The sequence below is a fragment of the Daejeonella sp. JGW-45 genome, from assembly GCF_029360805.1.
Classification (GTDB): Bacteria; Bacteroidota; Bacteroidia; order Sphingobacteriales; family Sphingobacteriaceae; genus Daejeonella.
On record NZ_JARKNC010000001.1, the window covers coordinates 57,672 to 115,342 of the forward strand.

At 44.4% G+C, this 57,671-nt stretch carries 54 protein-coding genes (2 of these 54 cut by a window edge); 28 read left to right on the top strand and 26 right to left on the bottom strand.

Annotation, left to right across the window (positions count from 1 at the left end; all coding sequences use genetic code 11):
• Positions 1-1,261: the 5' portion of an FAD-dependent protein gene (locus P2W76_RS00270; protein WP_276345428.1), read on the bottom strand. The gene continues 287 nt to the left of window position 1, outside the view; only the first 1,261 of its 1,548 coding nucleotides appear in the window; its start codon is at positions 1,259-1,261; the stop codon falls past the left edge of the window.
• Positions 1,262-1,350: 89 nt separating this feature from the next.
• Here P2W76_RS00270 and P2W76_RS00275 point away from each other — a divergent pair, with 89 nt between their 5' ends.
• The 4 genes from P2W76_RS00275 to P2W76_RS00290 all read left to right on the top strand — a co-directional run bounded on the left by P2W76_RS00275 (position 1,351) and on the right by P2W76_RS00290 (position 3,839).
• Positions 1,351-1,929, top strand: a complete 579-nt coding sequence (locus tag P2W76_RS00275) for a LemA family protein (RefSeq protein ID WP_276345429.1) — start codon at positions 1,351-1,353, stop codon at positions 1,927-1,929.
• A gap of 64 nt (positions 1,930-1,993) precedes the next feature.
• The gene (locus P2W76_RS00280) at positions 1,994-2,428 is read left to right on the top strand and encodes a TPM domain-containing protein (RefSeq protein WP_276345430.1); all 435 of its coding nucleotides are present in this window, start codon (positions 1,994-1,996) and stop codon (positions 2,426-2,428) included.
• A 35-nt stretch (positions 2,429-2,463) separates the two neighbouring features.
• The gene (locus P2W76_RS00285; protein WP_276346068.1) at positions 2,464-3,255 is read left to right on the top strand and encodes a TPM domain-containing protein; all 792 of its coding nucleotides are present in this window, start codon (positions 2,464-2,466) and stop codon (positions 3,253-3,255) included.
• Between the two features lie 32 nt (positions 3,256-3,287).
• Positions 3,288-3,839, top strand: coding sequence for an NUDIX hydrolase (locus P2W76_RS00290; protein WP_276345431.1), 552 nt, complete (start codon positions 3,288-3,290; stop codon positions 3,837-3,839).
• 116 nt (positions 3,840-3,955) lie between these two features.
• Here the strand turns inward: P2W76_RS00290 and dnaA are convergent, their stop codons facing one another.
• The 5 genes from dnaA to P2W76_RS00315 form a co-directional block, all read right to left on the bottom strand.
• Positions 3,956-5,383, bottom strand: coding sequence for a chromosomal replication initiator protein DnaA (gene dnaA, locus P2W76_RS00295; RefSeq protein WP_276345432.1), 1,428 nt, complete (start codon positions 5,381-5,383; stop codon positions 3,956-3,958).
• A gap of 97 nt (positions 5,384-5,480) precedes the next feature.
• Positions 5,481-6,428, bottom strand: coding sequence for a metallophosphatase (locus tag P2W76_RS00300; RefSeq protein WP_276345433.1), 948 nt, complete (start codon positions 6,426-6,428; stop codon positions 5,481-5,483).
• Positions 6,406-7,164, bottom strand: a complete 759-nt coding sequence (locus P2W76_RS00305) for a 5'-nucleotidase C-terminal domain-containing protein (RefSeq protein ID WP_276345434.1) — start codon at positions 7,162-7,164, stop codon at positions 6,406-6,408. The genes P2W76_RS00300 and P2W76_RS00305 overlap by 23 nt, the downstream gene beginning before the upstream one ends.
• 3 nt (positions 7,165-7,167) lie before the next feature.
• Positions 7,168-8,718 (bottom strand): methylmalonyl-CoA mutase family protein, encoded by a 1,551-nt coding sequence (locus P2W76_RS00310; RefSeq protein WP_276345435.1) that lies wholly within the window; start codon positions 8,716-8,718, stop codon positions 7,168-7,170.
• Between the two features lie 4 nt (positions 8,719-8,722).
• Positions 8,723-9,256, bottom strand: coding sequence for a hypothetical protein (locus tag P2W76_RS00315; protein ID WP_276345436.1), 534 nt, complete (start codon positions 9,254-9,256; stop codon positions 8,723-8,725).
• A 95-nt stretch (positions 9,257-9,351) separates the two neighbouring features.
• On the opposite strand from P2W76_RS00315, the gene P2W76_RS00320 reads away from it, so the two are divergent.
• Together P2W76_RS00320 and P2W76_RS00325 are read left to right on the top strand one after the other, a co-directional pair.
• Complete coding sequence (locus tag P2W76_RS00320) at positions 9,352-9,705, top strand: iron-sulfur cluster assembly accessory protein (RefSeq protein ID WP_276345437.1); 354 nt, start codon at positions 9,352-9,354, stop codon at positions 9,703-9,705.
• Positions 9,706-9,774: 69 nt separating this feature from the next.
• On the top strand, positions 9,775-11,019 hold the full coding sequence (locus tag P2W76_RS00325) for an ABC transporter permease (RefSeq protein ID WP_276345438.1): 1,245 nt from the start codon (positions 9,775-9,777) through the stop codon (positions 11,017-11,019).
• A gap of 11 nt (positions 11,020-11,030) precedes the next feature.
• On the opposite strand, the gene rfbB is transcribed toward P2W76_RS00325, so the two are convergent.
• Genes rfbB through P2W76_RS00345 form a run of 4 tightly spaced genes read right to left on the bottom strand, consistent with a single transcriptional unit; the run spans position 11,031 to position 15,449 of the window.
• Positions 11,031-12,098 (bottom strand): dTDP-glucose 4,6-dehydratase, encoded by a 1,068-nt coding sequence (rfbB, locus tag P2W76_RS00330; RefSeq protein WP_276345439.1) that lies wholly within the window; start codon positions 12,096-12,098, stop codon positions 11,031-11,033.
• Positions 12,099-12,118: 20 nt separating this feature from the next.
• Positions 12,119-13,153 (bottom strand): UDP-glucose 4-epimerase GalE, encoded by a 1,035-nt coding sequence (gene galE, locus P2W76_RS00335; RefSeq protein WP_276345440.1) that lies wholly within the window; start codon positions 13,151-13,153, stop codon positions 12,119-12,121.
• Positions 13,153-14,139 (bottom strand): UDP-glucuronic acid decarboxylase family protein, encoded by a 987-nt coding sequence (locus tag P2W76_RS00340; protein WP_276345441.1) that lies wholly within the window; start codon positions 14,137-14,139, stop codon positions 13,153-13,155. Before P2W76_RS00340 ends, galE begins: the two co-directional genes overlap by 1 nt.
• Positions 14,136-15,449, bottom strand: coding sequence for a UDP-glucose/GDP-mannose dehydrogenase family protein (locus P2W76_RS00345; RefSeq protein WP_276345442.1), 1,314 nt, complete (start codon positions 15,447-15,449; stop codon positions 14,136-14,138). The genes P2W76_RS00340 and P2W76_RS00345 overlap by 4 nt, the downstream gene beginning before the upstream one ends.
• A gap of 65 nt (positions 15,450-15,514) precedes the next feature.
• Here P2W76_RS00345 and P2W76_RS00350 point away from each other — a divergent pair, with 65 nt between their 5' ends.
• Entirely contained in the window at positions 15,515-16,747 is a 1,233-nt protein-coding gene (locus P2W76_RS00350; protein WP_276345443.1) for a glycosyltransferase N-terminal domain-containing protein, read from the top strand.
• On the opposite strand, the gene hemH is transcribed toward P2W76_RS00350, so the two are convergent.
• The 8 genes from hemH to P2W76_RS00390 all read right to left on the bottom strand — a co-directional run bounded on the left by hemH (position 16,744) and on the right by P2W76_RS00390 (position 26,062).
• Positions 16,744-17,757, bottom strand: coding sequence for a ferrochelatase (gene hemH, locus P2W76_RS00355; RefSeq protein WP_276345444.1), 1,014 nt, complete (start codon positions 17,755-17,757; stop codon positions 16,744-16,746). The two genes, P2W76_RS00350 and hemH, sit on opposite strands and share 4 nt — an antisense overlap.
• 164 nt (positions 17,758-17,921) lie before the next feature.
• Positions 17,922-18,770 (bottom strand): 4-hydroxy-3-methylbut-2-enyl diphosphate reductase, encoded by an 849-nt coding sequence (locus tag P2W76_RS00360; protein ID WP_276345445.1) that lies wholly within the window; start codon positions 18,768-18,770, stop codon positions 17,922-17,924.
• A gap of 67 nt (positions 18,771-18,837) precedes the next feature.
• Positions 18,838-19,929: a glycosyltransferase family 2 protein gene (locus tag P2W76_RS00365; RefSeq protein WP_276345446.1), complete on the bottom strand. Its 1,092-nt coding sequence runs from the start codon at positions 19,927-19,929 to the stop codon at positions 18,838-18,840.
• A 20-nt stretch (positions 19,930-19,949) separates the two neighbouring features.
• On the bottom strand, positions 19,950-21,356 hold the full coding sequence (gene dacB, locus P2W76_RS00370; RefSeq protein ID WP_276345447.1) for a D-alanyl-D-alanine carboxypeptidase/D-alanyl-D-alanine-endopeptidase: 1,407 nt from the start codon (positions 21,354-21,356) through the stop codon (positions 19,950-19,952).
• Between the two features lie 54 nt (positions 21,357-21,410).
• Positions 21,411-22,544, bottom strand: a complete 1,134-nt coding sequence (locus tag P2W76_RS00375) for a glycerate kinase (protein ID WP_276345448.1) — start codon at positions 22,542-22,544, stop codon at positions 21,411-21,413.
• A 64-nt stretch (positions 22,545-22,608) separates the two neighbouring features.
• Positions 22,609-23,568, bottom strand: a complete 960-nt coding sequence (locus P2W76_RS00380; protein WP_276345449.1) for a D-2-hydroxyacid dehydrogenase — start codon at positions 23,566-23,568, stop codon at positions 22,609-22,611.
• 68 nt (positions 23,569-23,636) lie between these two features.
• Complete coding sequence (locus P2W76_RS00385) at positions 23,637-24,311, bottom strand: carbohydrate-binding family 9-like protein (RefSeq protein WP_276345450.1); 675 nt, start codon at positions 24,309-24,311, stop codon at positions 23,637-23,639.
• 95 nt (positions 24,312-24,406) lie between these two features.
• The gene (locus tag P2W76_RS00390) at positions 24,407-26,062 is read right to left on the bottom strand and encodes an aminotransferase class V-fold PLP-dependent enzyme (protein WP_276345451.1); all 1,656 of its coding nucleotides are present in this window, start codon (positions 26,060-26,062) and stop codon (positions 24,407-24,409) included.
• 343 nt (positions 26,063-26,405) lie between these two features.
• Between P2W76_RS00390 and P2W76_RS00395 the strand changes: the two genes are divergently transcribed.
• Positions 26,406-27,695 carry an ROK family protein gene (locus P2W76_RS00395; RefSeq protein ID WP_276345452.1) on the top strand — a complete coding sequence of 430 codons (1,290 nt, stop codon included), beginning with the start codon at positions 26,406-26,408 and terminating at the stop codon, positions 27,693-27,695.
• A 102-nt stretch (positions 27,696-27,797) separates the two neighbouring features.
• Here the strand turns inward: P2W76_RS00395 and P2W76_RS00400 are convergent, their stop codons facing one another.
• Complete coding sequence (locus P2W76_RS00400) at positions 27,798-28,787, bottom strand: aspartate-semialdehyde dehydrogenase (RefSeq protein WP_276345453.1); 990 nt, start codon at positions 28,785-28,787, stop codon at positions 27,798-27,800.
• A 231-nt stretch (positions 28,788-29,018) separates the two neighbouring features.
• Between P2W76_RS00400 and P2W76_RS00405 the strand changes: the two genes are divergently transcribed.
• From P2W76_RS00405 to P2W76_RS00420, 4 genes are all read left to right on the top strand, one after another.
• Positions 29,019-34,031: a lamin tail domain-containing protein gene (locus P2W76_RS00405; protein ID WP_276345454.1), complete on the top strand. Its 5,013-nt coding sequence runs from the start codon at positions 29,019-29,021 to the stop codon at positions 34,029-34,031.
• A gap of 61 nt (positions 34,032-34,092) precedes the next feature.
• A complete protein-coding gene (locus tag P2W76_RS00410; RefSeq protein ID WP_276345455.1) occupies positions 34,093-35,037 on the top strand; it encodes an NAD-dependent epimerase/dehydratase family protein in 945 nt (314 codons plus the stop codon).
• A 121-nt stretch (positions 35,038-35,158) separates the two neighbouring features.
• Entirely contained in the window at positions 35,159-35,884 is a 726-nt protein-coding gene (locus P2W76_RS00415) for a YebC/PmpR family DNA-binding transcriptional regulator (protein WP_276345456.1), read from the top strand.
• 11 nt (positions 35,885-35,895) lie between these two features.
• Entirely contained in the window at positions 35,896-36,708 is an 813-nt protein-coding gene (locus tag P2W76_RS00420; protein ID WP_276345457.1) for a hypothetical protein, read from the top strand.
• Between the two features lie 21 nt (positions 36,709-36,729).
• Here the strand turns inward: P2W76_RS00420 and P2W76_RS00425 are convergent, their stop codons facing one another.
• On the bottom strand, positions 36,730-37,500 hold the full coding sequence (locus P2W76_RS00425; protein ID WP_276345459.1) for a prolyl oligopeptidase family serine peptidase: 771 nt from the start codon (positions 37,498-37,500) through the stop codon (positions 36,730-36,732).
• A 46-nt stretch (positions 37,501-37,546) separates the two neighbouring features.
• On the bottom strand, positions 37,547-38,506 hold the full coding sequence (locus P2W76_RS00430) for a rhodanese-related sulfurtransferase (protein WP_276345460.1): 960 nt from the start codon (positions 38,504-38,506) through the stop codon (positions 37,547-37,549).
• Between the two features lie 99 nt (positions 38,507-38,605).
• Between P2W76_RS00430 and P2W76_RS00435 the strand changes: the two genes are divergently transcribed.
• A complete protein-coding gene (locus P2W76_RS00435) occupies positions 38,606-39,154 on the top strand; it encodes a hypothetical protein (RefSeq protein ID WP_276345461.1) in 549 nt (182 codons plus the stop codon).
• Between the two features lie 61 nt (positions 39,155-39,215).
• On the top strand, positions 39,216-39,557 hold the full coding sequence (locus tag P2W76_RS00440) for a zinc ribbon domain-containing protein YjdM (RefSeq protein ID WP_276345462.1): 342 nt from the start codon (positions 39,216-39,218) through the stop codon (positions 39,555-39,557).
• A 6-nt stretch (positions 39,558-39,563) separates the two neighbouring features.
• On the opposite strand, the gene P2W76_RS00445 is transcribed toward P2W76_RS00440, so the two are convergent.
• A complete protein-coding gene (locus P2W76_RS00445; RefSeq protein WP_276345463.1) occupies positions 39,564-39,698 on the bottom strand; it encodes a hypothetical protein in 135 nt (44 codons plus the stop codon).
• A gap of 69 nt (positions 39,699-39,767) precedes the next feature.
• Between P2W76_RS00445 and kbl the strand changes: the two genes are divergently transcribed.
• The 7 genes from kbl (at position 39,768) to P2W76_RS00480 (ending at position 45,863) form a co-directional block, all read left to right on the top strand.
• On the top strand, positions 39,768-40,964 hold the full coding sequence (gene kbl, locus P2W76_RS00450) for a glycine C-acetyltransferase (RefSeq protein WP_276345464.1): 1,197 nt from the start codon (positions 39,768-39,770) through the stop codon (positions 40,962-40,964).
• A gap of 43 nt (positions 40,965-41,007) precedes the next feature.
• Entirely contained in the window at positions 41,008-42,042 is a 1,035-nt protein-coding gene (gene pheS, locus P2W76_RS00455; RefSeq protein ID WP_276345465.1) for a phenylalanine--tRNA ligase subunit alpha, read from the top strand.
• Complete coding sequence (locus P2W76_RS00460; protein ID WP_276345466.1) at positions 42,042-42,464, top strand: hypothetical protein; 423 nt, start codon at positions 42,042-42,044, stop codon at positions 42,462-42,464. Before pheS ends, P2W76_RS00460 begins: the two co-directional genes overlap by 1 nt.
• 1 nt (position 42,465) lies before the next feature.
• Positions 42,466-43,041, top strand: a complete 576-nt coding sequence (locus P2W76_RS00465) for a TetR/AcrR family transcriptional regulator (RefSeq protein WP_276345467.1) — start codon at positions 42,466-42,468, stop codon at positions 43,039-43,041.
• 302 nt (positions 43,042-43,343) lie between these two features.
• Positions 43,344-44,771, top strand: coding sequence for a 23S rRNA (uracil(1939)-C(5))-methyltransferase RlmD (rlmD, locus tag P2W76_RS00470; RefSeq protein WP_276345469.1), 1,428 nt, complete (start codon positions 43,344-43,346; stop codon positions 44,769-44,771).
• Between the two features lie 7 nt (positions 44,772-44,778).
• Entirely contained in the window at positions 44,779-45,171 is a 393-nt protein-coding gene (locus tag P2W76_RS00475; protein WP_276345470.1) for a hypothetical protein, read from the top strand.
• Between the two features lie 182 nt (positions 45,172-45,353).
• Positions 45,354-45,863 carry a phosphoribosyltransferase family protein gene (locus P2W76_RS00480; RefSeq protein WP_276345471.1) on the top strand — a complete coding sequence of 170 codons (510 nt, stop codon included), beginning with the start codon at positions 45,354-45,356 and terminating at the stop codon, positions 45,861-45,863.
• Positions 45,864-45,888: 25 nt separating this feature from the next.
• Here P2W76_RS00480 and P2W76_RS00485 read toward each other — a convergent pair whose 3' ends face one another.
• The 3 genes from P2W76_RS00485 to P2W76_RS00495 form a co-directional block, all read right to left on the bottom strand.
• Entirely contained in the window at positions 45,889-46,401 is a 513-nt protein-coding gene (locus tag P2W76_RS00485) for a shikimate kinase (protein ID WP_276345472.1), read from the bottom strand.
• Positions 46,402-46,468: 67 nt separating this feature from the next.
• Positions 46,469-47,632, bottom strand: coding sequence for a BT_3928 family protein (locus P2W76_RS00490; protein ID WP_276345473.1), 1,164 nt, complete (start codon positions 47,630-47,632; stop codon positions 46,469-46,471).
• A gap of 1 nt (position 47,633) precedes the next feature.
• Positions 47,634-48,170, bottom strand: coding sequence for a DUF1599 domain-containing protein (locus P2W76_RS00495; RefSeq protein ID WP_276345474.1), 537 nt, complete (start codon positions 48,168-48,170; stop codon positions 47,634-47,636).
• Between the two features lie 54 nt (positions 48,171-48,224).
• Between P2W76_RS00495 and folP the strand changes: the two genes are divergently transcribed.
• On the top strand, positions 48,225-49,079 hold the full coding sequence (gene folP, locus P2W76_RS00500) for a dihydropteroate synthase (protein WP_276345475.1): 855 nt from the start codon (positions 48,225-48,227) through the stop codon (positions 49,077-49,079).
• 105 nt (positions 49,080-49,184) lie between these two features.
• Positions 49,185-49,976 carry a diadenylate cyclase CdaA gene (gene cdaA, locus P2W76_RS00505; protein ID WP_276345476.1) on the top strand — a complete coding sequence of 264 codons (792 nt, stop codon included), beginning with the start codon at positions 49,185-49,187 and terminating at the stop codon, positions 49,974-49,976.
• A 154-nt stretch (positions 49,977-50,130) separates the two neighbouring features.
• Here the strand turns inward: cdaA and P2W76_RS00510 are convergent, their stop codons facing one another.
• Entirely contained in the window at positions 50,131-50,541 is a 411-nt protein-coding gene (locus tag P2W76_RS00510; protein ID WP_276345477.1) for a BrxA/BrxB family bacilliredoxin, read from the bottom strand.
• A 401-nt stretch (positions 50,542-50,942) separates the two neighbouring features.
• Here P2W76_RS00510 and ahcY point away from each other — a divergent pair, with 401 nt between their 5' ends.
• From ahcY to P2W76_RS00535, 5 genes are all read left to right on the top strand, one after another.
• A complete protein-coding gene (ahcY, locus tag P2W76_RS00515; RefSeq protein ID WP_276345478.1) occupies positions 50,943-52,259 on the top strand; it encodes an adenosylhomocysteinase in 1,317 nt (438 codons plus the stop codon).
• 670 nt (positions 52,260-52,929) lie between these two features.
• Complete coding sequence (locus tag P2W76_RS00520) at positions 52,930-53,649, top strand: pyridoxine 5'-phosphate synthase (protein ID WP_276345479.1); 720 nt, start codon at positions 52,930-52,932, stop codon at positions 53,647-53,649.
• A 97-nt stretch (positions 53,650-53,746) separates the two neighbouring features.
• A complete protein-coding gene (locus P2W76_RS00525; protein ID WP_276345480.1) occupies positions 53,747-54,304 on the top strand; it encodes a hypothetical protein in 558 nt (185 codons plus the stop codon).
• A 142-nt stretch (positions 54,305-54,446) separates the two neighbouring features.
• Positions 54,447-57,329: an aminomethyl-transferring glycine dehydrogenase gene (gcvP, locus tag P2W76_RS00530; RefSeq protein ID WP_276345481.1), complete on the top strand. Its 2,883-nt coding sequence runs from the start codon at positions 54,447-54,449 to the stop codon at positions 57,327-57,329.
• A 206-nt stretch (positions 57,330-57,535) separates the two neighbouring features.
• Positions 57,536-57,671: the beginning of an ABC transporter substrate-binding protein gene (locus P2W76_RS00535; protein WP_276345482.1), read on the top strand. It continues 2,087 nt past the right edge of the window; the window shows 136 of its 2,223 coding nt (coding positions 1-136); its start codon is at positions 57,536-57,538; its stop codon lies beyond the right edge, outside the window.

A 57,671-nucleotide genomic window follows, 5' to 3' on the forward strand; every position in this document is an offset into this window, starting at 1 on the left:
CTGCGCTTCTGGTGCCTGGGATATATGAGTTTTGCGGAAGATCAACGGAGAGTTTGTTCTTCACGAAATCCACCATCCGCTGTGCCGGTGCGACCAGATTACCCCCTCCCGCCTGGTAGGCGAGTTTCTCTACACTGGCCTGAAATTCGAGCATGCGTAGTGAATTGGCAGGATTTCCCGCAACATCATCCAGGTTTATCTGAACCACTGTGCCTGAATTTGCAAAGGGGTTGTTCCGTTTGGATGGCGACCAGCCATTAACCACAATCTCGCCTGGCTCGGTTGAACAAGGTGCGATTATACCACCCGGGCACATACAGAATGAGAATACTCCCCGGCCTTCAACCTGGTCGACCAGGCTATAATAAGAGGGCGGAAGGTATTCGCTCCTGACGTCACAATGATATTGTGCCTGGTCAATGATAGACTGAGGATGCTCAATTCTGACCCCAAGGGCAAAGGGCTTAGCTTCGAGACTAATATTGTGCTTGCGGAGTAAATAATAGATGTCCCGGGCCGAGTGGCCTGTGGCCAGAATTACAGCTTCTGCGGTAAAGGCTTTGTCGCCGCAAACCACGCCTGATAGTTTATCCCCGGAAACAATAAAGTCAGTTACCCGGCTATCAAAGTGTACCTCACCTCCTGCATTTAATATTTTTTCGCGAAGGGCAGTAATAATGCCCGGAAGTTTATTTGTACCAATATGAGGTCGGGCATCGATCAGGATATCGGCTGGTGCACCGTGTTCCACGAACGCCTTTAAAACATACTGGACATCGCCACGCTTATTAGACCGAGTGTAGAGCTTTCCGTCAGAATAGGTTCCTGCCCCGCCTTCTCCATGACAATAATTGGAATCCGGATTAACAATGCCTTCCTTATTTATAAGAGCGAGGTCGCGCCTTCTTTGTTTCACATCCTTACCCCGCTCAATAATAATAGGCTTCAGGCCGAGCTCTATACATCTTATTGCGGCAAATAGCCCGGCAGGTCCGGCGCCTATGATCAAAACCGGCCTTTTGTCGCTGACATTTTGGTACCTGACAGCAAATATTTCAGGGACCGGCTTCTCGTCAACGTAAATATTGACTTTCAAACGATAAACAGCTTTCCGGCCGCGCGCGTCAATTGATCTTTTAAGTATCTGAACTTGGATAATACGCTCTGCAGGCAATCCAATAGCCTTTATTACCGCATCCCGAATGGAATTCTGATCTGCGGCCTGCTCTGGCTGAAGGACCAGTTCAATCTCTTTTATCATAATTTATTGCCGGGTATTATCCCGGAGGTGTAACAAAGGTATGAAAATTGATTCCTATGGTGTAGATTTAAAAATTAAACTCACAAAACATGAAAAGATTAATATTTACCGTCATTGGATTCTTTGCTGTGCTGTCCCTTAGTTCATGTGGCTACAACAGCATGGTTACCCTGGATGAGCAGGTTACACAACAGTGGGCTCAGGTTGAAAACGTTTATCAACGTCGCGCAGAGCTTATTCCAAATTTGGTTGCTACCGTGAAGGGGGCAGCAGATTTTGAGCAGAAGACACTTACGGACGTGACTGAAGCCCGTGCCAAGGCAAGTTCAATTACTGTTGATCCAACGAACCTGACACCAGAGTCGATCGCTCAATTCCAGGCTGTACAAGGTCAGCTCAGCCAGTCGCTTGGACGATTGTTAGCAACCGTCGAAGCCTATCCGCAATTGAAGGCTAACCAGAACTTTCTTGAACTCCAGTCACAGCTTGAAGGTGCAGAGAACCGTATCACCGTAGAACGTCAGAAATTCAATGAAGTAACGCAAACCTATAATTCAAAGATCCGTACTTTCCCTAATAACCTGACAGCGGGTATGTTTGGGTTCAAAACAAAGGGATACTTCAAAGCAGATGCCGGTGCAAGTGCAGCGCCTAAAGTTGAATTTTAAGCGATCGCTTAGATCATCATACATTGATCGTCCCGGTGTGACCGGGGCGATCCATATTTAAGTCATGGGAATTTTTAGTGAACAAGAACAGCAGCTTATTAGTGAAGCTGTGGAGTCGGCAGAACGGTTTACGTCGGGCGAGATCCGTGTATGTATCGAAAAGAAATGCAGTGAACCGGTCCTGGACCGCGCCGCCAACTATTTCAAACAGTTGGATATGCATAAGACTGCCAAACGCAATGGCGTACTGATATACCTGGCTACGGAAGACCACCAGTTCGCTATAATAGGCGATTCGGGAATCAATCGGCTCGTTCCACATGATTTTTGGAACAGTACAAAGGACGCCATGCTTGGTCACTTCAGGAATCAGGACCTGGTAGGTGGAATTGTAACGGGAGTTAAACTTGCGGGCGAACAGTTGCAAGCTTTCTTTCCATATCTCGATAGTGATGTTAACGAACTGCCTAATGACATCTCGTTCATGGACGGCAAATAATGGGATCCAATAAAAAAATACAACGCCCCCTGCAAATGAAATTCAAAAATATCCTGTTTACTGTTATTCTGCTATTGCTAACTACCGGGCTGTTTGCACAGACTTTTCCTGCAAAGCCCAACAGGCTGGTAAACGATTATACACAGACTCTTTCTACTGACCAGGTTAATCAGCTTGAGCAGAAATTAGTTGCGTTTGACGATTCTACGTCGACTCAGATTGCAGTAGTCATCATTAAGTCTCTTGAGGGTTATGATGTCCAGGATTATGCCGTAAGACTGGCAGAGAGCTGGGGAGTGGGAGGTGCACAGAACAATAACGGGGTAGTTTTATTGGTTTCTCTGGGCGACCGTAAGGTAACTATACAAACAGGTTATGGAGTTGAGGGTGCCTTGCCAGACGCTATTGCAAGACGGATAATTGAAAATGAGATAACTCCGAATTTTAAGGTTGGCGACTATTTCGCTGGCATTAGCCAGGGTACCGACGCGATCATTGCATATACCAAAGGAGAATATAAAAACGATTCGCCCCGGAAACGTGGCAAATCAGGAGGTGGTATAGTACCTTTTATCATCATCTTTATAGTGATTATTATCCTGGCTATCAAGCGCGGGGGTGGCGGTGGCGGCAGCCAGGTTATCGGCGGCCGCGGAAGCGCAAGCCCTTTCTGGTGGCTATTATTGGGTTCTCAACTGGGCCGCGGCGGAGGTGGTGGTGGATTTGGTGGATTCTCCGGTGGCGGTGGTGGTTTTGGCGGCGGCGGTGGTTTTGGAGGATTTGGCGGTGGCAGCTTTGGTGGTGGTGGTGCAAGCGGGTCGTGGTAGCTATTTCCATTCTCACCTCTCATGTCTATAAAATGAGTACTCTAAATTGGGAAAAGATCTCTTCAAAATACCTCGTACGGGCACCTTGGGCTACTCTCCGGGTAGACACCTGCGGAATGCCCGATGGTACTCTAATTCAAGACTACTACGTATTAGAATATCCTGACTGGGTTAATGTTATCGCCCTTACTGAAGAAAACCAGGTTATTCTTGTAAGGCAATACCGGCACGCGGCAGGTGAAGAGGTGCTGGAAATACCAGGCGGTGTTATCGAGAAAGATGAAACTCCGGAAGAGGCTGCGAGACGGGAGCTTCTTGAGGAAACCGGATATGAGTTCGACAAAATAGAGTTCCTTTCTGAATTGTACGCTAATCCCGCAACTGCAACAAATAAAACCTACTGCTTTCTCGCTACCGGCGGAAGGAAAACTTCAGAACAAAGTCTTGATAGAGGCGAGGAAATAATAGTTGAGCTGGTTAGCCTGGAAGAACTCAAACAATTAGTTCTTGATAACAAGTTTGGGCAGGCACTGCATACCAGCGGCATATTTTATGCTCTTATTAAGCTGGGTTACCTGCAATGAGATGCGGGATATGGGCCTGGGGATATGAGCTTTGAGATGTGAGTAGGGATTTTGTATAAATGCCAACCCCCGTTCAACACGCTTGCCAAGAGCTGATAGCTCATAGCTGACAGCTCCTAGCTCATTTTCAACTTCTTCTGAATATCCGCAACATATCCTTTGAATTTCTTATCCGTATCAATAAGGTCGTCCACTGTCTGGCAGGCGTAAATAACTGTTGAATGATCCCGTCCTCCAAAGAACGCACCGATTGACTTAAGCGAAGTTTTAGTATGCAGCTTTGCAAGGTACATGGAAATCTGACGTGCCTGAACGATCTCCCGTTTACGGGTTTTAGACTTCACCATTTCAATTGGCACTTCAAAATACTCACAAACCAGTTTCTGAATATATTCCATCGAGATCTCTTTGCTGGAGTTCTTAATAAAGTTCTTCAGCATTGATTTAGCGAGATTAAGGTCTATCTCCTTTTTGTTCAAGGTTGACTGCGCCAAAAGCGAAACCATCGCTCCTTCGAGCTCACGGACGTTATTATCAATATTATGGGCAACATATTCTATTACCTCTCCCGGAAGCTCTATTCCATCAGAATACATCTTCTTTTTAAGGATAGCCATCCTGGTTTCCAGGTCTGGGATCTGAAGATCTGCAGACAATCCCCATTTGAATCTTGAAAGCAGTCGTTCTTCGAGTCCTGAAAGATCCTTGGGCGCTTTATCTGAAGTAATGATCAATTGCTTGCCAGACTGGTGCAGATGATTAAAGATATGGAAGAAAATGTCCTGCGTTTTCTCTTTACCTGCAAAGTTGTGCACGTCGTCCATAATAAGCACATCCATTGCCTGATAGAAATTCACAAAATCATTGATGTTGTTATTTTTAAGTGCATCAACAAACTGCTGGGTAAACTTCTCACAGGAAACATATAAAACAAGCTTGTCAGTAAGGTTCCGCTTGATCTCGTTCCCTATCGCCTGGGCGAGGTGGGTTTTTCCCAATCCGACACCGCCATAAATCATAAGTGGGTTGAATGAGGTTCCTCCCGGCTTACCCGCAACAGCGTAACCGGCCGAACGGGCCAGGCGGTTACAGTCGCCCTCGATAAAGTTTTCAAACGTATAATTCTGGTTGAGCTGAGGATCTACCTGAAGCTTTTTTAAGCCCGGAATTACAAAAGGATTTTTGATGTCTTTATTAAGCGAGATCGGCATCGGCATCGACTGGCTTTTGCCTTCTGCTCCGTTGCCATTTGATGGCATATTGGTTGTATATGGAATACTATTCGAAGACTTTTCCACAACGATGTTATATTCCAGTCTTCCTTCCTCACCTAACTGCTTTTTCACTGTCTTTCTGAGGAGACCCACGTAGTGCTCTTCAAGCCACTCGTAGAAGAACAAACTCGGCACCTGTATGGTTAACACGTTACCCTCTAGACGTAAGGCTTTTATCGGCTCAAACCAGGTCTTAAAACTCTGAGCCGGGATATTATCCTTAATGATCTGGAGGCAGTTATTCCAAACCTGTGTACAAGTTTTTTCCATATGATTTTACTAATAATCTGATTTACAACTGATGCCGTGAGAAATGTTAATAACTCTTTGGAACATCGAATATTCAGAAAAAATTCCGATTAAAAAACTAAATTTTGAAAATAGTTTTAATAGGTTGCGTATCAGAATAGTAGCTTATTTTTTCACTATTTTTTCGCTGAAAAATAAAATCAATCCTGCCCAGATTTATACCCGCAAATCCAACCTGATTTACGAGCGTTTCTACCCCCTTTAAATTCCTTATTGAGTCTGGTTTCTGCAAAAAGGTATGGGTATGCCCGCCGATGATCAGATCGATAAAATTTGTGTTCTTAGCCAGCACCACATCGGAGACTTTCTTACTATCATATTTGTATCCCAGATGCGATAAACAGATGACGATATCACAGTTCTGATCAAGCTTAAGAAACCTCTCCGTTTTCAGCGCTGTCTCTACCGGATCCAGGTAAAGTGTATTGCCATATTGCTGCTTATTTACCAATCCGGTGAGTTCTATACCCAATCCAAAAACTCCGATCTTTATTCCGTCCTTCCTGAATATCTTATACGGCTGGGTTTTACCACTCAAAACAGTATCTGAAAAATCATAATTGGTGTTAATGATAGGGAAATTTGCATGGGGTAATTGTTTGCTAAACCCCTCAATGCCGTTATCGAAGTCATGGTTGCCCATAATACCAGCGTCATAGGCCATCATGCTCATCATTTTCAACTCCAGTTCACCGCCGTAAAAGTTAAAATAAGGGGTTCCCTGGAAAATATCACCCGCATCAAACAACAGAACATTCTTTTCTTCACGTCGAATTGTGTTAATCAACGCAGACCGCGCCGCTACACCACCCATTCCCTGGTTACGGGAACCATCCATCGGAAATGGTTCAATCCTGCTGTGTACATCGTTTGTATGAAGGAATGCCAGTTTAACCAGGTCGTCCTTTGCATACAGGCTTCCAGGTGTTATTCCTAAGGCCAGCAGCGCTGCACCCGCAGCGGTACCTTTGATGAACTCTCTCCTATTCCACTTTGATTCGGCCATCACGTTGAGGATTTAGCATTCTACCTTCATTCGTCTGATGCTGCAAGTAAATAATTAAAGCATCCCGTAGTTTAAGATCGTACTCTTTGCGGTCGGTCGACTTAAGAAATATTTCTCCCCCATCGCCGCCATTTGCCATATAATCGGAGGTCAGCACGGTGTAGCTCCTCGCCGGATCAAAAGCCTGTCCATTGATTTTAATATCGGCCGCCTTTTTATTCCTAATGATGTAACTCGCTCCCGAAATAGGATCGCCGCCCATTGCAGCCATATAATCAAAGAACGAAAGCATGTCAGGCCCTGAAAACTTAACCGTAGTGATCAGGTTCTCAAATGGCATAAGTTCATACACTTTAAACAATGGGATATTACCTTTAGGAAGAGGAACGCGTAAGCCACCGTAATTCGTATAGGCCAGATCAAAATCAATATTCCTGGACTTTCCTGCTGCAAACATGGCATCCGCCATTAAGTTATTAAGCGGGCCCTCCGGGCGGCTCTTTACGATTTCAACTGCTGATACGGCTATGATACCGTTGAGAAGTGAATCTACGCGCTTTTTATATGGAAGGTAATACTCGATGATCTTTTCATCCTTAGGACGATCAGAAGATATGGGATACTGGTTTTTCTCGGAGCCGGTTAAACGTAGCTTTGGTGAGCATGAAAACATCCCCAAAATGATCAGGTATGCCAGAAGATTCCTTTTAGCCAGGCTCAGTTTACGATAATTCATCCTTTAATATTCGCCAAATTCATTTCTCAATACGTCTGAAATTTCGCCAAGCGTTGCATACGCTTCGACCGCTGCGAGTATGAAAGGCATAATGTTGCTGCCGCTTTTTGCAGATATGGCTAGATTCTCCAGCGCTACCTTAACTTGTGCATTACTTCTTTCCGCCTTCAACAAGTTGAGTTTGTCAATCTGTACTTTCCGGATAGAATCGTCCACGCGGAAAACTTCCGGGCCAATGCCTTCCTTATCCTTATCCTCATACTTATTTACACCTACTAACGTTCTTTCTCCGCTTTCAATATCATTTTGGTATTTATACGCTGAACCTGCTATCTCATTTTGAATATAACCCTCTTCAATAGCGCTCACTGACCCGCCTTTGGCGTCTATAATATTTATATACTTCCATGCGGCCTGTTCCATTTCATCCGTGAGCGCCTCCACAAAATAAGACCCTGCTAAAGGATCTACCGTATCAGCCACCCCGCTTTCAAAAGCGATTATCTGCTGGGTTCTTAATGCAACTTTTGCAGCAGCTTCTGTAGGCAAGGAAAGGGCTTCATCGTAACCATTGGTGTGAAGAGACTGGGTTCCGCCCAGGACAGCGGCCATAGCCTGGTTCGTAACTCTTATAATATTATTCAGTGGCTGCTGCGCAGTCAGGGTCGACCCTCCGGTTTGCGTATGAAACCGAAGCTTTTGCGCGCCGGAATCAGTTGCACCCAGGGATTTCGTTATTTCAGCCCACATTCTTCTCGCAGCCCTGAACTTTGCTATCTCTTCAAAGAAATTATTATGGCAGTTAAAAAAGAAAGATAAGCGCTTTGCGAAAACGTTAATGTCCAATCCTTTATCGATAGCAGCCTGTAAATATGTTTTGCCATTAGCCAGCGTAAATGCAAGCTCCTGAACGGCTGTAGAACCTGCCTCCCTGATGTGATATCCTGAAATAGAGATTGTGTTCCACTTTGGAACTTCCTTGCTGCAATATTCAAAAACATCCGTTATCAATCTCATAGATGCTTGCGGAGGAAATATATACGTCCCCCTGGCGGCATATTCTTTGAGGATATCATTTTGTACAGTTCCCGAGATCTGAGTAAGGTCAGCTCCCTGTTTCCTGGCCAGGCTTATATACATAGCAAGCAAGATAGGCGCCGTAGCATTTATTGTCATTGAACTGGTTACCTTCTGAAGATCAATCCCTTCAAACAAAGTCTCCATATCTTTTAACGAGTCGATAGCCACACCAACTTTACCGACTTCTCCTTCAGACATCTCATGGTCTGAATCATAACCTATCTGTGTGGGCAGATCGAATGCAACTGAAATACCCGTTGTGCCCTGAGACAGGAGGTAGTGATATCTCTTATTTGACTCCTCCGCGGTAGAAAACCCTGCATATTGGCGCATGGTCCACATCCGGCCACGGTACATATCTTTTTGTATTCCCCTGGTGTAAGGAAACTCGCCGGGTTGTTCCAGGGTTTTCGGCTCAGAGTAAACGTCCCTGATCTCTATTCCTGAGGTCGTGCGTATGTTCTTCTCTCCCATATCATTAAAATAATGCCTGTACGTCTTGCTTTACGATATTCAAAGCAACGTCATAAGGATTTTCGGAATCAAGATGGGCTAAATGACTTAATACAGACTTACTTAGATCTGCAGCCGTTGCGTGTTCAGGGAGGGCGCTTGTTGCGCTGTTAATAATAGTTATAGTATCGTCCTTAATCTTTTTGACCACATTCCAGGTCGTTTGGCTAACATAGATCTGTTGTGAAATATTGTGCTGATACTCGGCTTTTATATCAGCAATAATAATATTTTGCATTTCCTTCGCGCTCATACCCGGCACGTGGAGCCTCAGAAGCATGTTCGCCGGATTTATTCGTTCAAGAAATAAGACTGTTCTTTCATAAGCCTGAAGTCTAAGCGGCAAGATCTGCTTAAGGCTTTCCTTTTTCAATTCAATCATTCTGAAATTAAACCGTTTGTCCAAATAGCCCTTTATAAAGACCCAGCCGGCGAAGAATACGATGAGACCTGCGACGGCAAATTTTAAGATATCGAGAAGGTATAGTGTGGAATTCATGGATGCTGTGTTTGTTAGCGGATGGTCAAAAAGCCGTTGGCCCGAACAAAAGTGAGCAATTTCACGTATATTTGTATATCATTTTAAAAGAAATAATGAGTACAGAAACTGCAACTGCGACAGCTCCCGTGACATTGACGGACGGAGCAAAGAAAGAAATAAAAAAGCTTATACAGCAGCAGGAGCTCGGTGAAGACTATGGCCTGCGTTTGGGTGTTGAAGGCGGGGGGTGTGCTGGCATGAATTATATTTTAGGCTTCGATCAGCAAAAAGAAGGAGACCAGGTCTATTCAATAGACGGGATAAGAATTTTCATGCATAAAGCACATGGGCTTTATCTGGTTGGCATGGAAGTAGACTTTCAGGATGGACTGAATGCGCGTGGCTTTACGTTCAGCAATCCCAATGCAAGCAGCACTTGCGGATGCGGCACATCCTTCTCAGTCTAAAAAATAATAAATTGTAACATTTTGCAAAGTCCTGCTGTCAAACCTGCAGGACTTTTTTATATTTATACTATGGCTGCAAAGATGAGTTACTCTGAAAATGTCAAGGTTGCTATGCAATCTGTCAAGGGTAACAAACTCCGCACATTTTTAACTGCCATTATCATTGCGATAGGGATCACTGCATTGGTAGGGATCCTGACTTCCATTGAAGCCATAGAGGGCTCTTTAAATGATACGTTTTCAAGCATGGGTGCAAACTCCTTTACCATCCGCAACCGAGGCATAGGAATCCGCATTGGTGGTGGTGGGCAGCGTCCCAAAAGGTATAAAGCTATAGATTACCGGCAGGCAGTTGAATTCAAAAATAACTTTAATTTTCCTGCGATGATATCCGTCAACGTATTTGCCTCTTTTGGAGGAACGGTTAAATACGGCAACGAAAAAACTAATCCTAATATTTCAGTACTGGGCGCCGATGAGAATTATCTCCCATCAGCAGGGTATAAACTGGCTGCCGGGCGTAATTTTTCACAGACGGAATTAGAATATGGCAGCAGTGTTGTTATAGTGGGAGATGAAATAAAAACCAGGCTATTCCCGGGATCTGATCCGATAAATAAGATCATTCACATCGGAAGCAACAAATTCCGGATCATAGGCGTACTGGCGGCTAAAGGATCTAGCGTTGGTTTCGGCGGAGATAAAATTTGTGTAGTGCCCTTATTACGCGCTAAGCAAATAATGACCATTACCAATCCTTCTTACACCATTTCGGTAACAGCCGACGACCCCGCGCAAATGGAAGGCGCTATTGGCGAAGCTACAGCTCTGTTCAGAAACGTCAGAAACCTGAAAGTTGGTGATGAGAACAACTTTGAAATCACTAAGAGCGATGCTATTGCTCAAACCTTTATTGACAATTTGAAATACGTGCGCTGGGGCGGTATTGTGATCGGAGCCATAACCTTGATCGGTGCCGCTATCGCTTTAATGAATATCATGATCGTATCTGTCACCGAGCGGACCCGCGAAATTGGGATACGTAAGGCAATAGGAGCTACGCCGATGGTGATCCGGCGACAATTTCTTATCGAAGCGATAGTAATCTGCCTGATGGGTGGCTTAACAGGAGTGTTTCTGGGGATCCTGATAGGCAACCTGCTCTCGATGGTGATGGGCGGTTCATTTATTATGCCTTGGGCATGGACTTTCCTGGGTCTGACCTTATGTATTGGTGTTGGTTTGGTATCAGGTCTTTACCCAGCCGTAAAAGCGTCAAAATTAGATCCTGTAGAATCGCTACGGTACGAATAACAAGAAAGTTCTTACTTACCGGAGCCCTCGCGATCGTTATACTGCGTTGCATAGTACGATTGGTAGTCTCCCGAAGTAACCTGTTGCAACCATTTCTCGTTCTGAAGGTACCAGTCAACCGTTCTTGACAAGCCCTCTTCAAACTGAAGGCTGGGCGTCCAGTTTAAATCGTTTTGAAGTTTTGACGAATCAATAGCGTAACGCTGATCGTGCCCGGCACGATCTGTCACAAAGGTGATCAGCTTCTCGGAAGTTCCCGGATCACGGCTTAGTTTCCCATCCATGATCTTGCATAATAATCTAATCAGATCTATATTTTTCCACTCATTATGACCTCCCACATTGTACGTGCTTCCTGAAGCAGCATGGTGAAAAATTACATCAATGGCACGCGCATGGTCCTCCACCCATAGCCAATCGCGAATATTCTCTCCTTTCCCGTAAACAGGTATAGATTGAAAATTCTTGATATTATTGATCGCCAGCGGGATCAGCTTTTCTGGAAAATGATACGAACCGTAATTATTTGAACAATTTGAGATCACTGTATCAATTCCGTAAGTATCATGATAGGCTCTGACAAAATGATCGGAGCTCGCCTTTGAAGCTGAATAAGGACTATGGGGATCGTACGAGGTATTTTCAGTGAATAAGCCCTCGTCTCCGAGACTTCCATAGACCTCGTCAGTAGAAACATGATAAAAACGATGTCGTTCGAATTCACCCTCCCAACTGGCCTTTGCCGCGTTCAACAAATTAACAGTACCGACGACATTTGTAAGGACGAATTCCAGGGGATTGCTTATCGAACGATCCACATGAGACTCCGCGGCAAGGTGAATAACAGCATCGATCTTCTCCGTGTTAAACAATTCACTGATAAAGCCGGAATCTACAATATCACCTTTAATAAAACGATAATTAGGTTTATCCTCAATATCTCTCAGGTTTAAAAGGTTCCCGGCGTATGTTAATTTATCCAGGTTTATGATCTCATATTCCGGATAGGAGTTTACAAAACGCCGGACCACATGTGAGCCGATGAAGCCCGCACCACCTGTAATTAAAATCTTCTTCATTATTTGATGATCGAGCTATTCTATTCGAATGGATTTTGCTTTATATAGTTTTCCCAGGCCCAGGCAGAGCTCATCATCTCATTGAGACCTAAGCCAGCTTTCCACGCAAGCTCTTTTTCTGCTTTAGTCACATCGCCATAGATCTTTTCTATGTCTCCGCTTCTGCGTGGTCCAATTTCATAATTTAATTTAACACCCGTCACCTGTTCAAACGACTTTATAACTTCGAGAACGGTATGTCCCTGCCCTGTTCCAATATTGAACACATCGAATGAACCGCCCGCAGCTTTAGCCTCCATATTTTTCAACGCCGCGATATGGGCTTTTGCGAGATCAACAACGTGTATATAATCGCGAATACATGAGCCGTCAGGAGTATTATAATCGTCACCAAAAACAACAATCTTACCTCGTTTACCGATAGCAGACTGAGTGATAAAAGGAACGAGGTTTTGGGGCACACCTATCGGAAGTTCGCCGATAAGCGCCGACGAATGCGCACCCACCGGGTTGAAATATCTTAAGGCTGTTGCATTAAGATTATTATTTACAGACGAGAAATCCCTCAGTATTTCTTCAGAAATCTGTTTCGTATTACCGTACGGCGATTCTGCGTCCTTTATTCTTGCCTGCTCATTTACAGGCAAATTATCCGGTTCGCCGTATACTGTACAACTGGATGAAAAAACAAAGTCGATCTTCTTACCGGCAAAGGTTTCAAGCAATCCTATAAGTGAATAGATGTTATTCCGGTAATATTTCAGGGGTTCACTTACTGATTCACCGACGCTTTTAAATGCAGCGAAGTGAATAATGCCACTGATATCAGGGTGCAGCTCGACAAGATTCTTGACATTTTTCTCATCACAAAGGTCAACATTCAAAAATTCAGGAGTTCTGCCTGTGATTTTCTCAATTTGCCTGATTATACCTGAATTTGAATTGCTTAAATTATCTGCAATCACCGGCTCGTAACCGGAACTTATTAGTTCCACAACAGTGTGCGAACCTATATAGCCAGTGCCGCCTGTAACCAGAATCTTTTTCCCAGCCATTATTTATTATTATAATAAGTAAAATCCTTGTGTTTAATTTCTTGCTCTGGCAATGACTTGAAATATTCATAAGTGATCTTCAAACCTTCAGCCCGGCCAACTTTCGGTTCCCACTCTAAAAGCTGCCTGGCCTTGCTGATATCCGGCCGCCGTTGTTTAGGATCATCGGTCGGCAGCTCTTTATATATCATCTTTTGCCTGGTGCCGGTAAGTTTGATAATCTCTTCGCCAAACTCACGAATTGTGATCTCATCGGGGTTACCAATATTTACCGGAAGCGCATAATCTGAAAATAACAAGCGATAAATACCTTCCACTAAGTCGTCAACATAGCAAAAAGAGCGTGTTTGAGATCCATCGCCAAAAACTGTCAAATCTTCTCCTCTCAGCGCCTGGCCTATAAACGCTGGCAGAACCCTTCCGTCATTCAATCGCATGCGTGGCCCGTAAGTATTAAAGATCCTCACTATGCGCGTTTCAAGGCCATGAAATGTGTGGTATGCCATCGTCATCGCCTCCTGAAATCTTTTCGCTTCGTCATAGACGCCTCTGGGACCGACTGGATTGACATTCCCCCAATATTCTTCCGGTTGAGGATTAACGGTGGGATCACCATAGACTTCAGAGGTCGAAGCGATCAAGATCCTGGATTTCTTGGATCTGGCCAATCCCAGCAAATTATGTATTCCCAGGGAGCCGACCTTCAGGGTCTGAATAGGAATTTTCAAATAATCAATTGGACTTGCGGGAGAAGCAAAGTGAAGGATATAATCTAACGGCCCGGCAACAAATACGAACTTCGAAACGTCATGATTATAAAATTCGAAGTTTTCAAGCGAGAACAAATGTTCAATATTGCGAAGGTCGCCTGTGATCAGATTGTCCATTCCGATCACATAAAAACCTTCCCTGATAAAACGATCGCATAAATGAGATCCCAGGAAGCCGGCAGCACCGGTAATCAATATGCGTTTCCCTGGTTTCATTTGTCAATAGTTTTCCGGCCTATACTGTTATAATAATAACCACAATCAATCATCTTCTGAAGATCATATAAGTTTCGCCCGTCAAATATGACCCGGCTTTTCATAAGTGAACTCATCCGGTCGAAATCCGGTGTTCTGAATACAGACCATTCAGTAACAATTATCAATGCATCGGCATCTTTTAGAACATCGTACTGATTTTGTCCATAGTTGATCGTGTCGCCCTGAATCTTTCGTACATTCTCCATAGCTTCCGGGTCAAATACACTGAGGATTGCACCCTCTTTAAGCAGTTCCCCGATAATATACAAAGCCGGGGCTTCCCGGATATCATCGGTTTCAGGCTTGAATGCCAGTCCCCAAATCGCGATCTTCTTCCCCTTTATCTCATTGTTGTAATATTTCCTCATCTTCTCAACCAGGAGAGTCTTCTGCGAATCGTTAACATTCATCACTGATTCCAGAATCTTAAAATCATAGTTATTTTCTTTAGCCGACCTGGCTAAAGCCTGAACATCTTTTGGGAAACAGCTCCCTCCGTAACCAACTCCCGGGAAAAGAAACCTTTTCCCAATTCTCTCGTCGGAACCGATCCCCCGCCGCACTGCGTCCACATCAGCGCCTACCAACTCACAGAGGTTAGCTATTTCATTCATGAACGTGATCTTAGTAGCTAAAAAGGAGTTAGCGGCATATTTCGTCAATTCCGACGAGCGGGTATCCATAAATATGATTGGATTACCTTGCCTCACGTATGGTCCGTACAACTCAGTCATAAGTTTCTGAGCGGTGGGGCTATCGGTACCAACCACAACCCGGTCCGGCTTCATAAAATCGTCTACGGCAACCCCTTCACGAAGAAATTCAGGATTTGAGACAACATCCACTTCTATTGCGGAATTTTCCTTGAAAACTTTAACAACCTTATCCGCCGTTCCGACCGGTACGGTTGATTTAGTTACGATAACCTTATAGTCTTTAATCAGCCCGGCTATATCTTTCGATGCTCCAAGAACATAACTCAGATCCGCAGCACCATCCCCATCAGGTGGAGTAGGAAGTGCAAGGAAAATGACTTTAGCATCTTCTACAGCATCGGCCAGCTTGGTGGTGAAGCTTAATCGCCCCTGCTCGATATTCCTGTGAAACAATAAGTCAAGGCCAGGTTCATAGATGGGCAATTTATATGCCTTCATCATCTTCACCTTTTCTTCGTTTATATCAACGCAAACAACCGAATTACCCGTTTCAGCCAGGCAGGTGCCTGTTACTAAACCAACATACCCGGTACCAACTACAGCGATCTTCATTTATATTTTAATCTCTAATAAAGTATTTAACCTATCTTCGACGAAGATAAGAATTAAGTTTCAAAATGCTTTTTTTGTACGATTTAGGTGTTCATGTATATCGCTTTGTTATCGGATTGGCATCCTTAAAAAACAAAAAAGCGGCAGCATGGATTAACGGGAGGAAAGATCTTTTATACCATATCGGGAATCAATTACCGGCTCACGAAAATCGTGTATGGTTTCATTTCGCGTCCCTCGGTGAATTTGAACAGGGGAGACCGGTGTTGGAAGGAATAAAAATAAAACATCCGGGAATCTCTATAGTAATCACTTTTTTCTCGCCCTCCGGCTATGAGGTCAGGAAGGATTACAAACTTGCTGAGCACGTATTTTACCTCCCCTTAGACACGCAAAAAAATGCCAGTGAATTTATCACGTTAATAAATCCTGCATTTGCTGTTTTTACAAAATATGAATATTGGTATCATTACTTTGCAGAACTTCAGCAAAAAGAGATCCCCCTATTTATCGTTTCGGGCATTTTCAGGAAGAATCAGCCTTTCTTCAAATGGTACGGGAGCCTGCATCGCAGAATGCTTCACATGGTTTCACATTTCTTTGTCCAGAATGAAGCAAGTAAAGAGCTTCTAAACACGCTGGGATTAACAAATGTTACTGTAACCGGAGACACGCGTTTCGACAGGGTAGTGAAAAATTCGAACCAGCCGGTACCTGTACCGGAGGTGGGCAAATTTTGCAGGAATAAAAAGACGTTCATCGCTGGCAGCACCTGGCCGGAAGATGAGGCTTTGCTAGCCTCGCTGACTGCGGATAATCCTGATTGGAAATTTATTGTCGCACCTCACGAAACCCACAATGAACATATCCTCCAGGTAGAAAAAATATTCCCAAATTCGGTTAAACTATCGGAAATTAAAACGCATGACACGAACAAACAAGTTCTTATAGTTGATAGTATAGGATTGTTGTCCAATCTTTATCAATATGGCGATATAGCCTATATTGGCGGAGGGTTTGGCGTTGGGATTCATAATACCCAGGAAGCGGCAGCTTTTGGCTTACCCGTAATCTTCGGACCTAATTTCAACAAATTTCAGGAAGCTGTAGACATGATAGAGCTCGGTTCGGCCTTTTCCATACAAAACTCAGCGGATCTCTTAAAACGTATGCAATATTTAACCGACGATGGCGTCAGGCTAAAAGCAGGCCGGATAGCTAAAGATTATATCCTAAAAAATGCAGGTGCTACGGATATTATTCTTGAGCACCTCGAAAATAAAGGATTCTTCCGCTAAGACTTCGCCATCCGGGCAAGAGCCTCTATCCAAAGTGGGTGCTCGTTGAGACTCTCAACCAGTTGAACATGCTCTCCGCCCATTTCCTTGAATTCCTCATGATACTCAACCGTTATCTCGTATAACGTCTCAAGACAGTCAGCTACAAAAGCCGGACTAAATACGAGAAGCCTCTTTTTCCCTTCGGAAGCAAGTTTCTTAAGAACATCAGTTGTATAGGGTTGAACCCATGGCTCTTTACCCAAACGGGATTGAAAGCAGATAGAGTAATTGTCTTTTGAAATATTAAGCTTTTCGGCGATCAGCCGGGCTGTTTCGTTGGATTGCGCCAGATAGCTAAATTGATTGGCATCTGTGAGTTCAAAGCTGAGGCTTTCTTCCCTGCTCTCATTTTTAGGCGGGTATGTCGATTTCACGATCTGCCGCTCAGGCAGGCCATGAAAGCTAAAAAGTATGTGATCATAGGTTTCCGGCTGATACTTCTTCCCATTTTCAGCAAACACCCTAATCATTAATTCATCATCATAGAACGAATTAATAAAAGATATTGGAGGGATCGTAGGCCATTTTGCTACTATCTCCATTATCTTCTGAATAACAGATCCAGTACTTGCTGAAGCATACTGCGGGAACAAGGGCAGCACTTTTATGCTGGATACCCCCGATGCTTTTAAACGTTCGAGCGCCGATGATATAGAAGGATTCTGATAACGCATCGCTAATTCAACCTGGTATTCGTCCCCGAGCTTTTCCTGTAGTAAAACCTGCTGCCGAACACTGTAATACAAAAGCGGCGAGCCGTTCTCATCCCATATCTCTTTGTAAAGCTTAGCGGTTTTTGGACTCCTAAAAGGAACGATTAAACCCCTTACCAAAAGTGTTCTGTTAAAGGCGGGAATATCGATCACCCGCTCGTCCATTAGAAATTCGTCGAGGTATTTTCTCACATCTGCAGTCGACGGACTATCGGGTGTGCCTAAATTAACAAGTAAAACGCCTTTTTTATTCATATGCTTTAAAGAACGCCAAAGATAGTCTTGACAGCTTTCATAAAGAAATCCTTCCTCCGATTTGACTTTATAAAAACAATCTATCTTTTAGCTATTTGTAACAAACGTTCAGCGCCCCTCTGGCGAGAAGGCCGGTGTAAACTATAAATAAGATCAAAATTTAGTTAAAAAGACTCAAGGGCGTTTTTGACCTGTGTCATCAGCCACATTGGAGTAGATGTAGCGCCGCATATACCTATTTTATCGCCGGGACTGAACATTTCCTTATTTATTTCATTCTCGTTGGATACAAAATAAGTGTTAGGGTTATATTGTTTGCAAACTTCATAAAGAACCTTACCATTCGAGGATTTCTTACCCGAAACGAATACTATATGATCGTAGTTAACAACGAACTTTCTTAGATCTTCGTCTCTGTTCGAAACCTGCCTGCATATCGTGTCGTTAGCTTTAATATCGTAGCCGCGTTTTATGAGCTCATCTTTAATCTGATAAAATTTGGCAGTACTCTTTGTGGTTTGACTGTATAAAGTAAATTTATGAGGAAGATCTACATCTTCCAGCTCTGCAATATCCTGGAATACTATCGCTTCGTTGTTAGTCTGCCCCTGAAGGCCGATCACTTCAGCGTGACCATGTTTGCCAAATATTAAAACCTTTTCCTTATTATCATGAGTGTTTTTTATGCGATTCTGCAGCTTGAGGACAACAGGACAGGAAGCGTCTATAAGGGTAATATTATTTTCAAGTGCTATTTTATATGTATCAGGTGCCTCGCCGTGCGCCCGGATCAGCACCTTTTCGTTTCGTATGTTTGCCAGGTCCTGATGGCTAATAATTTTAAGTCCCTTTTGCTTTAAGCGGGCCACCTCATCATCATTATGAACGATATCTCCAAGACAATATAAATAACCATCTTCTGCGAGGATCTCTTCGGCCATATCAATGGCATAAACCACGCCGAAACAAAATCCGGAATCCTGATCTATGGTAACATTGAGGTTCAATTTCATTTCATGCATCTCCCTGACTATAAAGAACCCAGCAAAAATACGAAAATCTTTTCAGGTGCCTATTAAATCAGTTCTTTATCGTTCTGCCTTTCCAGGCAGGTATTTTAGTGAAATAGTTGTTTACCGATACCACGGCGAGGAATATCATTAAAGCCATTTGAATAGGGTGCAGTAGTATGTTTAACCATACATTCTGGCCAGACATCAATGAAATCATAACCCGGCTTAAGACTATCAGTGATAAAGCAAAGAATAAAAGCTCAGCACTCAAAATATAAGCTATAGCTAAGGGGCCCAGGATTACAAGAAACAAGTACAGGAACAGTCCGATTACATTATTGTTAAAGCCAGCGAAAAAATTCTTACTAAATCCCCTGAAAGCTTCACTGAAGTTTCTATATGTGCGGTAGAAAATATATCGGTTAGCCAGCAACGTTTCGCCCCTCAAACCAGAGGCTTTCAACAGCTTCATAATCTCAATATCTTCCACAACCCTTTCCCTGACAAGCTCATGCCATTGATTTTCTTGATAAGAGCTGGTACTAAAGAGCATAAACTGCCCACTCGCAGTTGAGAAGGCAGGACTTTTCGATAACCTGACAAGCCTTAACGGGAGCAAATTCAGAAGGATAAAATGAATTAACGGCACGATAACTCGCTCTCCCCATGAAATCATCAACTGATTTGCAAACAAGCTTAACAGATCCAGCCGGTAGAACTTCATCCTATGGATCGAATTGTTAATAAGGCCGTCATTGACTATCCCATCCGCATCAAGAAACATTAAAAACGCCCCCCGCGCGTGTTCGGCTAGTTGATAACAGGCATAATTTTTTCCCTGCCATCCCGCAGGAATGTCTTTGCCTGAAACAACTCTGAACCTCTTATCTCCTTCGCAGAATTTCCGGCAAACTGCCAGAGTTTCATCAGTAGAATGATCATCAAGTATAATCACTTCATAATTACTATACTCCTGCCCGCGGATTGACTGCAAAAGGTCTAAAATATTGCGCTCCTTGTTTCTGGCCGGTATAAGAATGGAGACAAATTCATCATAGGAACGAGGAGCGATTGTAAGCTTTGGGTTTGATATGAAATTAAAAAGCGTCACGGTAAACCGCAATATCATGAAAAGGAAGATAAAGTAGATTAGTATCATAAAATGGCCAGATATATCGGCTACTTCAAAACATCAAGCACACTAAACAGCTTTTGCCGTGTAGCGGAGCTGCTGCCACTATAATTGTTAACGATAAATGAAAAAACCAATGGGGTACCGTTGGAACTTGTCTGATATCCAGCGTACGCTACAACATCGGCAATGCTCCCGCTTTTCATTTTCATATTATTGTAAACCGGCAGACTTTCATAAAAACTGTTAAACCAAGGTTCGCGCTTAAGTGACTGCAATATCTGAGCCATCGACAAGGTTGTGATCCGGTTAGAGGGAGAAAGGCCGCTACCATCATAAATATTCATGGCATTTTTATCAATGCCGATCTTTTTACTCCAAAAATCTTTAATTATATCGACTCCTTCGGGTATCGTGATCTCCTTTCCTTGTTTCCAAGCCATAGTCTTAACCAGGTGCTCACCAAAAAGATTAATGCTCTTTTGATTAAACCAATACACAATCTTCTCGAGACTTGGCGATGTATAGATGTCCAGTATGCGGGCAGCAGGCTGGAAATCGAGCTTTTCTTTACTCAGTTCTCTCGCAGTACTGACGGCCTCTGCAAATATCCCTGAGGCTTTTAATTTATTAAACAGACTATGAGCCAGATCCAGTGCAGGGTCCGGTACAGATGCTGAAATAACTTTTTTAAGGTCTAAACCGTAAGTACCCCGCAAATAAACCACGTTCGAGTAAGGCGCAGAATATGCGTACACATTATCCCCGGTTCCGGGACGCGCTGTTGTTACTTCGTTAACTATCTTCAAATAGCGCATGTCGGGCTCAGTGCGTATTAGCTCGGCGGGTTCGCCAACTCTTCCCGCCTTGAAGATCAGGTCAAATTGATTTTCCCTCCAGGTAAGCGTTGAAGGGCCAGCACCATAATAGTTACCGATATCCTGCCATGTCCACCCCCCGGGTAATGTCTGTGTTCCGAACAATCTGTCATCTGATATAATGCGCCCAGCTACTTTCTTTATTCCCGCGTTCTGTATCGCGTCTGCCCATCGTTGCAACATTTTTTCGCTTTTTGTCTGCTCGTATCGTTCGCTTCCCAGACTGGGGTCGCCACTGCCCGTAATTATTATATCCCCATAAAGAATCCCATCCGCGGCGATGGAACCTGTATATCCTAATGTTGTTTCCCAGATGAAATCTTTTCCAAGTAAGTGATAAGCAGTTGCTGCTGTAACCGTCTTAAGAGTAGATGCCGATGCCAGTCCTGTATTCCCATTTTTTGAAAATATTATTTCACCGGTTTCGCCATTCACTACGGTAAGGGAAGCTGTGCCAAATGCCATCTGACTATCCGATTCGAATTTGCGGAATGCATTTTCAATTCGCTGCTGGAGAGATTGAGCTGCCACGGTGCAGACTTTCAGAATCAGGAACAAGGAAAAGATATACTTCATAAAATGTTATGCAATAAGTTTAAGGAGTAGACGCTAAGGGTAAAAATAGGCTATTTATCTTTTTACGGACAATAAATTTCCGATCATTATGCCGGTGCGCACTAAATTGGCTTCTGTGTTACTTATGGCTGTTACGAGGTTTGAGGGACGATGCCCGATGGGCACTAAAGCATCGAAATATTTCTCTAATTCTCCGTGCCGGCGTAAAGGCAGGTTGCCTCCCACACCTATTACCGGGATATTTCTTTTTTTTGCCCGGAGTGCGACTGCATAGGGCGCTTTGCCCTGCAGGGTTTGTTCATCCAAACTGCCCTCTCCCGTGATAAGAAGATCGCATTTATCCAGTCTTTCATCGAATCCTGTAATCTTTAAAAGGTGCTCAGCGCCTTCAACCAAATCTGCATCGATAAAAGCGTGAAGCCCTGCGGCCGTGCCGCCAGCTGCCCCCCCGTGCTTCAGGACATCCATTCGTTTGCCATTTTGCTTAAAAATAAGCTCATTTAGCTTGAAAAGCACCCCTTCGAGCTTTGGCAGATCTTCATACTTCGCCCCTTTTTGCGGACCAAATACAGCAGCAGCTCCATCCGCACCAAGCAGAGGGTTGTCCACATCGCATAAAACCGTGATCTTACACCCAAGGATTCTCTCATCCAGGCTGGCCAAGTCGATCTTATCCAGAACAGCAAGACTCTGCGGATCAGGCATTAAAGCCCTACCATCTTTATCTAAAAACCTTACACCCAGGGCGTTGAGCAGGCCGGCACCGCCATCAACCGTCGCTGATCCACCCAATCCTAATATAATTTCGGTAACGCCCTTGTCAAGTGCGGCGATAATCATCTGGCCTGTACCAAAAGACGACGTCTTGAGCGGATCCAATTCGTCCTCGCCCAACAGGCGCAAACCGGAAGCATCCGCCATTTCTATAACGGCTGTTTTACCTCCATTAATAAGACCAAACGACGATTCAATTTGTCTTCCCAAAGAATCTTTGACTTCAAGACCTACTCTTGTGCCGTTAAAGCGTTCGATGATAATAGCCGCGGTTCCATCTCCGCCATCTCCAATAGGAAAACATTCTGTAGTGCAGATCAGCGTCGAAGACATTAATCCCCTGCTTATGGCCTCGGCAACAGCACGGGCGTCAAGACTATTCTTAAAAGCGTTCGGAGCTATAAGTATATGCATTCAGCGTCTTTCAATAAATTTATCAACCAAGACCTAAATGTACAAATACTCGATTATGTGCAGCTTATTTGTTTACGACATTAACAGGCTTACCCTCCAGGAACGAAATTAAATTCTTTTCCGCTATATCCATTAGCCGTGACCGGGCTTCTTTAGTTGCCCAGGCAATATGAGGAGTGATGATGCAGTTTTTAGCTCTAAAAAGCGGAGAGTCAACTGGGGGTGGCTCTACCGATAGTACATCAATCCCTGCCCCGGCAATGATATTATTATTTAAGGCATTGGCAAGATCTTGATCAACAACAATCGGTCCGCGCGATGTGTTCAGCAAAAATGACGAGGGTTTCATCGTTCTGAGACTTTCTGAATTAATGAGGCCCTTTGTCTCGGGAAGCAGAGGACAATGAATACTAACTACGTCTGATTCTCTCAACAGCTCAGGCACCTCAGCCCATTTAAAGTTCTTCCGCGCTGACTGATCGCTCTGAGTTCGGGATGAACCGATAATATTCATGCCAAAGGCAGTGGCAACATCAGCAACGCTGCTCCCTATATCCCCGAATCCGATAATACCCATTGTTTTCCCGGCCAACTCAACTAAAGGAAACTTCCAATAACAAAAATCCGGAGAAGCAGCCCAGTCACCCTTACGAACCGAATCACTGTGCTCCTGTACATGCAGACAGAGTTCAAGCAGCAGGGCCATCGTCATCTGAACTACCGAGGCCGTGCCGTAGCCGGGTATATTCGCTACTACTATCCCATGTGCTGTAGCGTAGTCGATATCAACAACGTTATATCCGGTAGCTAATACACCAATATATTTAAGGTGTGGCAGCTCTTTCAGAATACCTTCTCTTAGAGGTGTCTTGTTTGTAAAAATTATTTCAGCATCGCCGGCACGCTCTACGATCTTATCTTCGGGCGTCCGGTCATGCACCTTCAAATCGCCTAGTTCACTAATTCCATCCCAACTTATGTCGCCAGGGTTCAGTGTATACCCATCCAGTACAACTATCTTCATGTCTAAATATTTTATTAATCACGACAACACCTTTCGCCATGCCTCGTGAAGTGCAGGCTTAGTGGCAGCTACATAAACTTTAACGTCCCGAAAAATCTGGGAAGATGAAAATTGGGTTTGTCATTTTTAACTACAGACCAGGTCAAAAAATGAATGTTCGATGTATTTTCTGCAATCTTATAAAAGTTAGCTCGCCACTCGACACCTTTTGCTGGACGGGTTATTTTAGAATATGCTTCCAACATCAAAACAGGTATCCGGTATTCAATAACCCATTCACGCGGCTCAGTCATTTCCGGGTCCACTAGCTTGGGTAGAGTATGCGCTATTTCTATTTTCCTGATATCCATCTCATCGACTTGGATCCTGCGATCGCCGTTATAGCCCAATAAGGGTGTCCCGCCACCGTTCGTTTCCAGGTTGAAATACTTTAAAGGCTCAGTGGCATCCGGTGAAAAGAAAAACTCCACAGCGGAGTCTCTCCAGACCGGCCCGTTTATCTTGTCTGTGACGACTTTAATAAACCGCTCATTAACCCGGAAAATAACATACAGGTTTTTTTCATCATACATCATTTTTGCCTGTGCCGCAGGGATAAATGACGGGGCCTTACCCATTAAGTTCGTTATATTCAACGGCTTAATATTGCGCCATTGGGCTTTATTCCAGTCTGCATCAATCTTCATATTCCCCTTCAGCTTCTTCACTTTATAGCTCGGTCCTGCCGGATGTACTTCCGGCATCTCTTGAGATAATACAATAAAACTACAGAGCATGATAATGCTGAGCAGCGACAAAGTATATTTAACAGTTTTCAATCTAAGTTTCACTTTCCAAATCATGTCGCCAATGGCGGGCCTCCAGGTATCATTACTCTCTCTCTTGCTGGCTTTTTCTTATTCCGGGTAGCTGTAAAGGTGGCTGTCTGGTATTCACCTAAATGTATATTCCCCGAAAACGTATCACCGGTGACCATTCCCGAAAACAAAAAGCTCAGGCTATCGCCGACGAGTGGGATTGCACTCCGAAGCTTTACCTGGTTTCCGTCGATGGTACCATTAACATTCCCTGTATTCAGGTTGCCCTTATGTGTTCCGCTAAGCCAGTTACCATCTTGCTCAAGAGTAAACGCGTGTTGGCTGGTGCTGCTGAAGAAATTTACGCTCACATCCCAGCGGCCGGAAAGATCTGCCACCGGAGAAGTCATTTCCGGTTTAGCAGTCCGCTTCTTTGAAAGCACTTCGTAAAGACGATCTGCAACGATTTTTTCCTCACCCGCCTGCATCTGACCTGTCGTAATACTAACGGACGTTTTACCGTCAGCTTCGTTCTTAGCAGCCAATGCAACCCGCGGCTTACTCCTTCCAAGCTCTTCAGCAATCTCAAAACTGGTAACATTTAATTTTTCAGGGTCCCAGATAACACTTAAAACCGGGGTTTTATTATTAAGGACCTTAGGTTCTATAACTTTCGTTTCTACCCCCTGTATAGGCGAGACCTTCCTAACGATCGTGTCTATCCATCCCATCCACCTTTTCCATTCAGCTCCGTGATCACGTTTAGTCCAATCCTCTACCGCTGCAAGCATTCCTATCATCTCTTCCCTGCCGACCTTATTATCACGTCCCGGACCGTGATGCGGCGAACTGGCTTGCCACGCCGACTTTAATATTGCCTTATCTCCCAACATCAACCCCGCACATTGCGGACCGCAAATAGCCTTGCCGCCGCTGTATGCTACTATCGTCGCCCCTCGTTTCAGGTGAACCGGCGGAATAGTCAAATCCTCTGCAGCGGCATCGACCAAAATCGGAATATTCTTAGGTTTCGCTATTCCAGCAATTACTTCGAGAGATAAGGGCTGCCCGGTAGCCGACGTATTACTTGTAGTCACGTAGATCATTGCCGTTCTGGGATTGATTGCTTTCTCAAGCTCTTCAGCATTATTCACATGCACGATCTTAACCCCAATATTCCGTATTGCGTGATCATAAGAAGTACGCGCGTATCTGGGAATGATCACTTCAGTTTTTTCCAGCCCTGTCAGATCGGGTATGCGAAGAAGCAACTCTGGATTACCCCCCGTTACACATGCAGCAGTAATATGCTTAAGGCCAGCGGCACAACCCGCAGATACCATCCCCCATTCGGTTTTGGTTAAATCCGCCAGCCTCTGACCTATACCTTCAGCCAACTCGTCATACTGCACAAAATTATGTGAAGCGGCATCCATGGCTTCCCGAACTGCCGGCCGTTCGATAGATCCCCCAATAATCGTATAAGTACCCATGCAATTTATTACCGGCTCGACGCCAATAGAACGGAAAATATTTGTCTCGTCCATAAAAGAGGTCGTGGTTGTGATTGAATCTCCCAGCGGCTTGATCGCTGGCAAAGCCGTGACGTCAGATGGCGCGGCCAATGAATCTTTTGATAAGAATCCCCCCGCTATTGGAAGTATCGCCATGCCCTTAATTGCGTTTCTACGTTTCATATTTATTAGTTTGTCTACAGTTCGTTTATGTGGAACTCAAAAGCAATCCGGGTTGCCTCGCATCCCGGGCCCGGAGATAAGTTCAAAATCCCCAATTTCTATTTTGAATTTTATTAAAATCTCGATAATAAACAGGGCGTAGTAAATATTGGAATTATTTATTTAACAGCCTAATTTCAGGCCAGGCACCTGATTTTTTTCAAAGTATTGCCTGAATACTGGAGTTCTCCGTCTGACATCGAATTTAACCGTCTCTGATTGCTAATTACATGGTTTACAAATTCATAGTTATGAAATGATCAAAATAATTGGTAAATATGTCTAAACAATTGGCGGGACATCAATGAAATATTTTCTTGTAGACAAAAATTACTTAGATACGCTCAGCAATATTGAAAGAAGAAAGTACTTACAGAAAGTCCGGTTAGTGAAGCTTCTGCACGCGCAAGGAGCTAAATCCAATGCTGATATTTACCGCTTGCTCAATATCAGTTCACCTACATCGATCATCTTATTAAATGAACTTCTTTCTGAAGGACTGATTGAGAAGAAGGGTAAAGGCAGATCGGTAGGTGGTCGTAAACCTGAGCTTTATTGCCTTAAGGACAATTCGTTTTTTGTATTGAGCATCGGGATGGAGCGCTTCAAAACTGAAATTGCTCTGTTTGACAATAATAACAACAATATAACTGCCGTTCGCAGCTTTCCCCTGCGTATGACTAAAGACAAAAGTGCAATAAGCCAATTGCACCAGTATGCCGATGATGTGATCCGGTCATCCGGAATCGATACAAATAGGCTGGTAGGTATTGGAATAAGTATGCCGGGATTGGTAGATGCCACTTCTGGGAAAAACTACACCTTCCTTTTTTCAAGGAATGATTCAAAAACTTTACAGGGCACACTTGAAGAATTATTCCAAAAGCCGGTTTATATTGAAAATGATGTAAAGACAAATGCATTGGCTGAATTTCGATTTGGATTAGCCTCCGGCAGGAAAAATGTGCTCGTACTTCTTATGGATTGGGGGCTGGGGCTGGGAATAATCATGGACGGTAAACTTCAAAGTGGGACTTCGGGGTTTGCTGGTGAAATTGGCCACATTCCTTTTGTAGATGAAGGCGAGTACTGCTTTTGTGGTAAACGAGGATGCCTTGAAACGGTAGCCTCGGGCATGGCGATAGCGAGGATGGCCAAGCAGGGAGTATACTACGGAGAAAGTTCACTAATTAATGTGATACCCGATGAAGAGGTCGAACAAATCGAACCGCAGGCTATCATTGATGCCGCAAACAAGGGCGATCAATATGCCATAAATATTCTCGCTGAAGTCGGTCACAATCTAGGAAAGGGGATATCAACGCTTATACAGTTGTTCAATCCCGAACTGATCATCCTGAGCGGAAAAATAGCTGAAGCCAAACAATATATCACCATCCCTATCAAACACGCGGTAAATATTTATTGCAGCACCCGTATCCGGGAAAATACACATATAGCCTTGTCCAACCTTGGGAATGTAGGCGGCCTGCAAGTATCTGCCAGCATTGTACTGGAAAAAACCTTCGAGAAACAGATAGAATTAGCCAGCTACCGTTCAGCTATGGCGGTTTCCCTGAGCAAAGCTAGTTGATAAAGGGAATAGCATGGGAAATAGTAAATGGGAAATAGCAAATGGGGAATTTGAATTGACTTTTTAGCTTATCCTATTCCCCATTTCCTATTCTCCTATTCCCTATATCAGTTTATTTTCCATCAGATATTCAGCGATCTGCACTGCGTTTGTTGCTGCGCCTTTCCGGAGATTATCTGCTACGATCCAAAGATTCAGGGCATTAGCCTGCGACTCGTCACGCCGGATCCTTCCAACAAAAACTTCGTCTTTTTCGTGGGCGTCCATCGGCATCGGATATTTAAGGTTTGCCGGGTCATCAACCACAATAATACCCTCCTCTTTCTCCAGGATAGAACGTACTTCGGCAAGATCAAAATCATTCTCAAATTCTATGTTTACCGATTCAGAGTGGCCGCCCATTACAGGGATGCGAACAGTTGTTGCAGTAACACGGATCGAATCATCCCCTATAATCTTCTTGGTTTCAAGGATCATCTTCATCTCCTCCTTGGTGTAGCCGTTGGCTGTAAACACGTCAATCTGGGGTATCACGTTCAGGTCGATAGGGTAAGCATAAGCCATTTCGCCACTCACACCTTTACGCTCATTCATCATTTGGTCGACAGCCTTTACGCCTGTACCGGTAACCGACTGGTAGGTTGAAACCACCACCCGTTTAATTTTATATTTCTCGTGCAGCGGCTTTAACACCACCACCATCTGGATTGTTGAACAGTTTGGGTTAGCGATGATCTTATCGTCTGCTCCTAATACCGAGGCATTGACCTCCGGTACAACCAGCTTCTTTGACGGATCCATTCTCCACGCTGAAGAATTATCAATTACTGTAGTGCCAGCCTCAGCAAAACGCGGTGCATTTTCAAGCGACGTGCTTCCACCTGCCGAAAATAGAGCCACATCCGGTTTCATCGCCACGGCGTCGTCCATGGTCACAACAGTGTACTTCTTTCCCTTGAACTCGATCTGTTTACCGGCGCTCTTTGCAGAAGCTACGGGAATCAATTCTGTTACTGGGAAATTGCGCTCTGCTAAAACTTTTAACATCACCGAGCCTACAAGGCCGGTAGCGCCTACTACTGCGACTTTCATTTTTTTAATGTTTTTTATACGTTATTATTATTTTAATTAAGCAAATATGGGATTTTTTTAGGTCATTAAGCTAAAACGTACTGAAATCGATAGCATAGGTTTAGCACGCATCAACGGCTGAGGAATTTAATGTCCGATAATTTACCCTATAGAGAAAAATTCCTACCACTCACTCATTCTGAGCCAGTATTGTCAAAACACTAACGATTTTTATTCCTGTTTTTACGCAATATGAAACAGATCCTGTTATTATTAGGAATTTTTGTATGTGGCATTCTTCACGCCCAGGTCAGCGACGATTTTAGCGACGGAAACTTTACCGTTAACCCAGAGTGGAGTGGGAACAACAGTAATACGGACTTCATCATCTCGGATAATAAACTCAGATCAAACTCGAGTACTGCAAATTCGAGTTTCTTTATCAGCACCGCCAGTACCCTGGCTACCGGAACTCAATGGGAAATCTGGGTAAATCTTCAACTTAGCACCTCTGGTGCAAATTATACAGACATCTACGTTATTTCCGATAAGGAAGATCTTAAAGCTGCATCCATTAACGGATATTTCATCAGGATTGGCAACACAGATGATGAAATAAGCCTGTATAAAAGGTCAGGGGCGATCAATACCAGCATCAAAATTATTGACGGAATAAATGGGGCTGTAGGATCGTCGAATAACACCGTTAAAGTCAAATTAAAAAGAGATATCAATGGGCTTTTTACCCTGGAACGCGAGATTGTATCTGCGGGTTCATCCTATCTCACAGAGGGATCAATAACTGATCTTACACATGTAACTTCTACACACTTCGGGGTATTTGTCCAGCAATCGACAGCATCTTTCTTTTTCAAGCATTTTTTCGATAATATTAAGGTTGAGCCTATCCTCCTCGACATCATGCCGCCAGACCTGGTTTCAGTTTCGGCCATCGACTCAAATACTCTGGAAATTACTTTCAACGAAGCAATGGATAGCCTGACGGTAAAAACCGCGAGTAATTTTTCGATCAATCCCAATGTATTCGTTACCGGAGTATCAACGACCGTTGACCCCGCAAGATTCGTATTAAAACTAGCGGGCGGTCTCGCCAGCGGAACTTATAATCTCCATGTATCAGCTGTTAAAGACAGAAATGGTAACCTGATGGAGGACAGCAAAGCGTTTACCTATGTGAAACCCTATTTGCCTAAACCCGGCGATATAGTTATCAATGAAATATTTGCAGATCCTTCTCCTCCTATAAGCCTCCCTTCTGCAGAGTTTGTCGAACTACGCAATAACAGCGATCAGTCTATCTCATTAAAAAACTGGAAATTCAGTGATTCAGGAAGCTCGTCCACACTCGGAGAGATCAGCATCGACCCGGGCGGCTTTATCATTCTTTGCGCTCGCACTGACACCTCAGATTTTCAACCCTTTGGAAAAACGATTGGCCTCTCACCCTGGCCATCATTGAATAACGCCGGCGATCTTCTGAAGCTGATCAGCACGGGGGAGGTCATTGATTCGGTAAACTATGCAGATACATGGTATAGAAGTGCAGCAAAGAAAACAGGCGGATGGACTCTTGAGCGAAAAGATCCGAAGTCAACGTGCGAGGGGATCTTTAACTGGCTCCCGTCTGATGATACAGCCGGGGGGACTCCCGGGAAGGAAAACTCAATCTATCTTTCCGAAACGGACCTTCTGCCGTTGTACGCGGACAGCCTAAAGCAACTCTCAGATACTACCATCCGAGTATTCTTCAATAAGTCGCTGAGCAATAAGGCGCTGATCGCCGAGAATTTCACCCTTACGCCACCGGCTGGCATTACCGGGAAAATTACGGCTGATGAAGAATTAAAGCGGTTAACCATTTATTATAATGAAAAATTTAAGCCGGGAACGGAATACAATCTAACTATTTCGAACGTGACCGATTGCAGCGGAATCCAGCTTTCCAGAGATCAGAGTACGTTAAAATTTAAAACCACAAATCTCCCTGACCCCATACCAGAGAGACCCGACAGCGCGCTGATCATAATAACCGAAATATTCGCCGATCCTTCACCCGAGGTTCTTTTGCCATTGGTAGAGTTTATTGAGATCTATAACCCATCAAAAGATACTGTAGAGCTCGACAAATGGACCCTTAGCGATCCCGGTACCGAAACTATCTTTCCCAAGCAAAAAATATTACCGCAGGAGTATATTATACTTTGCCCGGCAGCAGATACCCTGACTTATAAAAAGTATGGCAAAACAATTGGCCTGAGCCCATGGCCGTCGCTGAACAATAGTTCAGACCAGATCAGCCTGAGGAGTCATAAGAACCGCCTGGCAGACTCCGTTTCATACTCCGACACCTGGTATCACAACCAGTCAAAAAAAACAGGAGGCTGGAGCCTCGAAAGAATTGATCTCAAATCCATCTGCAACGATTTTCTTAATTGGACCGCATCGGTTGACACCGTTGGCGGCACGCCGGGCAAACGAAATTCAGCCGGCCTAAATCGCACGGCATTAAAAGCAGATAGCGTACAGATCGTCTCGGATACGACAATGAAAATATACTTTAACAGGCCGGTCTACGAAGCTAGTCTGCTCATCGATAACTTTAAGCTATCGTCCGGCCCCCTGGTTAAAACACTCACTTTCGGCCGGGAAGCCAGGGAAGCAAGCCTTACCTGGCCAAGCAAGCTCGACCCCGGAAGCGATTACGAATTGATGATCTCAAACATTATGGATTGCTCCGGTAATAAGCTCATCGACACGCAGTTAATTAAGTTTAAAACTGCCCCGCTGCCAATAGTGAAGATTGATACAGGCCGGGTGATAATAACTGAAATATTTGCGGATCCTTCGCCGGAGATTGGACTGCCCCTGACCGAATACATTGAAATATACAATCCGGGTTTGGGAACCATTGATCTTTCGAAATGGGTGTTAAGTGACGTAAACACAAAAAGCTTAATTCCGTCCAAAGCTATCGGTGCCAGAGAATATGTCATTCTTTGTCCGGTTGCTGATACGCTGTCGTTTAAACAATATGGCAATGTGATCGGCTTAAACCCCTGGCCAGCACTTGGAAATAGTAGCGACCGGCTAACTATAAAAAGCTTCCGTCAGCGCTTAGTTGATTCTGTCGACTATTCCGACAAATGGTACAAAAGCCGGATGAAAAAAAATGGTGGCTGGTCTCTGGAAAGAATCAACCTTTCAAACAGCTCGTGCAGCGGTTTTTATAGTTGGGTCGCATCCCAGGATGACTCGGGAGGTACGCCCGGAAGAGCTAACAGCCGGCAAATCAACGGAAATGAAGCGCTGATCCGAATAGATTGGATAAAACACACGTCTGATAGCACAATCGTCATTAAACTAAATACCATTCCCGATACATCCTATTTAACCCCCACTTTTTTCTCTGTTAACAATGGCATGGGATATGCGAAAACTCTTATCGTATCCGATGACTATGAACAGGTCACTCTTGGCTTTGCCTCGAAATTTAAAGAAGGCATCACCTACTTGCTTTCGGCAGATTCTCTTTTCAATTGTTCAGGACTGAGATCCAAAGCTCAGGAGGCGCAGGCATCATTTACGATCCCGGCTGAGCCGGATTTAGACTTCCCGATTATAATCAACGAGATCTTTGCGGCCCCCTCGCCTTCGGTAGATCTACCGGAAACCGAGTTTATTGAATTGCATAACCTAACTGCAAATACGGTAAGCCTGGCGGGTCTGATTTACGGCGACGAAAGAAATCAGTATAAGTTTACTTCGGGACGTATAGACCCGGGAGGCTACCTGATCCTTTGTCCTGAAAAGGATACTTTAAATTTTGTTAAGCTTGGCAAGGTGCATGGTTTAAATATCTGGCCAGCACTAAATAATGACAGTGATGTCCTGTTCCTTAAAAATAACAAAGGCAGGGAGCTTCAGAAAGTCGCATACGCCAAGTCATGGTATAAAGATACCGGAAAAAAAGCGGGAGGTTATTCCCTGGAAATGATTAACCCCGCTTCCGTATGTGCCGGCATTCAAAACTGGCAGGCGTCAAAAGATGCTTCCGGCGGAACACCCGGAAAAATAAATTCTGTTTATCTGATTTCCGAGCCCGAGTCTTTAAAGCTGCAGCACGCGTCTATGGCCGACAGTATACACCTTTTGCTGACATTTAACCACGCGGTTGATAGTTTATCAGCATTAGACCCGGGAAACTATGCTATAAACAACGGTGTTGGCGCACCGGCATCCATAACACCCATCGCGCCATATTTTAACACAATACTTCTCAGGCTTAAAGCCCCACCGGCAAAGGGCCATACTTATGCGCTTGAAGTGAAAGGATTGCGAAACTGCACAGGATCAGAGATATCCAAAGACTTTGACCGGGCAGAGTTCACCCTGACAAAACCTATTCTAAAATCCGACATCCTTATCAATGAAGTTCTATTTAACCCCAGGCCCGGAGGTGCAGATTTTGTTGAGGTCTACAACAACACCAAACACGATCTTGACCTGCAGGAGCTCTTTATTGCTACCATGCTAAAAGACAGCATCAGTTCCGTTAAGAAAATAAGTACAACCCAGTCATTAATTGCACCCGGGCAGCATCTGGTCTTCACGGCAGATCCGGAAAACATCGCTGAAGAATACTCCATTGGAGCCTCCGCACACATTTTAAAGATCGCACCGATGCCAGCGTTTAATGATAACAACGGAACCGTGCTGCTTTTAAGCGGCAGCAATATCATTGACAGGTTCAACTATTCGGAGAAAATGCATTTCCAGTTACTTAAGAAATTCGAGGGAATTTCCCTGGAAAGAAGCCGCTTCGACCTGGATGCAAATATTCCGGGTAATTTCAGGTCAGCTACCGCTGCCTCCGGATATGCAACACCCGGCTATAAAAATTCACAATTCAGTTCCTTTCAGCCCGGCACGGAGGAGTTTACCTTAAGCTCAAAAACCTTTTCGCCCGACAGTGACGGTTTTGAAGATCTTATGGAGGTAAGCTATAATATGACGGTTCCCGGCATGGTCGCAACAGTGAAGATCCTGAACGACAAAGGCCTCCTTATCAAAAGCTTATTAAAAAATTCGACCTTAAACAAACAGGGCATTCTTACATGGGATGGCCTTGACGAGCAGAATAACTTGTCCGGCCCGGGGATATATGTCATCTACGCAGAGATATTTGACGCAAGTGGCAACGTAGAACGGTTCCGCAAAGCATTTGCCCTTGCAATTAAACTATAAGGTGCGACCCATTAGGGTTGGAACACGTCCGAAATCCTTACATTTGATAAAACCAATTATTATGCGTGATACAATCGTAGTTATCGGTTCGAACGGGCAAATTGGGACGGAACTTGTAAGTGAGTTAAGGAAGATCTATGGCGATGGGCAGGTCATAGCATGCGACATCCGCCGTCCTGATTACGACATCAAAAATGCCGGGCCCTTTGAATTTGTAAATGTGCTTGAGAAAGACATTCTGAAGAATATTTTCCAAAAATATAAACCCACCCAGGTATACCTGCTGGCGGCGCTTTTGTCGGCCACGGGGGAGCAGAACCCCAAGCTTGCCTGGGACCTCAACATGAACGGGCTGCTGAATGTGTTGGATCTGGCGGAAGAATTTAAAACTCCTAAGATCTACTGGCCGAGCTCAATTGCTGTTTTCGGCCCAAATTCGCCGAAGGTGCAAACACCTCAGTATTGTGTGATGGATCCTAATACGGTTTATGGTATCAGCAAGCTGGCCGGTGAGCGCTGGTGTGAATATTATTTCCAGAAATACGGTATAGACGTACGAAGTATCCGCTATCCGGGACTTATCAGCTGGAAAGCTGCACCTGGCGGTGGCACTACAGATTACGCGATACACATCTTTCATGATGCATTGAAAAAAGGCAGTTACCATTCATTCTTGTCGGCAGATACCGAGTTGCCGATGATGTATATCGATGATGCGATTCGCGGTACCATTGAACTGATGGATGCCCCTGCAGAAAGCATAAATATTCGCTCGTCCTATAATTTTACAGGCATGAGCTTTACCCCGGAGACCCTTGCTGAAGAGATCAGAAGACATATTCCAGGCTTCAAGCTATACTATACCGAATATGACCAGCGCCAGGCAATAGCATCAAGCTGGCCTAAATCCATCGATGATAGCCAGGCGCAGAAAGACTGGGCCTGGAAACCGGAATTTGACCTGTCTAAACTAGCCATGGAAATGTTCAATAATTTAAAAAGATAACCAACACTATGGCAGGGTTGCAAATTTTCCCGGATCCCAACTTAAAAAACCTTTCCTGTTAGGCTGTAAAATAAAAGATAAATAAGCAATTTAGCTCCGATAAAAAAGCATACAATAAAATATGGGAAGAGCATTCGAATTCCGTAAAGAAAGAAAATTTAAACGCTGGGCGAAAATGGCCGTTCAGTTCACCCGGCTTGGTAAAGAGATCGTGATGGCCGTGAAGGACGGCGGATCAAACCCTGAAGCAAATTCCCGCTTACGCACAGCGATGCAAAATGCCAAGGCGGTGAACATGCCTAAGCATACCGTAGAAGCGGCTATTAAACGTGCCAGTAACAAAGACGAAAGTAACTACGAAGAAATAGTTTATGAGGGCTATGCACCACACGGCGTTGCTGTATTGATCGAAACTGCAACTGATAACACCAACCGGACAGTTGCCAACGTACGAAGCTATTTCAACAAGACCAATGGTACTCTGGGTAAAACCGGCTCACTGGATTTTATTTTCACCCGCAAATCTGTTTTCCGTTTTGATCCGGGCGAAATGGAGCTGGATGAACTGGAACTTGAACTGATCGATTCCGGACTGGAAGACCTTTATGTAGAGGAAGACGAGGCTGGTAAAGACGTTGGCGTAATTCATACATCCTTTGAAGACTTCGGTAAAATGCAGAAAGCGCTCGAAGAAAAAGGCATTCAGGTGATCAGTGCTAAGCTGGAACGGGTTTCAGAATCAACCACAACAGTAACCGAAGAACAAGCTGCTGATGTGTTCAAACTTATCGATAAGCTTGAGGAAGACGATGACGTGCAGGCTGTTTACCACAATATGTCAGAATAATAGTACCGACGATGACTTTCGAAGAATTCTTTATAAAGAAAAAGATAGACCTGGCTCAGCTAAAAGCTGCCGAGCCAGGTCTATACTCGGAATTCGAGAGTCACTATAGGCAGATGGGTGAAAAAAGCTTTGATCACAGCAAGAAGTTTCTTTTTAATAAGCTTCGCCGCGTGTATCATACAAAAGAAGAACCTAAACCGGTACCTCCGGCGGAAGTGACTAAAGTAAATGAACTTGCTTCCCAAGCCGAACCCCTGCTCTCCCCTTCTGTGGAAGCAACAGTTTATACACCGCGCTTTAAGCCTGCCGCTATTAAGCCGCCTCCCACCACACAGCAGGAGAATCCAGAAAGCATTCAGTCAGAAGAAACTAAACCGGCATTTAAACCAAGGTTTAAGCCCAGGCTGACGAGCAGCGCGCCTTCCGAAGTAACTGAGGATAAATATGTCAAAGAGGAAAAAACTGAAACGAAAACAAATAAGCCTGCATACAAGCCAAGATTTAAAGCGGCAGTTGCTGCTCCAAGGGAAAATGATCCTGAAATAAAAGAGGCCGCGCCCGCAGAGCAAGCTAAACCGGCCTTTAAACCAAGATTTAAGCCAGGTATAACCAATGCCCCGCCAGTGCCTCCAGCATCCGCGCCGAAGGAACTAAACCCGGAAGATCAGCAGAAACAAGAAGAAGAAAATTCAGACGCAAACAGCCGTGCTTCAGATTCCGGCGACCCGGTTTCAGAAACTGCCGCTCAAGCCGTCATAGAAACTAAGCCCGCTTACAAACCCCGGTTTAAACCTTCCATCACTAAGCCCAAGAACGAAGACTAGTCCTTAAGCATTGACAAAAAGCTATTTCTTGTGAGAAAAGAGCCATGGCAACAACTCAGGCTCCGCAAATGCTGCATCCCAGCTATTATGACCTGCATCCGGGTACATAGTTAATTTAACCGGTGATTTATATTTCTGCAGCTCAGCCACTACAACCTGGGATCTCTCAGGCGGTACAGCAGTATCTTTGCCGCCATGGAAGAACCAGAGCGGAACCTTCCTGTATTTTTTAACATTGGCAACATTATCGCCTCCGCAGATAGAAAAAGCAGCTGCAAAAACTTTCGGTTTCCGCCGGAGCACCTCGAGCGTACCCATTCCACCCATAGAGAGCCCGCCGATATAGAACTGGTCTCTATCGGTATACTTTAACGACCTGAAGTGGTCAACCAGGTTGAGCAGCTGTTTCATGGCCTTGCCGGGATCACCGCCTTGCTGGAACATAAATCTATCGGCACCAGTACCGAATTTCACGTTTGCCCAGAAATCATTCTTCGGGCATTGCGGAAATACTACGATAGCCGGAAATCCACTTCTTACCTCTTTACTCTGGAAAAGATTACCGCCGTGTATTAGCTGTGCCTCATTATCATTCCCACGCTCGCCAGAACCATGTAAGAAGAATAAAACAGGATACTTCATCGCAGGATCGAAATTCTCGGGAAGCAGGAGCCGGTAACGCAGGCTGTCCGCCCCTTCGATAAGGGTCTCTTTGGAATACGTATTATTTTGTGCGATTGATATACCGTGCAGGATCACCAACAACATCGTCAGGCAAAAACTCTTCTTCATAGCTAATTTGATTTCAGGAGATCAAATTAACGAAAATTAAAGAACTTCACTGGTCTGCACGGCTAAGCTTTTGTTTATGAATATTGACTGGTTGCGGAACTTTTACATAATAGCCTGTACCGTCATACACACGCCTTCTGGGGTGAGACTGGCAAAGTTCTGAACACGCGCCTTCCAGTTTTTCGCCGCAGGCATCGCATTGGGTGAAATGTTCATTGCATTCAGGATTTGCGCAGTTGATCATTTTAGTGGTGTGACTCCCGCAGTTGCGGCAAATGGAAATAACCACCGGGTTTACTGAATTGACATCAACTGCAACACGGTTATCGAAAACGTAGCACTTACCTTCAAAATCTTTCCCACCCGCTTCTTTCCCATATTTAATGATTCCCCCATGCAATTGATAAACGTTTTCAAAACCTTCGTGCAGCAATAAAGCGGAGGCCTTCTCACATTTAATGCCACCGGTACAGTAGGTAATTATCTTTTTGTCCTTATACTGCGCCAGTTCGTTGATCTTTTTAGGGAAGTCGCGGAAATTTTCGATATCCAGGGTAACTGCATTCTTAAATCTGCCAATTGAGTGCTCATAGTCCGACCGAACGTCCAGTACCACTACATCCTCATTGTCTTTCATCTTAATAAATTCATCCGCTTCGAGGTGAATACCGGTCTTCTTTTCCGGGTTGATAATCTGCGGATCGCGCAGACCGGAATGCACGATCTCCGATTTGTAACGGCAGTGCATCTTGATAAAGGATGGCTCAGCAACTTCATCCACTTTGAAATCGATTGAGGCAAATCGGGCATCTGCATGCAGATGGTCCATATAGGCTTTACAGGATTCCACGGTACCTGAAACGGTGCCGTTCAATCCTTCGTCGGCTACGATGATACGTCCAACAAGGCCCAGGCTCTTACAAAATTTAAGATGATCGGCTGCAAATTGTTCAGCGTCTTCTATTGCACTATAGCAATAGTACAGGAGTGTATTGTATGTAGTCATAAAATCATTGATACTGCTGCAAACAGCGTTTAATGCGGCGCAAAGATACAAAGCTGGAGGGTGTTTTGCAAATCTCAAAGGTGTCCCTATCTTTGGCGGATGGAAGAAGTCGCCGAGTTTTTATTCGCAGAGAATCAGCTCTCTGAGTACGGCTTTCTAAGGTATGCATATCATACCAGGACGCCACGTGCTTTAATTCAGCTGGAAGATTATGGCGTTGAGGAAATGGAATTCTCCGTGATTGACGAGATCGACAGATTCGACGCCTACCCGAAGGAAGAAATAGACGCTATGATGGAAAGGCTTAAAGCCTGGTGGATTGAATACCGGCGGGATATTTTGGAAGAGGGATTAGAAGAATCCGGGGACGCCGAAATCAAATGCCCCGAGCTTGATGACGCTGTAACGCTTTCTATCATTACCGGTTCCGATAAGCCAGAGCCCTCCGAATTTGAATCAATTGATGAACACACAATCGTAAAAATGTCTATCAATGGTGTCGAGTTCTGGGCAAGCATACTGGAATTCGACCTTAGCACGGAAACTATTCTCGGAGTTGTGCAAAGCCCATTGAACGAAGAAAGCCTAAAAACAAGGAATACATTTATCGCCGGGTTTCGCAACGTTTCTGAGATAGTGCACCAGTAATCACCTCCCGAAAGTTTTCCCGGTCATCTTTTTTTATCTTTGCCATACTAAACCCATACAAATGAGTAATATTAGCGCTTGTCCGAAATGCAATTCAGAATTCACTTACCCTGATCGCGATAAAATGGTTTGTTCACAATGTTTCCATGAGTGGATCATAGAGGAGGAAAAAGTTGACTCCGATGATAGCCTGAAAGTACTGGATGCAAACGGCAACCAGCTAAATGATGGTGATTCGGTCGTGGTAATTAAGGACCTGCCCGTTAAAGGGGCACCAAAACCTTTAAAAGCAGGGACTAAAGTGAAGAATATCCGTCTAACAGATGGCGACCATAATATCTCCTGCAAGATCGAGGGCTTCGGCTCGATGGCATTAAAATCGGAATTTGTCAAGAAGGCGTAGTGCCTATTAATTTATGCTGATTAAAACCCATAAGCAATCCTGCCCCGTGTTAACCCGCCTGCCATCCACATGCGACATTCCATACATTCCTCTGAAGTTTAAATATTCCAGACCGATATACCTCGCTATAGTTCTATACATACCGATGTTTGGTTAAGACAGGTTAAAGTCTGCAGAATTCTTAATTTTGCATATTCAAAAGCAACCTTTATGTATAAAACGCTGCAACCGGTACTCGAAAAAGAGCTTGAAGAAATTGAAAAAGCGGGCTTGTATAAACGTGAACGGATAATAACTTCTCCGCAAGGGGCTGATATCCGGGTTCAGGGAGGGCAGGATGTGATCAATTTCTGCGCGAATAATTACCTGGGACTTTCGTCTCACCCGGCGGTCATAGAAGCAGCGAAAAAAGCTATCGACTCACATGGTTTCGGGATGTCTTCGGTGCGCTTCATTTGCGGAACCCAGGATATCCATAAAGAACTGGAAGAGAAGATCTCTAAATTCCTGGGCACGGAAGACACTATACTTTACGCGGCGGCCTTTGATGCCAACGGCGGAGTGTTCGAACCTTTATTTAACGAACAGGATGCTATCATCTCTGACGCACTTAACCATGCGTCAATTATTGACGGAGTGCGTTTATGTAAAGCACAGCGCTATCGCTATGAACATGATGACATGGCCGACCTGGAAGCTAAATTACTGGAAAGTCAGCATTTGCGCCACCGCATTATCGTAACTGACGGTTCCTTTTCGATGGACGGCACTATCGCCCAATTGGACAAGATCTGTGACCTTGCCGATAAATACCAGGCCCTGGTCATGATCGATGAATGTCACTCATCTGGTTTTCTTGGAAAAACCGGCCGTGGCACCCATGAACACCATAACGTGATGGGCCGCGTTGATATTATTACAGGCACCCTGGGTAAAGCCCTGGGTGGCGCCTCCGGCGGTTTCACCTCCGGGCCAAAAGAAGTTATTGATATCTTACGCCAGCGATCACGGCCTTACTTATTCTCAAACACCCTTGCGCCATCCATAGTTGGTGCGTCTATAGCCGTGCTTGATATGCTTAGTGAAACTACCAACCTGCGCGATAAACTGGAGGAAAACACGAAGTACTTCCGTGAAAAAATGACCGCAGCTGGTTTCGATATTAAACCGGGTTTACATCCGATTGTTCCTATTATGCTCTATGAGGCAACGCTTGCTCAGGAATTTGCAGCAAAGCTTCTTAAAGAAGGCATTTACGTCATCGGGTTTTATTTCCCTGTGGTACCGAAAGGAAAAGCAAGGATCCGGGTACAGCTATCGGCGGCCCATGATAGAGAGCATCTTGATAAAGCCATAGCAGCCTTTACCAGGGTTGGCAGGGAATTAGGTGTTTTAAAAGATAAATAAATCATTCGAACGGAAATATCCGTATATCATTATAAGAATTAACATGCAGCAAAAGATCGATCAATACCTTAAAGAGATAAGCGTATTCCAACCGCGGAACGCCGGCGAACTCGAATCCTTTCGTATAAAGTTCCTTGGCACCAAGGGGATTATAAAGGATCTTTTTGAAGAGTTTAAAAGCGTTTCATCGGAGGAAAAACGCGTTCTTGGAAAAGTGCTGAATGAATTCAAGCAGTTTGCTGAAGCACGCTACCAGGACCTTAAAGACAGCACCGGGTCGCAAGGACCGGATAAAGCCTCGGATCAGGACCTTACACTTCCCGGGCAGGGCTTTGAGCTGGGATCCCGCCATCCGCTCTCGCTGGTGCGTAAGGAGATCATCGGTATCTTCAATAAGCTTGGGTTTCATGTTGCCGAAGGACCGGAGATCGAAGACGACTGGCATAATTTCTCTGCATTAAACTTCCCCGAAGAACACCCGGCCCGTGATATGCAGGATACGTTCTTTATAAAAAAGAACAGTGAGGTCGGTGATATCGCATTACGCACCCACACTTCCTCAGTGCAGGTTAGGATGATGGAAGCGGGACAGCCGCCATTCAGAGCCATTATGCCCGGACGGGTGTATCGTAACGAAGCAATATCTGCGCGGGCACACTGCTTTTTTCACCAGGTAGAGGGTTTGTATATCGACGAGAATGTATCTTTTGCTGACCTTAAGCAAACACTATTCTACTTCGTGCAGGAGCTATTTGGTGAGGGCACTAAAGTAAGGTTCCGCCCCTCGTATTTTCCTTTCACCGAACCCTCTGCAGAAATGGACATTTCCTGTACTATCTGTAAAGGTGATGGCTGCCAGTTCTGTAAACACAGCGGCTGGGTGGAGATCCTGGGCTGCGGAATGGTTGATCCTAATGTTTTGGAAAACTGCAATATAGATAGTAAAAAATATACCGGATACGCATTCGGGATGGGAATTGAAAGGATCACAAACCTGAAATACCAGATAAAGGATCTTCGTCTATTCTCAGAAAATGATATCCGTTTCCTGAAACAATTCCAATCAGAAATGATCTGATGAGATTATTATGGATTTTTATATTAATCTCCTGCACACTGCTCTCCTGTTCTAAAGACGAGGGTGGCAGGATTCCTGATGCTTATGTAAATTTCCAAATAACCCACCAGGAATTTAGTATAAAAACTGCGAGCACTAACGGTCTATTGTTGGTGAATCGAAATGCCGGCGGAGGAGTTGCCGGTCTGATCATCTACAAAGGATCATATAATAGCTATGTGGCATTCGACCGCTGCAGTTCAGTAAATCCCGAGCAAGCATGCGCGGTGGTGCCTGATGATCTAAACCTCACCGCAACAGACCCCTGCAGCGGTGCGAAATTTTCTTTAACCGACGGATCACCCGTTAAAGCGCCTGCCAAAAGAGGGTTAAAAGAATATCGTGTAATAATTACTAATTTTGGCCTCACGGTAACAAACTAAAATGGAAGTCGATAAAATAAAGGAAAGTATAAAAAAAGCAGCTCAGGACCTGTTTAGAAAATACGGCTACCATAAAACCAGTGTCAATGAAATCGCTAAGCGGGCGAAGATCGCTAAAGCAACCATCTATAAATACTTCGAAAGCAAAGAGTTACTGTTACAAGCCATCTTAATGGAATACATCCAGCATAGTGTTCATGAGATCATTCATAACCCGTCGGAAGACCTGGATCAGGAAGCTTATTTAAGCAGCATCATCTTAAAGACCAGCCGCCTCTCTTATACTGTTTGTAACGAGTTTATCGGCTGGGAATTTATACGCGAATCTGCTAACTCCCAGGAATTCCTTAAATCACTCTCCGACGACCTCGAGGACCTCCTTATCCACTCCTTCAATGAAATTAAACTCTTTGAAGCTGATGATTATATCGAACGCCTGCGTTTTCTGATTAAAGCAAGTAAAAGCATTGTATTCTCTTTCGCCTTTACTTCCGTAAGTGATTCTGACGTCAGGAAAAATTTCATCTCTTTCCAGAAGGAGATCCTTCCATATCTGGTTAAAGCAGCTGTGAAATAGGTATCAGCCGCCAGGTATCAGGTATCAGGTATGAGGTATCAGATATGAGATATGAGATATGAGATATGAGATAAAAACGTACCAGCTGAAAACGTACTAGCTGGAAACTATTGATACCGATTTAGTTTTTAGTATAATTATGTTATATTTGTAACAATAAGCATACAAAAGCCATGAGCAAAGAGACTTTAGAGATTTCTATTTTGATTGATGAGCTATTTGATTTCTGAGGGACTGTAAGATTTATTACGCCACTCATACCTGATACCTCGTACCAATAAATTTCCGTAATTTTGCCGCTCATGAAAAAAGTGCCGGCAGATAAAAAGTTCTTGCAAAACATTGAGGTAATAGATATTGCTGAAGAAGGCAAGGGCGTAGGAAAATCAGATGATCTTGTAATATTTATTGACAAAGCCGTACCCGGCGACCTCGTCGACGTGGAGCTCATAAAGCGCAAGAAGAAGTTCTTTGAAGGCAGGATCTCCGCCTTAGTGAGGCCTTCGGAACACCGGACTGATCCCTTCTGCCAGCATTTCGGTGTATGCGGTGGGTGCAAATGGCAGCACTTAACATACGAATCCCAGTTACAGTTTAAGCAAAAGAGCGTGAGCGATGCGTTGCAACGGCTTGCTAAGGCCGATGTACCAGGAATGGAAACTATCCTTGGATCTAAAGCCTCCCGTTATTACCGCAATAAGCTGGAATACACCTTTTCGGATAAGCGCTGGCTAACAGACGAGGATATGCGGAATGGTGAAAGTATAGAAATGAATGCTCTCGGTTACCACATTCCCGGCCGGTTTGATAAGATCCTCGACATTGAACATTGCCATCTTCAGGCCGACCCCTCAAATGATATCAGGAACAGGATCCGCGACTACGCGCTTGCCAATAGTATTTCATTCTATAACTTGCGCAATCACGAAGGTGCGCTACGGAATCTGATCATCCGCACTTCCAGTATTGGAGAACTGATGGTGATTGTAGTGTTTGCCTATCCCGCGGAGGGGCAGATAGAGGGCCTGATGGAATTTCTCAAAACCGAATTTCCTGGAATCACCTCGCTGCTTTATATAGTTAACCAGAAAAAGAACGATACCATATTTGATCAGGACATCTATATTTACTCCGGACCTGATTATATTTTCGAGAATATGGATGGCTTAAAATTCAAGATAGGGCCAAAGTCGTTCTACCAGACTAACTCTGAGCAGGCATTTGAGCTTTATAAGATCACTAAGGATTTTGCAGGTTTTAAAGGAGATGAACTTGTTTATGATCTTTACACCGGCGCCGGAACGATCGCCAATTTCGTTGCCAGGGATGTCAAAAGAGTTGTCGGAATTGAATATGTGCCTACAGCTATCGAAGATGCAAAGATCAATTCGCAGATAAACCAAATAGATAATACGGTCTTCTTCGCAGGCGACATGAAGGATATCCTCAATGCGGAATTTATAGCCGCTCATGGTAAACCGGATGTGGTTATAACAGATCCGCCACGCGCTGGTATGCATCAGGATGTGGTTACCCGCCTGCTGGAGATGGAAGCTGATAAAATTGTATATGTAAGTTGTAATGCAGCCACCCAGGCGAGAGATATTTCCCTTCTTAAAGAAAAATACGATGTAGTCAGGATCAGGCCGGTCGACATGTTCCCGCATACCCAGCATGTTGAAAATGTCGCGTTATTAAGGCTCAACAAAAACCTGTCGGCTAAACAATAAACACATTATGGATATAAAAGACCTGTTAAATCCGGAAGGTACTAATGGAGAGCAAAAGAAGGAAAGCCCTCTTAAAAGCCTTGAAACCGATCTTAAATTCTATAACGAATCACTAAAAGAAGTCGCGGTTGAAATTATGACGGAAGGGATATCAGCCTATCCCATTTTTGTTGCACATCAGCATGAGGTAAGGCTGGGAGAGGTTATACTCGACAAGAATGACCTGAATACTGACTGGAGCATCCATGCTTCAACCATGGAAGAGTTTGCAGAGAAAGGCCTCATCCTGCCCGACAAACAGGAAAAGTTCCTTAAACAATACAAAGACCCTTATGCTTACATGTGTGTGTTTGTCATTGTTCCTGAAGGAGCAAATTTTGTGTTCTTCCCTTACCAATAAGCCACCAAAGTACCTGTATGCCTCACCTGGCGAGCATACCCTGCTCAGATCCTGACGGATCTCGTGTTCAAACATAACTAACACGCGCCCGACGTGACCGCCGTTACATCTCCGGGTAAAATATTTAATTAAGCTGCGGGGTGTCTTGGAAAACATGTATTTTCAAACGAAATTTGAGCGAAATGGCTGAAAAGAAATTAATAATACTCGACAAAAAACAGATCCAGCAAAAGATTGAGCGGATGGCTTATCAGATCCTGGAAGATAATCTGAATGAGACTGAGATCATAGTGGCCGGCATTGTAGATAAAGGATATACCATAGCTAAGCACATCAAAAAGGCTCTCGAATCGATCTCCCCGATCAAAGTTACCTTAATGAAGATCGAACTGGATAAAAACAGCACACATCTTCAGGCCATAACAGATATTGAAGTGGTTAAAGCATCCAATAAAGTCGTTATCCTGGTGGATGATGTACTGAACAGCGGCAGGACTCTGGCTTACGGCCTTGGGGTTTTCCTGGACATCCCGCTCAAGAAACTACGCACCCTCGTATTGGTTGACCGCAATCACCGCATCTTCCCTGTATCGCCTGACTACACCGGCCTTGAGCTGGCTACTATCCTGAAAGAGCACGTGGATGTGGTGATGGGCGTAAAGTCCGAACCGGATGCAGTTTATTTGAGCTAAAGATAATAATGGAGTTGGAAACGCCTCATACCTCAAAACCCAAATTCAAATAATATGCCAGTCGTTCAGCGGTAAGGTCGCTTGCACTGATCACACATTTAGACTGGTTATAAAAAACTTCTCTTTCCTTTAGCTTCTCTGTAATAAAATCGACAAGATCATCCCCCTTAAGGTTCCTGATCAGGGGACGGTCGGCGGTTGAGTTTTCCAGCCGGCTGGCAAGAGCTTTGGGCGGCAAGGAAAGGTAGGCTACTTTCCCATGCTCGTTCATCCACTCCATATTGTTGCTATAGCATGGCGTCCCGCCGCCTGTGGCAATGATCACATTTTCGGGGTAATCGGTCTTCTGAAGAACTTCACTCTCCATCTCCCGGAATGCCGCTTCGCCATGTGCCGCGAAATATTCTACAATGGTCATTCCGGCTCTGGCCTCAATAAACTTATCCAGGTCAATAAAATCGTACTTTAAATAGTTGGCCAGCTTTTTACCTATGGTGGTCTTGCCACTGCCCATAAATCCAATCAGGAACACTTTCATAAATTCTCTTCACGTTGATTTCCCAGGGAATATCAACCCCGGGGTATCCTATAAATGTATAACCGTCTTAATTGTTTTGAAAATACTCGGCGACCAGCTCGTCATAAGATGGCAAATTATGAAAATGCCACTTATTTACAACAGTTCCGTTCTTAAGAAGCAGCAGGCCCGGGTTCGACCTGACCATACTTTTCAGTGGGATGCCGTCAGCAAAGAAAATTTCCATCACCAGCTTATTCTGATCGCTGAATTCGTCCGCACTTTGAGCAGAATTGGAGGTAAGAAGAACGGTTCGGATATTATAATTCTCCGCTGCATTGATAGCCAGTGCATTCAAATCCCCAATGCCATTCCTGTTAGCTTTTGACAGATCGTAAGCAACAACCATCAGATTGTAGTACGGATTCTCAAGAATTTCCTTATTATAGTCTGTGCCCTGGCTATCGGTGATCTTCAGATCCTTAATTTTAACATCGTACCCCTTTTTAACAAGCCGGTTCACCGGGTCGCCCACTATCGCCCAGCTGTTGTCCTTCCATATCTCCGTACTAATATATTCTTTATCTGTCAACTTCTTTTCTTCGCCCGACTTCTTATTTTTCAAAGTATAGGTTATCTCATACACATCCAACGGTGCTCCCGGCGGAACGACCATAAGAGATGGGATGTTATTCCCGATCTTATAAGGAAGAAAATCCAGGATAGGAAGAAAATTATAGGTATAAAGACCAAAGCCAAGGGAAAGTAAAATTACTGCTCCGGAGATCCACTGCATTGACTTCTGGCCCGAGATCAAGGATGTTATTTCCCCCCGGTAACGAAAGATAACGAGGATCAGCGCCAAAAGGACGATATCTTTGCCGAACGACTGCCATGGGCTTAAAGGAATCGCATCTCCAAAGCAACCGCAGGAGGTAACTACTTCAAAAAATGCTGAATAGAATGTCAGGAAGGTAAAGAAAATAATAAGAAGCAATAATCCCCATGCAACTTTATTTGCCCAAAAACCCAAAAGAAGCAGGGCACCCAGCACAATTTCAAGCGTACATAGTAATATCGCTATTGCAGGAGCATAGTCATTTAAGAAACTAATATGGAAAACCTCAAAATATTCCTGGAGCTTATATCCAAAACCCAACGGATCATTCGCCTTTATAAGCCCCGAAAAAATAAAAAGCAAACCGACTATTGTCCTGCTGATAGTTAATGCTATATTCTTCCCGCTTCCCATCCTACCCCAGCTTTATCAGCGCAAACACCGAATAGTTCAACATATCCTGGTAATTAGCCCTTACCCCTTCCGATGCCAGGGTCTGCCCTGAATTATCTTCGATTTGCTTGACCCTTAATATCTTCATAAGTATCAGGTCTGTTAAGGAGCTGATACGCATATCCCGCCATGCCTCGCCGTAGTCGTGATTTTTGGCAAACATCAGCTCTTTTGTTTCGTTCACCATCTTATCAAAATATCCTTCAATCTCATGGGCAGGCAACTCTGTCCGGCTATCATCAGTCAGTTCAAGTTGCATCATCGCGATGATACAATAGTTAACAATACCAATATATTCGGAAGTGATATCCTCTCCTACCTTGGAGATTTTCTTTTCCTCGAGGGTGCGGATACGCTGTGCCTTGATAAAGATCTGATCAGTTATTGAAGATATTCTGAGAATGCGCCATGCAGTGCCGTAGTCATTGGTCTTTTTGATGAAAAGCTCCCTGCAAACTCTGATCACTGCATCGTATTCGGATGATGTATTTTTAGCCAAGTGGATGATTTTTTATTTGTTAGAACGACTAATTAATCGGTATTTTGCCATTACATGGCGGATAAAAATACAGTTTTTCAGCAAAAATTATCGTTAAATATTCGGGGCAGGCTGATGGATCTTTCCGCGCCTAAAATTATGGGGATCCTGAACCTTACACCCGATTCATTTTATGATGGGGGCAGAAATAATAACCTTACGGATGCGATCAAAAAAGCGGGAGAACTTTTATCCGAAGGGGCACATATCCTGGACATCGGTGCATATTCTTCCCGCCCTTCGGCCGGTCATATTAGTGAAGACGAAGAGCACACACGGCTGATCCCCGTAGTGAAGGCTATCGTCGAAGAATTTCCTGATGCCGTTCTCTCGATAGATACGTTCCGGTCCGGAATTGCACGAGCTGCTATTAATGAAGGGGCTCATATCGTGAATGATATTTCGGGCGGTGAAATGGACAAAGAAATGTTTCAAGCTGTGGCTTCCTTGCATGTGCCTTATATATTGATGCACATGAAAGGTACTCCCCAAACAATGGCCTCGATGGCGGAATACGACGACCTTATGACTGAAGTCTGCCATTATTTTTCGGTAAAGATCGATCAGCTGAAACATTTGGGGATAGTGGATATAATTGTTGATCCGGGCTTTGGTTTTGCAAAAAAAACTGAGCACAGTTTTGAACTGCTGAAGAATCTTGACCAGTTAAAGATCACCGGGCACCCCGTACTCGCCGGCCTCTCTCGGAAATCAATGATCTATAAAACACTTGGCACCGATGCGGAAAGTGCGCTTAACGGAACAGTCGCGGCCAACACCATTGCCCTGATGAAAGGCGCAAATATATTGCGGGTGCACGATGTAAAAGCAGCCCGCGAGGCTATTGAGATTTTTGAAAAGGTGAGTTAATTGTTACTCCGCCGTGCCTCCTCGCAATGACGCACATTTATATGATGTTTGTCATTGCGAGCGAAGCAAAGCAACTAAATCATATTTTATCTTTACTTTTAAATCATGGAAGGATTTGATTTCAGTTTTCTTGACCTGCGATTGCTGGACATTATTGATATCATCCTCGTTGCACTTATCATCTATTACGTTTACAACCTCATCCGTGGAACAATAGCGCTTAATATCCTGCTGGGATTAGTGATCATCTATGCAGTTTACCTGGTCGTCAGGCAAGCTCATATGCAGCTTCTCACGGAGATCCTCGATGGATTTGTTCAAATAGGTTTTATCGCCCTGATCGTGGTTTTCCAGCAGGAGATCCGGCGGTTCCTGCTGCTGATCGGGCGAAATGCCTCGCTTCAAAAAAATAAGGCATGGTGGTCGTTCCTGTTCGGCCGCAAGGAAATTGAAAAGAATAATTCAGCCCGCATCAAGCCAATAATTGACGCATGCAAAAGCATGCAGAAAAGCCGGACCGGCGCATTGATCATTTTTGCGAAGTATTATGATGAACAATATTATCAGAACAGCGGGGAGATCATTGATGCACGCATTTCAAAACGCCTGCTGGAAAGTATATTTCAAAAGAACAGCCCGCTGCATGATGGTGCAGTGATCATTTCGGAGAATAAGATCAAATGTGCCAGCAGCATCCTTCCCCTTACCGAAAATGATAAGCTGCCCCCCCAATTCGGTTTACGTCACCGCGCCGGGATCGGGATCTCAGAAAGCAGTGATGCTGTTGCGGTAATCGTCTCTGAAGAAACCGGCGAGATCTCTTACGCCAAGCAGGGAAGGGTTAAAATGAAAATGAGTTTGGGAGAATTAGAGAAGTTGTTAAACAAGGATTTTTAACCGGGGAGCTGAGGACTGAATGTCGGAAGTCTGAGGAACCGTACCTAACGCCTAATCCTTACTTCATCTACGGCTGTCATTGCGAGCGGAGCGAAGCAACCCAAAAAAAATCCGTCATCACTGACGGATTTCCTTTCAGACAATATTTTTCTAATTAGCAGTACTGATCAAAAGCCTGATTCAGATTATCTGCGATCATTTGTGCAGGACGACCTTCAATCTGATGGCGCTCGATCATGTGAACCAGCTTACCATCTTTAAACAAAGCAATTGCCGGAGAAGATGGAGGGAAAGGCAGCATATGAGCTCTCGCCTTATCAACAGCATCTTTTTCCATTCCTGCAAACACAGTTACGAATTTATCAGGATGCTTCTCGAAAGAGGTCGACATTTTAGCCGCCGGACGGGCGTTTGCAGCAGCGCAACCGCAAACAGAATTAACCATTACCAGCACCGTTCCCTCTGATTTTATGGCCTGATCTACTTCTTCGGGAGTCCTTAAGTCCTGAAAGCCTGCATTAACCAGTTCCTGGCGCATCGGTGCAACTAAATATTCTGGATACATATCTTAATTATTAACGTTCTCTAAATTCAATTACAAAGTTAAGTATTTGCAGATGATAGTGATGCATGGGAAGATGGTTTTGACGTTTAAATTACGAAATGAGTTATAGGCAGTACGTCATTTCCCAACGCGGAGCTAACGCTTTCGTACCTGCCCGGCAGCGTGCAGCTTAACTGCCCCGTTATCATTGAAACAGACTCTTTCTCTTAATCCCTTGGTTTGTTGGTTATCACTATGGCTCCTCATTTCCCAATTCACCTCGCATCTCTCCACTTTCAACTTTCAACTTTTTGAATTAACAACCCTATCCCTTACCTTTGCAAACTATTTCTTACGTACTGGTAAGAAACAATAATCGATTTATTAATCAATGCGTTAGATGCGTATTTAAACAACAAACTATGTCATCAGTAGAGACAACTTATGTACCTTACAAAGTTAAGGACATCTCCCTTGCAGAATGGGGACGCAAAGAGATCGGATTAGCCGAAGCAGAAATGCCAGGCTTAATGGCACTTCGCGAGGAGTACGGTCCGTCACAGCCTTTAAAAGGCGCACGCATCGCAGGATGTTTGCACATGACCATCCAGACTGCAGTATTAATTGAAACATTGACTGCCCTGGGTGCCGAAGTTACCTGGTCATCATGTAACATTTTCTCAACTCAGGATCACGCCGCTGCTGCAATTGCTGCTGCGGGCATCCAGGTTTATGCCTGGAAAGGTCTTAACGAGGAGGAATTTGACTGGTGTATCGAGCAAACTTTACATTTCGGGCCAGACCGCAAGCCATTGAACATGATCCTTGATGATGGCGGCGATTTAACTAATATGGTATTCGACAGGTTCCCTGAGCTTATTGCCGGGATCAAAGGTCTTTCTGAAGAAACCACTACCGGTGTTCACCGCTTATACGAGCGTATGAAGAACGGAACATTGCACTTGCCTGCGATCAACGTGAACGACTCGGTCACAAAATCCAAATTCGATAACAAATACGGATGCCGCGAATCACTTGTTGACGCGATCCGCCGTGCGACTGACGTAATGATGGCTGGTAAAGTAGCTGTTGTTTGCGGATATGGCGATGTTGGTAAAGGTTCTGCTGAATCTTTAAGCTCACAGGGCGTTCGTGTAATCGTTACTGAAATTGACCCCATCTGTGCGTTACAAGCGGCAATGGAAGGTTATGAAGTTAAAAAGTTGGCGACTGCTGTTAAAGAAGCTGACATCGTGGTAACAACTACCGGTAACTGTGATATCGTTCGCGGCGAGCATTTCCTTGCTTTAAAAGACAAAGCTATCGTTTGTAATATCGGCCACTTCGATAACGAAATCGATATGGCCTGGTTAAACTCTAACTATGGTAACACAAAAGTAGAGATCAAACCACAGGTTGATAAATACACCATCAACGGTAAAGATATCATCATCCTTGCAGAAGGCCGTTTGGTAAACTTAGGCTGCGCAACTGGTCACCCGTCTTTCGTAATGTCTAACTCCTTTACGAATCAAACTTTGGCTCAGCTGGAACTTTGGACTAACACAGATAAGTATGAGAACAAAGTTTACGTTCTTCCTAAATATTTAGACGAGAAAGTAGCGCGTTTACACCTGGCTAAGATTGGCGTTGAACTTGAAGAACTGGATCAGCACCAGGCAGATTATATTGGTGTGCCGGTTGAAGGCCCGTTCAAAGCGGATACGTACAGGTACTAAACTGAGCTCGGAGGTCTGGAGTCAGATATTACCGGCGGCTAAGTATAAAAACCCTTTCGATTATTTCGGAAGGGTTTTTTTATTGTCGGGTATGTTGTTAAAGATGCTACGATAGGTACGTCTTCGCTCCCCTGCCAAGCTATCGTGTATCTACAACTTATCTCGTATAAATCATGCGCCAGGCTAACCCCGAAGGTGGTCGAATGTTTATAGGGAAGCATTAATAATGATTTGTCGACCCCGAAGGTGGTCGCATATGTCGTTTTGTTACATGCGACCACCTTCGGGGTCGGGGTTTCGGGCTAGAAAAATGTTCTATAAACATTTGACCCGTTCCGGGTCATTGCATTGAATTAAAAATATAAATTGTAGGTACACGATAGCCTGCCAAGGGGAGCTGTCCGCTTGGGCGGAGGGGCCATTGGAAATATACATAGCATTTTTTTTGGAAAGCAATGGCCTGCACCATTCGGTTCCGCCAGCCGGGTGCTCTGCAGTAGTTTTGCTTCCCATTCCTCTTAAAACAATAAAATCACATCTGGCAAAAGCTACTGCTGCCGCCCCCGTTTATTTTGTAAAAGCCTGTGCTCATCACTTGGGACAGTTTATCACAATTTATCTATCTTTGAAATAGCTGCTAAATTCATATTTAGTGCTTCTTATAAACACTATGGCACATCTATCCGTCAATATCAATAAAATCGCAACCCTCCGCAATTCCCGTGGCGGCAACAACCCAGACCTGGTCAAAGTCGCATTAGATTGTGAACGTTTCGGTGCCCAGGGCATAACCGTTCACCCCCGCCCCGACGAAAGGCACATCCGTTACCAGGATGTCTTTGATCTAAAAGCTGTGATCAAAACAGAGTTCAACATCGAGGGTAATCCTACTGAACAGAAGTTCGTTGATCTCGTTCTGGCAAACAAACCGGCTCAGGTAACTCTCGTGCCAGATGCTGAAGGCCAGCTCACGTCAAATCACGGCTGGGATACTATTAAACATCAGGGATATCTCAAGGATATTATTGCAAAGTTTCAATCTGCAGGGATCCGTGTTTCAATCTTTGTGGACCCGGACAATAAAATGGTAGAAGCCGCTGCCAGTACAGGAACGGACCGCATTGAGCTTTACACGGAAGCTTATGCATCGCAATATCATTCAGGGAAAGAAGCGGCTATTAAACCTTACATTGAAGCCTCGAACCTTGCAGCCGAGCTTGGGCTTGGGCTTAACGCCGGACACGATCTTGATCTCCATAATTTGAAATATTTCGCCCAACAGATCCCAGGATTATTGGAAGTAAGCATAGGGCATGCATTAATTTCAGATGCTTTATATTTAGGTCTGGAAAATACAATCCAGATGTATCTTAGACAATTAACGCTATGAGCTTTGAGATATGAGATATGAGCATCGCCATTTCGGGCAGCATAACTGATTGCTCCACATCGCGTGCAAATAACACATTCATAAATTGACTTTGACCATGAAGAAACCACTTTCAATTTTAATAGTATCACTCTTAACGGCATTTACGGCTTGTAAAAACGAAACATCTATCAACCAGGACGATGCTTCAGAGGTGATAACAGAATACCTCGAGAGCAATCCGGAATATAAAACAGCTACATTCAGGTTCGGCGAGTTAAAGTTCCACAGCAGAAAGGACCGGGAAGATCTGAACAACTACGAGGAGCTGGGAAACAGTGGTTTCATAAAAATGGAACTTGACGAAAAGAAAAAAGTATTCCTTTCAAAAGACAGCACGTATGTATACCGTGTTACACTAACCGAAAAAGCCGCACCTCTGGTACTCGAACAAGGGAAAGACCGTGCCACAGTCAAAGCCCTGAACTACATCCTGGACGATAGCAAGCCGGTAAACTTCGTTAAATCGAACAATAAGACTGCTAAAGCCACGGTTTCGCTAAAAAAGGAAAAGACAGAATTCTACCCCTTCATGAATAAAGATTCCAATAGCGACTTTATTACCAAAACCTACAAGCTGAAACTAAAAAAAGATAACAGCTGGGAGATTAACTAGCATAAAAGCTTTCCTACCTGCTTCGCGACCTTAGCGCAAACCTTTGCGGTTTTGGCGTTTAAAAAAGCTCATTGATAGGCTTAGCAGCAAAAAATAATCGGGAAAATCCGTACTTTTGCGCAACCAATATCCCACTCATTTAATGAAGCTTAACATAGATTATCAGGAAAAATTTGAGCAGCGACACATTGCTCCAAACGGCGATGACACCGCAAAAATGCTCGAAATGATCGGCATAGGTTCTTTGGACGAACTGATTGCAGAAACTGTACCAGCGAATATCCGGTTAAAGAACCCTTTATCCCTTCCAGATGCCAAAAGTGAATTCGATTACCTGAATGATCTGAAAGTTACTGCTTCAAAAAATAAGGTCTTTAGATCTTACATTGGCCAGGGCTATAACGACGTCATCGTTCCTGGAGTTATTCAAAGAAACATCCTTGAAAATCCAGGATGGTATACCCAATACACTCCGTACCAGGCAGAAATAGCACAGGGACGTCTGCAGGCCCTATTGAATTTCCAGACGATGGTGGTCGACCTTACCGGGATGGAGATCGCCAATGCATCTCTGCTGGATGAAGGCACCGCCGCCGGGGAGGCAATGTTTATGCAGTACAGCCTTCGCAACAACCCTGAAGCAAATGTGTTCTTTGTCTCTGAAGAGGTTCTACCTCAAACTATAGATATCTTAAAAACGCGTTCAGCTCCTTATGGGATTAAAATTCTGATCGGCGATCACCGGACCGTTGAACTTAACGAGTCTATGTTCGGTGCGATTGTTCAATACCCGGCAGGCAGCGGGGAGGTTTATAATTATTCTGCCTTTGCATCAAAGGGCCATGAGAAAGGAATCAAGCTGACGGTTGTAGCAGATATCATGGCATTGAGCCTGTTAACTCCCCCCGGAGAATGGGGTGCTGATATTGTTGTCGGCTCAACCCAGCGTTTTGGTATACCGATGGGCTTTGGTGGTCCGCACGCTGCATTCTTTGCGACAAAAGACGAATATAAGCGCTCGATGCCGGGACGGATCATTGGGGTGTCTATTGATAATGCAGGAAATTACGCTTTGCGTATGGCACTGCAAACGAGAGAGCAGCACATCAGGAGAGATAAGGCTACATCGAACATCTGTACTGCACAGGCGCTCCTGGCGATCATGGCTGGGATGTATGCCGTTTATCACGGTCCTGCCGGAATCAAACTCATCGCAGAGCGCATTCATGGATTGGCCGTTCTTCTTAAGGATTCACTCGAAAGCCTCGGCTTTAAACAGGAAAATGAATTCTTCTTCGACACTTTAAAGTTTAATCTGGGCGACCTGGTAAATCCAATTCACGCAGAAGCTTTGAATAACGAAGTTAACCTGAATTATAAAGGCTCGGTAGTTACCATCTCGCTTGATGAAACAACATCATTCAACGACGTGCAAACCCTGGTTCGTCTTTTTGCAAAGGTAAAAGGCAAAAACCTTCATGATGTTGATACCGATAACCTGAGAGCAGATCTGCAATCACATATTCCAACAGAACTCCAGCGTACTTCATCGTACCTGGTCCATCCTGTATTTAACTCACATCATTCAGAGCATGAAATGCTGCGCTATATCAAGTCGCTTGAGGCTAAAGACCTGTCTCTTTGCCATTCGATGATAGCTTTAGGCTCCTGTACGATGAAACTTAATGCAACTACCGAAATGGCGCCGGTCACCTCGGCAGAGTTTAGCAAGATGCATCCTTTCGCACCTTCAGACCAGGTCGGCGGATACATGCAGATCTTTGACGAACTGAACAAATGGCTAAGTGAGATCACCGGCTTCGCTGCTATGAGCTTACAACCAAACGCGGGAGCCCAGGGTGAGTATGCGGGCTTAATGGTTATCCGTGCATATCACCAGGACAGAGGTGATTTCCAACGTACCGTTGCTCTCATACCTTCCTCAGCGCACGGCACTAACCCTGCATCTGCAGCGATGGCTGGAATGAAGATTGTCATCGTTAAGTGCGATGACAAGGGAAACATCGACGTGGCTGACCTTAAAGCAAAAGCGGCCGAGCATGCAGCAAGTCTTTCTTGCCTGATGGTTACCTATCCTTCTACCCACGGTGTTTTCGAGGAGTCGATCATAGAGATCTGCGAAACGATCCATGCCTACGGCGGACAGGTTTACATGGACGGAGCAAACATGAATGCCCAGGTAGGTTTAACAAGTCCCGCCACCATCGGCGCTGATGTTTGTCACCTTAACCTTCACAAAACATTCTGTATACCGCATGGTGGTGGTGGCCCCGGAATGGGTCCGATTGGTGTTGCAAAACACCTGGTTCCATATTTACCAGGCCATCCGGTGGTTCAAATTGGCAATGAGAAATCTATTCCGGCTGTATCTTCAGCCCCCTGGGGTTCCGCATCTATTCTCCTTATTTCTCACGCTTATATAGCGATGATGGGCGGCGAAGGATTGACAAATGCTACAAAACACGCTATACTTAACGCTAATTATATCAAATTCCGCCTGGAAAAACATTACCCGGTACTGTACTCAGGCACCAGGGGCCGCTGTGCCCACGAAATGATCCTGGATTGCCGCTCATTTAAAGGTTTCGGTATTGAAGTTACAGATATCGCCAAAAGGCTTATGGACTACGGCTTCCATGCCCCCACAGTATCCTTCCCTGTCGCTGGAACAGTAATGATCGAACCAACGGAGTCGGAGCCCAAACATGAACTCGACCGTTTCTGTGATGCGATGATTTCAATTCGCGCTGAGATTCAGGGAGTGGAAAGCGGCATTTTTGATAAGGTCGATAATCCGTTAAAAAATGCACCGCATACTTCAGCTGTGGTAACTTCAGATTCCTGGGATCATCCATATAGCCGTCAAAAAGCTGCATTTCCGCTTCCTTATGTCGCTGACTACAAATTCTGGCCATCGGTTGGCAGAGTCAATGATACCCACGGCGACAGGACACTTATCTGTGCCTGCCCGCCAATAGAGAGCTACGCCGAAGAGCTGGCTTAGTATTCTTGCATTTAAACTAAAAAAGGCTGCGGACTCCGTAGCCTTTTTTAGTTTAAAACCTCTGCACTTTTACCGGATTGTTTTCCTTTTTTAATCACTACTCATTACGGGATCTAAAACACACTTTTTAAGAATATAACCGATACATTTTCAAACGCTTAATTCAATTGTAACAAATTAGTATCTTAGCTAAATTTGTCGGCTGCATGATGCTGATTACGCTATCTAAATTCAAACGTCTCGACTTTCTCTTTTTTGCCGGCATATTTTTGCTCTGCACGAATAGCTATGCCCAGGACGATACATTGAGGCTCCGGCTAAAGTGGCATCACCAATTCCAAT

Bases quoted from the DNA above. Each gene is read 5' to 3' on its own strand.
- P2W76_RS00275 (WP_276345429.1), top strand. From the start codon at position 1,351: ATGAAAAGATTAATATTTACCGTCATTGGATTCTTTGCTGTGCTGTCC.
- P2W76_RS00280 (WP_276345430.1), top strand. From the start codon at position 1,994: ATGGGAATTTTTAGTGAACAAGAACAGCAGCTTATTAGTGAAGCTGTG.
- P2W76_RS00285 (WP_276346068.1), top strand. From the start codon at position 2,464: ATGAAATTCAAAAATATCCTGTTTACTGTTATTCTGCTATTGCTAACT.
- P2W76_RS00290 (WP_276345431.1), top strand. From the start codon at position 3,288: ATGAGTACTCTAAATTGGGAAAAGATCTCTTCAAAATACCTCGTACGG.
- dnaA (WP_276345432.1), bottom strand. From the start codon at position 5,383: ATGGAAAAAACTTGTACACAGGTTTGGAATAACTGCCTCCAGATCATT.
- P2W76_RS00300 (WP_276345433.1), bottom strand. From the start codon at position 6,428: ATGGCCGAATCAAAGTGGAATAGGAGAGAGTTCATCAAAGGTACCGCT.
- P2W76_RS00305 (WP_276345434.1), bottom strand. From the start codon at position 7,164: ATGAATTATCGTAAACTGAGCCTGGCTAAAAGGAATCTTCTGGCATAC.
- P2W76_RS00310 (WP_276345435.1), bottom strand. From the start codon at position 8,718: ATGGGAGAGAAGAACATACGCACGACCTCAGGAATAGAGATCAGGGAC.
- P2W76_RS00315 (WP_276345436.1), bottom strand. From the start codon at position 9,256: ATGAATTCCACACTATACCTTCTCGATATCTTAAAATTTGCCGTCGCA.
- P2W76_RS00320 (WP_276345437.1), top strand. From the start codon at position 9,352: ATGAGTACAGAAACTGCAACTGCGACAGCTCCCGTGACATTGACGGAC.
- P2W76_RS00325 (WP_276345438.1), top strand. From the start codon at position 9,775: ATGGCTGCAAAGATGAGTTACTCTGAAAATGTCAAGGTTGCTATGCAA.
- rfbB (WP_276345439.1), bottom strand. From the start codon at position 12,098: ATGAAGAAGATTTTAATTACAGGTGGTGCGGGCTTCATCGGCTCACAT.
- galE (WP_276345440.1), bottom strand. From the start codon at position 13,153: ATGGCTGGGAAAAAGATTCTGGTTACAGGCGGCACTGGCTATATAGGT.
- P2W76_RS00340 (WP_276345441.1), bottom strand. From the start codon at position 14,139: ATGAAACCAGGGAAACGCATATTGATTACCGGTGCTGCCGGCTTCCTG.
- P2W76_RS00345 (WP_276345442.1), bottom strand. From the start codon at position 15,449: ATGAAGATCGCTGTAGTTGGTACCGGGTATGTTGGTTTAGTAACAGGC.
- P2W76_RS00350 (WP_276345443.1), top strand. From the start codon at position 15,515: ATGCTTTTTTTGTACGATTTAGGTGTTCATGTATATCGCTTTGTTATC.
- hemH (WP_276345444.1), bottom strand. From the start codon at position 17,757: ATGAATAAAAAAGGCGTTTTACTTGTTAATTTAGGCACACCCGATAGT.
- P2W76_RS00360 (WP_276345445.1), bottom strand. From the start codon at position 18,770: ATGAAATTGAACCTCAATGTTACCATAGATCAGGATTCCGGATTTTGT.
- P2W76_RS00365 (WP_276345446.1), bottom strand. From the start codon at position 19,929: ATGATACTAATCTACTTTATCTTCCTTTTCATGATATTGCGGTTTACC.
- dacB (WP_276345447.1), bottom strand. From the start codon at position 21,356: ATGAAGTATATCTTTTCCTTGTTCCTGATTCTGAAAGTCTGCACCGTG.
- P2W76_RS00375 (WP_276345448.1), bottom strand. From the start codon at position 22,544: ATGCATATACTTATAGCTCCGAACGCTTTTAAGAATAGTCTTGACGCC.
- P2W76_RS00380 (WP_276345449.1), bottom strand. From the start codon at position 23,568: ATGAAGATAGTTGTACTGGATGGGTATACACTGAACCCTGGCGACATA.
- P2W76_RS00385 (WP_276345450.1), bottom strand. From the start codon at position 24,311: ATGCCGGAAGTACATCCGGCAGGACCGAGCTATAAAGTGAAGAAGCTG.
- P2W76_RS00390 (WP_276345451.1), bottom strand. From the start codon at position 26,062: ATGAAACGTAGAAACGCAATTAAGGGCATGGCGATACTTCCAATAGCG.
- P2W76_RS00395 (WP_276345452.1), top strand. From the start codon at position 26,406: ATGAAATATTTTCTTGTAGACAAAAATTACTTAGATACGCTCAGCAAT.
- P2W76_RS00400 (WP_276345453.1), bottom strand. From the start codon at position 28,787: ATGAAAGTCGCAGTAGTAGGCGCTACCGGCCTTGTAGGCTCGGTGATG.
- P2W76_RS00405 (WP_276345454.1), top strand. From the start codon at position 29,019: ATGAAACAGATCCTGTTATTATTAGGAATTTTTGTATGTGGCATTCTT.
- P2W76_RS00410 (WP_276345455.1), top strand. From the start codon at position 34,093: ATGCGTGATACAATCGTAGTTATCGGTTCGAACGGGCAAATTGGGACG.
- P2W76_RS00415 (WP_276345456.1), top strand. From the start codon at position 35,159: ATGGGAAGAGCATTCGAATTCCGTAAAGAAAGAAAATTTAAACGCTGG.
- P2W76_RS00420 (WP_276345457.1), top strand. From the start codon at position 35,896: ATGACTTTCGAAGAATTCTTTATAAAGAAAAAGATAGACCTGGCTCAG.
- P2W76_RS00425 (WP_276345459.1), bottom strand. From the start codon at position 37,500: ATGAAGAAGAGTTTTTGCCTGACGATGTTGTTGGTGATCCTGCACGGT.
- P2W76_RS00430 (WP_276345460.1), bottom strand. From the start codon at position 38,506: ATGACTACATACAATACACTCCTGTACTATTGCTATAGTGCAATAGAA.
- P2W76_RS00435 (WP_276345461.1), top strand. From the start codon at position 38,606: ATGGAAGAAGTCGCCGAGTTTTTATTCGCAGAGAATCAGCTCTCTGAG.
- P2W76_RS00440 (WP_276345462.1), top strand. From the start codon at position 39,216: ATGAGTAATATTAGCGCTTGTCCGAAATGCAATTCAGAATTCACTTAC.
- P2W76_RS00445 (WP_276345463.1), bottom strand. From the start codon at position 39,698: ATGTATAGAACTATAGCGAGGTATATCGGTCTGGAATATTTAAACTTC.
- kbl (WP_276345464.1), top strand. From the start codon at position 39,768: ATGTATAAAACGCTGCAACCGGTACTCGAAAAAGAGCTTGAAGAAATT.
- pheS (WP_276345465.1), top strand. From the start codon at position 41,008: ATGCAGCAAAAGATCGATCAATACCTTAAAGAGATAAGCGTATTCCAA.
- P2W76_RS00460 (WP_276345466.1), top strand. From the start codon at position 42,042: ATGAGATTATTATGGATTTTTATATTAATCTCCTGCACACTGCTCTCC.
- P2W76_RS00465 (WP_276345467.1), top strand. From the start codon at position 42,466: ATGGAAGTCGATAAAATAAAGGAAAGTATAAAAAAAGCAGCTCAGGAC.
- rlmD (WP_276345469.1), top strand. From the start codon at position 43,344: ATGAAAAAAGTGCCGGCAGATAAAAAGTTCTTGCAAAACATTGAGGTA.
- P2W76_RS00475 (WP_276345470.1), top strand. From the start codon at position 44,779: ATGGATATAAAAGACCTGTTAAATCCGGAAGGTACTAATGGAGAGCAA.
- P2W76_RS00480 (WP_276345471.1), top strand. From the start codon at position 45,354: ATGGCTGAAAAGAAATTAATAATACTCGACAAAAAACAGATCCAGCAA.
- P2W76_RS00485 (WP_276345472.1), bottom strand. From the start codon at position 46,401: ATGAAAGTGTTCCTGATTGGATTTATGGGCAGTGGCAAGACCACCATA.
- P2W76_RS00490 (WP_276345473.1), bottom strand. From the start codon at position 47,632: ATGGGAAGCGGGAAGAATATAGCATTAACTATCAGCAGGACAATAGTC.
- folP (WP_276345475.1), top strand. From the start codon at position 48,225: ATGGCGGATAAAAATACAGTTTTTCAGCAAAAATTATCGTTAAATATT.
- cdaA (WP_276345476.1), top strand. From the start codon at position 49,185: ATGGAAGGATTTGATTTCAGTTTTCTTGACCTGCGATTGCTGGACATT.
- P2W76_RS00510 (WP_276345477.1), bottom strand. From the start codon at position 50,541: ATGTATCCAGAATATTTAGTTGCACCGATGCGCCAGGAACTGGTTAAT.
- ahcY (WP_276345478.1), top strand. From the start codon at position 50,943: ATGTCATCAGTAGAGACAACTTATGTACCTTACAAAGTTAAGGACATC.
- P2W76_RS00520 (WP_276345479.1), top strand. From the start codon at position 52,930: ATGGCACATCTATCCGTCAATATCAATAAAATCGCAACCCTCCGCAAT.
- P2W76_RS00525 (WP_276345480.1), top strand. From the start codon at position 53,747: ATGAAGAAACCACTTTCAATTTTAATAGTATCACTCTTAACGGCATTT.
- gcvP (WP_276345481.1), top strand. From the start codon at position 54,447: ATGAAGCTTAACATAGATTATCAGGAAAAATTTGAGCAGCGACACATT.